This window comes from Bacteroidales bacterium (assembly GCA_014860575.1).
In the GTDB taxonomy this organism is placed as follows: domain Bacteria; phylum Bacteroidota; class Bacteroidia; order Bacteroidales; family JAAYJT01; genus JAAYJT01.
Genome location: JACZJK010000021.1, coordinates 115343 through 164897 on the forward strand (window position 1 = coordinate 115343; position 49555 = coordinate 164897).

Annotated in this window: 40 protein-coding genes, 1 pseudogene and 1 riboswitch (1 of these 42 only partly in view); of the genes and pseudogenes, 26 read left to right on the forward strand and 15 right to left on the reverse strand. The window is 42.4% G+C overall.

Annotated elements, in window-relative coordinates; all coding sequences use genetic code 11:
• The 5 genes from IH597_06185 to IH597_06205 all read left to right on the forward strand — a co-directional run.
• Positions 1–229: the final stretch of a GNAT family N-acetyltransferase gene (locus tag IH597_06185; protein ID MBE0662039.1), read on the forward strand. 323 nt of this gene lie to the left of the window's left edge; only the last 229 of its 552 coding nucleotides appear in the window; its start codon lies off the left edge, out of view; the stop codon is at positions 227–229.
• An 11-nt stretch (positions 230–240) separates the two neighbouring features.
• Positions 241–1284 carry an endolytic transglycosylase MltG gene (gene mltG, locus IH597_06190; GenBank protein MBE0662040.1) on the forward strand — a complete coding sequence of 348 codons (1044 nt, stop codon included), beginning with the start codon at positions 241–243 and terminating at the stop codon, positions 1282–1284.
• 63 nt (positions 1285–1347) lie between these two features.
• Positions 1348–2697: a phosphomannomutase/phosphoglucomutase gene (locus tag IH597_06195; GenBank protein ID MBE0662041.1), complete on the forward strand. Its 1350-nt coding sequence runs from the start codon at positions 1348–1350 to the stop codon at positions 2695–2697.
• The gene (locus tag IH597_06200) at positions 2694–3656 is read left to right on the forward strand and encodes a DUF2279 domain-containing protein (protein ID MBE0662042.1); all 963 of its coding nucleotides are present in this window, start codon (positions 2694–2696) and stop codon (positions 3654–3656) included. Before IH597_06195 ends, IH597_06200 begins: the two co-directional genes overlap by 4 nt.
• A gap of 18 nt (positions 3657–3674) precedes the next feature.
• Positions 3675–4085, forward strand: coding sequence for a tetratricopeptide repeat protein (locus IH597_06205; GenBank protein ID MBE0662043.1), 411 nt, complete (start codon positions 3675–3677; stop codon positions 4083–4085).
• Positions 4086–4105: 20 nt separating this feature from the next.
• Here the strand turns inward: IH597_06205 and ychF are convergent, their stop codons facing one another.
• From ychF to htpG, 8 genes are all read right to left on the reverse strand, one after another.
• Positions 4106–5203 carry a redox-regulated ATPase YchF gene (gene ychF, locus IH597_06210; protein ID MBE0662044.1) on the reverse strand — a complete coding sequence of 366 codons (1098 nt, stop codon included), beginning with the start codon at positions 5201–5203 and terminating at the stop codon, positions 4106–4108.
• 316 nt (positions 5204–5519) lie between these two features.
• Positions 5520–6395, reverse strand: a complete 876-nt coding sequence (locus IH597_06215; GenBank protein MBE0662045.1) for a T9SS type A sorting domain-containing protein — start codon at positions 6393–6395, stop codon at positions 5520–5522.
• 111 nt (positions 6396–6506) lie between these two features.
• Complete coding sequence (locus tag IH597_06220) at positions 6507–7961, reverse strand: hypothetical protein (protein MBE0662046.1); 1455 nt, start codon at positions 7959–7961, stop codon at positions 6507–6509.
• A 470-nt stretch (positions 7962–8431) separates the two neighbouring features.
• Complete coding sequence (locus tag IH597_06225; GenBank protein MBE0662047.1) at positions 8432–9904, reverse strand: hypothetical protein; 1473 nt, start codon at positions 9902–9904, stop codon at positions 8432–8434.
• Between the two features lie 131 nt (positions 9905–10035).
• Entirely contained in the window at positions 10036–10812 is a 777-nt protein-coding gene (locus tag IH597_06230; GenBank protein ID MBE0662048.1) for a TPM domain-containing protein, read from the reverse strand.
• Positions 10813–10835: 23 nt separating this feature from the next.
• Entirely contained in the window at positions 10836–11282 is a 447-nt protein-coding gene (locus IH597_06235; protein ID MBE0662049.1) for a TPM domain-containing protein, read from the reverse strand.
• The gene (locus tag IH597_06240; protein ID MBE0662050.1) at positions 11283–11870 is read right to left on the reverse strand and encodes a LemA family protein; all 588 of its coding nucleotides are present in this window, start codon (positions 11868–11870) and stop codon (positions 11283–11285) included. It lies immediately after the preceding gene.
• Positions 11871–11928: 58 nt separating this feature from the next.
• Complete coding sequence (htpG, locus tag IH597_06245; GenBank protein ID MBE0662051.1) at positions 11929–13830, reverse strand: molecular chaperone HtpG; 1902 nt, start codon at positions 13828–13830, stop codon at positions 11929–11931.
• 407 nt (positions 13831–14237) lie between these two features.
• Here htpG and IH597_06250 point away from each other — a divergent pair, with 407 nt between their 5' ends.
• Positions 14238–15563 (forward strand): deoxyribodipyrimidine photo-lyase, encoded by a 1326-nt coding sequence (locus IH597_06250; GenBank protein MBE0662052.1) that lies wholly within the window; start codon positions 14238–14240, stop codon positions 15561–15563.
• A gap of 99 nt (positions 15564–15662) precedes the next feature.
• Here the strand turns inward: IH597_06250 and smpB are convergent, their stop codons facing one another.
• From smpB to ung, 3 genes are all read right to left on the reverse strand, one after another.
• Positions 15663–16112 carry an SsrA-binding protein SmpB gene (smpB, locus tag IH597_06255; protein MBE0662053.1) on the reverse strand — a complete coding sequence of 150 codons (450 nt, stop codon included), beginning with the start codon at positions 16110–16112 and terminating at the stop codon, positions 15663–15665.
• Between the two features lie 302 nt (positions 16113–16414).
• Entirely contained in the window at positions 16415–18847 is a 2433-nt protein-coding gene (locus IH597_06260) for a TonB-dependent receptor (GenBank protein ID MBE0662054.1), read from the reverse strand.
• Positions 18848–18903: 56 nt separating this feature from the next.
• Positions 18904–19001, reverse strand: a riboswitch (TPP riboswitch).
• 220 nt (positions 19002–19221) lie between these two features.
• Entirely contained in the window at positions 19222–19899 is a 678-nt protein-coding gene (gene ung / locus IH597_06265) for a uracil-DNA glycosylase (GenBank protein ID MBE0662055.1), read from the reverse strand.
• A 345-nt stretch (positions 19900–20244) separates the two neighbouring features.
• On the opposite strand from ung, the gene IH597_06270 reads away from it, so the two are divergent.
• Positions 20245–21009, forward strand: coding sequence for a hypothetical protein (locus IH597_06270; protein MBE0662056.1), 765 nt, complete (start codon positions 20245–20247; stop codon positions 21007–21009).
• A 261-nt stretch (positions 21010–21270) separates the two neighbouring features.
• Here the strand turns inward: IH597_06270 and IH597_06275 are convergent, their stop codons facing one another.
• Positions 21271–24162 carry a T9SS type A sorting domain-containing protein gene (locus IH597_06275; GenBank protein MBE0662057.1) on the reverse strand — a complete coding sequence of 964 codons (2892 nt, stop codon included), beginning with the start codon at positions 24160–24162 and terminating at the stop codon, positions 21271–21273.
• 302 nt (positions 24163–24464) lie between these two features.
• Here IH597_06275 and IH597_06280 point away from each other — a divergent pair, with 302 nt between their 5' ends.
• From IH597_06280 to IH597_06365, 18 genes and pseudogenes are all read left to right on the forward strand, one after another.
• The gene (locus IH597_06280; GenBank protein MBE0662058.1) at positions 24465–25457 is read left to right on the forward strand and encodes an AAA family ATPase; all 993 of its coding nucleotides are present in this window, start codon (positions 24465–24467) and stop codon (positions 25455–25457) included.
• 235 nt (positions 25458–25692) lie between these two features.
• On the forward strand, positions 25693–26568 hold the full coding sequence (locus IH597_06285) for a DUF58 domain-containing protein (protein ID MBE0662059.1): 876 nt from the start codon (positions 25693–25695) through the stop codon (positions 26566–26568).
• A gap of 23 nt (positions 26569–26591) precedes the next feature.
• Entirely contained in the window at positions 26592–27605 is a 1014-nt protein-coding gene (locus tag IH597_06290) for a hypothetical protein (protein ID MBE0662060.1), read from the forward strand.
• A gap of 26 nt (positions 27606–27631) precedes the next feature.
• Positions 27632–28615 (forward strand): VWA domain-containing protein, encoded by a 984-nt coding sequence (locus IH597_06295; protein MBE0662061.1) that lies wholly within the window; start codon positions 27632–27634, stop codon positions 28613–28615.
• A gap of 43 nt (positions 28616–28658) precedes the next feature.
• Positions 28659–30380: a VWA domain-containing protein gene (locus IH597_06300; protein MBE0662062.1), complete on the forward strand. Its 1722-nt coding sequence runs from the start codon at positions 28659–28661 to the stop codon at positions 30378–30380.
• Between the two features lie 281 nt (positions 30381–30661).
• On the forward strand, positions 30662–32512 hold the full coding sequence (locus IH597_06305) for a protein BatD (protein MBE0662063.1): 1851 nt from the start codon (positions 30662–30664) through the stop codon (positions 32510–32512).
• Positions 32509–33300, forward strand: a complete 792-nt coding sequence (locus IH597_06310; GenBank protein ID MBE0662064.1) for a tetratricopeptide repeat protein — start codon at positions 32509–32511, stop codon at positions 33298–33300. The genes IH597_06305 and IH597_06310 overlap by 4 nt, the downstream gene beginning before the upstream one ends.
• A 177-nt stretch (positions 33301–33477) precedes the next feature.
• Entirely contained in the window at positions 33478–33897 is a 420-nt protein-coding gene (locus IH597_06315) for a hypothetical protein (GenBank protein ID MBE0662065.1), read from the forward strand.
• Positions 33890–34528 carry a hypothetical protein gene (locus tag IH597_06320; protein MBE0662066.1) on the forward strand — a complete coding sequence of 213 codons (639 nt, stop codon included), beginning with the start codon at positions 33890–33892 and terminating at the stop codon, positions 34526–34528. Before IH597_06315 ends, IH597_06320 begins: the two co-directional genes overlap by 8 nt.
• 55 nt (positions 34529–34583) lie before the next feature.
• Positions 34584–37724 (forward strand): N-6 DNA methylase, encoded by a 3141-nt coding sequence (locus IH597_06325; protein MBE0662067.1) that lies wholly within the window; start codon positions 34584–34586, stop codon positions 37722–37724.
• A gap of 69 nt (positions 37725–37793) precedes the next feature.
• Positions 37794–38020, forward strand: a pseudogene (locus IH597_06330) (hypothetical protein).
• A gap of 205 nt (positions 38021–38225) precedes the next feature.
• Complete coding sequence (locus tag IH597_06335; protein MBE0662068.1) at positions 38226–39011, forward strand: hypothetical protein; 786 nt, start codon at positions 38226–38228, stop codon at positions 39009–39011.
• A gap of 367 nt (positions 39012–39378) precedes the next feature.
• Positions 39379–39810 carry an SRPBCC family protein gene (locus IH597_06340; protein MBE0662069.1) on the forward strand — a complete coding sequence of 144 codons (432 nt, stop codon included), beginning with the start codon at positions 39379–39381 and terminating at the stop codon, positions 39808–39810.
• Between the two features lie 178 nt (positions 39811–39988).
• Entirely contained in the window at positions 39989–40615 is a 627-nt protein-coding gene (locus IH597_06345) for a class I SAM-dependent methyltransferase (protein MBE0662070.1), read from the forward strand.
• A gap of 130 nt (positions 40616–40745) precedes the next feature.
• Positions 40746–41816 (forward strand): beta-lactamase family protein, encoded by a 1071-nt coding sequence (locus IH597_06350; protein MBE0662071.1) that lies wholly within the window; start codon positions 40746–40748, stop codon positions 41814–41816.
• Between the two features lie 171 nt (positions 41817–41987).
• Positions 41988–42821 (forward strand): mechanosensitive ion channel family protein, encoded by an 834-nt coding sequence (locus IH597_06355; GenBank protein MBE0662072.1) that lies wholly within the window; start codon positions 41988–41990, stop codon positions 42819–42821.
• Entirely contained in the window at positions 42818–43876 is a 1059-nt protein-coding gene (gene corA, locus IH597_06360; GenBank protein ID MBE0662073.1) for a magnesium/cobalt transporter CorA, read from the forward strand. The genes IH597_06355 and corA overlap by 4 nt, the downstream gene beginning before the upstream one ends.
• Positions 43877–43889: 13 nt before the next feature.
• The gene (locus tag IH597_06365) at positions 43890–44393 is read left to right on the forward strand and encodes a metallophosphoesterase family protein (protein ID MBE0662074.1); all 504 of its coding nucleotides are present in this window, start codon (positions 43890–43892) and stop codon (positions 44391–44393) included.
• 7 nt (positions 44394–44400) lie between these two features.
• On the opposite strand, the gene IH597_06370 is transcribed toward IH597_06365, so the two are convergent.
• Positions 44401–44868 carry a DUF4293 domain-containing protein gene (locus IH597_06370; protein ID MBE0662075.1) on the reverse strand — a complete coding sequence of 156 codons (468 nt, stop codon included), beginning with the start codon at positions 44866–44868 and terminating at the stop codon, positions 44401–44403.
• A 317-nt stretch (positions 44869–45185) separates the two neighbouring features.
• On the opposite strand from IH597_06370, the gene IH597_06375 reads away from it, so the two are divergent.
• Positions 45186–47852 carry a valine--tRNA ligase gene (locus IH597_06375; GenBank protein MBE0662076.1) on the forward strand — a complete coding sequence of 889 codons (2667 nt, stop codon included), beginning with the start codon at positions 45186–45188 and terminating at the stop codon, positions 47850–47852.
• Between the two features lie 189 nt (positions 47853–48041).
• Here the strand turns inward: IH597_06375 and IH597_06380 are convergent, their stop codons facing one another.
• Both IH597_06380 and IH597_06385 read right to left on the reverse strand, forming a co-directional pair.
• The gene (locus IH597_06380) at positions 48042–48665 is read right to left on the reverse strand and encodes an NAD(P)H-dependent oxidoreductase (protein MBE0662077.1); all 624 of its coding nucleotides are present in this window, start codon (positions 48663–48665) and stop codon (positions 48042–48044) included.
• Positions 48666–48789: 124 nt separating this feature from the next.
• Positions 48790–49555, reverse strand: a 766-nt coding sequence (locus IH597_06385; protein MBE0662078.1) for a T9SS type A sorting domain-containing protein, incomplete at its 5' end; no start/stop codon positions are given.

Here is a 49555-nt window from a genome sequence, read left to right on the forward strand (position 1 = left end):
AGCCCTTGGCATGTTGATAGATTTTGGCTTCAATACATTACACCTTCATCAACTCTTTTGCGGCATATGCACTGACAATGCGGCAAGTATTGAACTTTTCAAAAAACACGGGTTTAAGATAACCGGCACGAGGGAACTTTGGGTAAGAGACCGGCAAAAGTGGAAGGATGAATATTTCTTACAGCTTTTTAACCCTGTGATCCTTCATGGTATTGACCCAACTAAATAGCTAAGGCTTTTATGCTTATCACAAAAAGATTAAAGATTACACTGATCATAATACTCGCGCTGATTATCACAGGCATTTCGATCATAATTGTCGGATACAAACTGTTTTTAGCGCCTGCCATGCTTATTCCTGAAGGTGAATTTGTACATATTTATATCAGAACGGGTTGGAATTTCAATGAGACAATGCAAATGCTTGAAGAAGAAAAACTTTTGCGGCATCCGAAAGCTTTCAAGAAACTGGCTGACTTTAAAAAATACAATCAACGCATACGGCCCGGGCGTTATAAAGTAACTCATGGTATGAGTAATAAAGATTTAGTGGCATTATTACGCTCAGGGAATCAAGACCCTGTAAATGTTGTCTTTAACAATATACGCACCCCGCAACAACTGGCTGGTCGCATTGCCAAACAGCTTGAAGCAGATTCCGTTTCACTTGTAAGCGCTTTCCTGAATAGCTCAAACCATGAGAAATATGGAATTCCTGAGCATCAACTTGCCATGATGTTCATTCCAAACACATATGAATTCTTCTGGAACACCACTGCTGAAGGCTTTATGGAACGCATGCATAAGGAATACGAAGCATTCTGGAACAGCCATCGGCTGGAAAGGTTAAAAGCTATAAATTTTTCGAAAGCGGCTGCCGTTACCCTCGCGTCAATCATTGAAATGGAAACCCGTATGCATGATGAAAAGACCAAGATTGCAGGCGTGTACATGAACCGTCTTCGGATTGGAATGCGTCTTCAGGCAGATCCCACTTTGGTGTTCGCACATGGTGATTTTACAATGCGCCGTGTGCTAAACCGGCACAAACAAATTGATTCCCCTTACAACACTTACCGGTATGCAGGATTGCCACCCGGGCCAATTTCATATCCGTCAATATCTTCCATTGATGCAGTGCTGAATTACGAGACCCATGACTATCTGTATTTTGCCGCGCGTGATGATTTCTCTGGATATCATAGCTTTGCCCGAACCTATCAGCAACACCTTGTTAATGCAAGGAAGTATCATCGGGCGCTGAATGAGAGGAATATACGTTAGATCAGGAAGTTTAGGAATAGAAATCAGTTTGAAAGAGAATATAAATCCATCATAGATCAAAGCATGAAGAAAGCATTTAAAGCCTACGATATCCGCGGAGTATTTGGAAGGGATTTCAATCTGGATGATGTTTACAAAATTGGATTCTTCCTTCCGAAACTGTTGAAAAGCAATAAAGTACTTGTTGGCCGCGACATCAGGAGTTCATCCGATGTCATTTTCCAAGCGCTTACCAATGGCATCACCGATGCCGGTGCGGATGCTTATGATATGGGCCTTACCACAACACCCATGGTTTACTGGGCCACCGCTAAATATGGATTTAACGCTTCGGTGCAGATTACGGCTTCGCACAACCCGAAAGAATATAATGGACTGAAGGTTTCCCGCACTGAAGCGTTACCAGTTGGTTTTGATACCGGTTTGAACCAACTCAGAGAAATGGCAGAAACGGAACAGGTTGTTGTAAATGAGAAAAAAGGCAACATTCATCCTTTCGTGTTTCTTGAAGAATACCTGCACTTTATTAAAAGCGTTAAGCCCGAGATCAATGAAATGAAGATTGCTGTTGATTGCTCCAATGGAATGGCTTCATTGTTCGTAAAGGAATTGCTAGGCGATCAGCCATTTTATATTTATGATGAACCCGATGGCAGCTTTCCGAATCACGAACCCAATCCGCTGGAAGAAGAAAATGTCGCGGATCTGAAAAAACTTGTGCTGCAGAAAAACTGCGATCTGGGCATCATCTTCGATGGGGATGCTGACCGTGTGATGTTTGTTGATGATAAGGGCAGGTTCATCAGGCCGGATATCATGATCGCGTTGCTGGGCGATTATTTTAACAACAAGGGCCGGACTGTCGATGTTGTGATGGATATCCGCTCTTCTAAGCGGGTCGCACAATATCTTGAAAAACTTGGGTTCAGAACACATTTATGGAAAGTAGGCCGTGCATTTGCCGCGCTTAAACTTCGGGAACTTGATGCGGTTTTTGGCGGGGAACTTGCCGGGCATTATTACTTTAAGGATTTCTATTTTAGTGATTCCGCTTTTCTAGCTGTAATGCTGATGTTGGATGAACTCGCTCACAAACACGCCAACGGCATCAGCGTTTCACAATGGGTGGATACGGTTAATGGAAGCTGGGCCAATTCGGGTGAGATGAATTTCAAGATTGAACGCAAGGCTGAAGCTATGGAGGCGCTGAAAGCCCATTTCACTTTAAATGAGAAGCCCATTGCTTTCCTCGATTTTGATGGTTATCGCGTTGAGTTTAAGGATTGGTGGTTTAATGTGAGGCCTTCCAATACTGAGCCATATCTTAGGTTTCTGGCCGAAGCCGAAAGTGCGGATATTCTAGAAAATAAACTCGAACAAGTAAAACAGATTTTGGCTAAGTTTGGCGGATGATGATTTCTCGATTGATTGAGTTACCGACTTGGCGAAGCACAGCTTTTTATCTGCTGCTGTTGATGTTTCTTTATCCACAAGGTGTTCATGCAGGTGAGAATCTTAACGCCAGACTTTCAGTGGCGGATACCAATACGATCAATAAAAAACGCCTGACAGGTGTAATTGCAACAGGCTCTGTTGCCTACCTGGGTTCAATGAGTGCGCTTTACTTTGCCTGGTATAAAAACCATCCACAAACATCATTTCATTTTTACAACGATTTCTCGGAGTGGATGCAAATGGATAAAGGTGGCCACATGGTTGCGTCTTATTATATTGGTATGCTCGGTTATGAATCACTACGTTGGGCTGGGGTTGAGAGAAAAAAGGCTATTTGGTATGGTGGGTCATTTGGTTCGGTTTACCTTTCGGCGATCGAAATCCTGGATGGATTCTCATCGGGCTGGGGCTTCTCTTTAAGCGATCTGACTGCAAATACGCTGGGTTCAGCCATATTTATTTCTCAGCAATTGTCCTGGGACGAGCAAAGGGTACTGCTCAAGTACTCATATCATCCAACCAAATTTGCAAACTATCGCCCGGAAGTTCTCGGTTCGAACCACCTGGAAAGGATGCTCAAGGATTATAACGGAATCACTTATTGGTTGTCCGCTAATCCCGGTTCTTTTGGCCTGAACCGTTTTCCAGCGTGGCTTAATATCGCGCTGGGTTATAGCGCAACTGGAATGACCGGCGGTTCGGAAAATATGTACGGTTATCATAATGGAAAATTTATCCCATACTTTTCGCGCGACAGGCAATTTTTATTTTCGCTTGATATTGATTTTTCAAAGATTAAAACCCGTACCCAATCACTTGGTTTGGTTCTGAAAGCGTTAGGGTTTATTAAGATTCCATTTCCTGCGCTGGAATTCAACACAAACAAGAAATTTGTGTTCCATCCGTTATATCTTTAATTATTATATGCCATAACTATGAAGTACCAGATTCTTACTCTTATTGCATTATTGATCATTTATCTTGGTTCTTGCATGCCACGTGAGCAAAAAGCTCAGGAACTGTTGCGTGAAGGCTCAGAGAAAGTTGCTCAAAGCCAGCATGAAGAAGCGATCAAATTGTTTAGTAAGGCCATTATGCTGATGCCTGAATTCGCGGTAGCATACAGTTACCGTGGCAGTGCAAAATTCGATTTGGGCGACTTAAACGGTGCCCACGAGGATTACACAAAAGCTATTGAAATTGATCCCACTTATGCCGAGCCTTATGACTTCAGAGGAAGGATAAAACAACTCTGGTATGATGAAGCCGGAGCCTGTGAAGATTTTCTAAAAGCTGCTGCACTTGGCAGGCCTAATATGTCAGAAAAAGTTCGCCGCTGCGAATAATTCCCCCCTGCTCTCCACCTTTACACATTAAAACGTATATGCAAAATATCGCCATCCTGGACCATATAGTTTTTTCCTTCAATGGCAAATTTCCCGGCTTCACGGCAGGCATGTTCTGAACCAAGCTTAATAAAATCATTGTATTTCATTACTTCGGCGCGTATAAATCCACGTTCAAGATCGCTGTGGATCACACCGGCAGCCTGTGGAGCGAGTGTGCCTTTTCGTATCGTCCATGCCCTTACTTCTTTGGGACCGGCTGTGAAAAATGTTTCCAGTTCGAGTAAATCGTAGGCGGCGCGGATAAGTTTATCCACTCCGGGTTCTTCTAGGCCCATATCCTGCAGGAATGCCAGGCGGTCTTCTTCGCTGTCAAGCTCGGCAATTTCAGCTTCAGCTTCGGCAGCAATGGTCAACACCTGGGTGTTTTCGTCCTGAACGGATTTTGAAAATGCCTGGGTGTAACTATTGCCCGCAGCAGCAGATGAAGAATCTACATTGCAAACATAAATCACTGGTTTATCAGTGAGTAAATAGAGGTCTTCAATAACATGACGATCGTATTTATCAACTGGGGCAGACCGAGCCATTCCAAATGACTCAAGATGTTGTTTGAACGTTTGCAGCACTTCAATTTGTGAACGGTATATTTTATCGCCTGATTTAGCCAATTTTTCCAAACGCTGGATCTTACGGTCAATGGCATCAATATCTTTTACCTGTAATTCAAGCTCGAGTGTTTCTTTATCGCGAACCGGATCAACCGAACCATCAAGGTGTGGAAGGTTTTCGTCATCAAAGCAGCGTACGATATGGATTAGCGCATCTGCATTTCGGATATCCGAAAGAAAACTATTTCCAACACCCTCACCCTGGCTTGACCCGCGTGCAAGACCTGGCATGTCTACCAATTCAATGGTTGTAGGTATGATTTTAGCAGATTTGATCAGTTTATCAATTTCAAACAATCTAGGATCCGGAACCTGAACGGTGCCAAGGTTTGATTTGCTGCTGGTATAAGCAAAAGCGCCTGTTTGGGCTTTTGTATTGGAAACACAGTTAAATAAAGTGCTTTTGCCTGCATTGGCAAGCCCTACAATTCCGCAATGTAATGGCATTTGTTTGTTTTTTTCTGAGGTGCAAAGGTAGTGTTAAGAGTTTATCGGGCATGAACCTGAGCCATTATTTTAAGATTAGTATGCAAGTAACTATGCAACAACTTATAAGGTTGCACCTAAGATTGTGATAAATAGCATTGCGGATTGGAGGAACGCAAAGGATGATTCTTGCACCTATTCTTAAACAAATACTTAAAGTTTACGACTACATGTAAATAGAAAAATCGTTGAATATTTCGGGAGATTACACTGTTTGAGTGATTTCCACCACTAATCAGAATTCGATTTATTCTAAAACCTATGTGAGGCTAACGGGTCACTTGTCAGTAAGAATAAGTTGTTTGCTGAATTGTTCAGCACCAGCATTCATTTTTACTATATAGGTTCCGGCTGGTAACTCCGATATATCCAGGGAGCTAACAGCAGTAGCAATAAGCTCTTTTTGCAATATAATCTGACCCTCAAGGTTCAGCACTGAGATTTGCACTTGTTTTCCGAGAAACCATTGCATTTCAAGCGTCACAATACCGTTTGAAGGGTTCGGATAAACCTGAAGTGCAGGAATAACAATCTCTTCAACCGAAACATTTGCAGCAGCTTGTGTCACTGTAACTAATACTGTCAGGGAGCTAGTTGTGGTTACAGTTAAATTGGCAACCCTGATATCGCTTGTTGTGTTTTCGTTGTAGTTCACATCTATTGTTCCGTTTCCACTTCCTGCACTAGTTGCGGTAGACCAGGCTGCATCGCTTTCAACAGTCCAGGATGTATTTGACTGCACTGTAAAGCTTGTTGTGCCGGCAGTATAGGTGACATCAATGTTATTCGGATCAACTGCAAGAGTTTGTGCCGGTAAAACTGTAAAAGAAGCTACCATCCCTGGTACATGTGGTGTGCAAACATAATTGTAGGTTCCGGGTACAGCAACTACATATTCGAAGGAAGTGACAGAAGAAGTGATGTTACTATCCCAACTGACTGCCCCTTCAGGTATTGAACCGGAAGTGGTTGTATGAAAACCATTCACCCATTCCCAGCGAATTGTGTCACCGATTTGTACATCCGGTACATGCACCGGATCAAACTCAAAGTCTTTAACATCAATAAGGTGTTTTGCAGCATAGGAGGATGTTGGGGTAATGAGGATGATGGGAAGAATTAATAACAGTAATAAAGGGTAGATTCTTTTCATGATAAGTTGTTTAATGGTTTGTTTCATTAAACAATGTAATTTCATGAATGTTTGCCCGACCCTGAATACTCACCCGTCAAGGTAAAAAATCAAGTGTTGCTGATTGAATAATTAATGGTATGCGTGGCAGTTTTGCATGGTGCGAAATCTCTTGCAATCTCCTTTGGTTAAACCAAATTGAATTGCGAAGTAAAAGTCCAGGCCATCGAAGTCGCTGAAGCCTAACAGGCTACCAAGTTTTTCGGATCCAACCGAGAAGTTTAAAAAGCGCACGGATGCGCCCATCCGAGGTTCTTTATAACGGTAAAAGGAAAACGGCAACGATACCTCAAAGCGATCGGTAGAGTAACGCGGGGCTATGCTTGCGTACGATGGCCGCGGTAAACGATTATTTAATAAAGGTAGATCCTGAATAACAACTACATTTACGATAAAATTATTCTGAAAATTATAATCGAACTGTAAACTCAGATACGATGGCAGTGCCATACTGAATGATGAACCTTGCAGCAAGGCATCAGGGCTGCCAGTAATGGATTGGCTGATATCGCCAAGTAGCACATCAATAAAACTAAACCCAAGAGAATTAACGCCACCCCACACAGTATCAACATTGTCGAACACCAGCCTTCTGACATTGCGATCGAAGTCAATAACCCCGACATCCATCAACGAAAAGCCGATCCTGAAAATAAAGGGTTCGTAAGGAAAGCTGCATAAACTACTGCGCCGCCTTGTGCTCTGTGGCTCAAGGGTTCTTACATAACTTACGCCCAGATCAAATGCAAAACCATTACCTCGAACCGGATTTTGAAGCCCGGTAAATTCATTGTCGCTATAATTGAGAGGCGCTGACATTCCACCAGTGGCGTTCAGATTGTAGATTACCAGGGTGTCGCTATCGGGGGTCATATAATCGGTACTGGTGCTGTTGACAATAACTCCATGATAGCCCCATAACCTCTTGACTGTGGCGCCAATAATTAAATTAACATCACCCTGTTTATAGAGCGTTCTGGCATAGGTAAGACCCAATTCCACCCAACTCATTGAGCCAACCGTATAGCTTTTATCATGCGTGTATCGGGTGTTTTGCTGGGGTGCGAAATCCAATCCTTCCAGCATAAATTTGGCAATATCATAGGGCAAACCATCAACTGATGAAACGCTGCGAAATGAATTATGAATAGCGAATGCCTGGCGGTTGATTATAAGCATAGCTGATGGCCCGGTAAGTCTCAGGTTTGCAAATCCGTATTTGTCCTGACGGTTCGCGTAATCATCAAGGAAGTTCTGACCGCTTTCAGGATAGGTCGGAAAGTCGAGATAGCGTAGTTTGAGCAGGCTGTAATCTTTTCCGGGAACATAGAGATAATTGTTTTGGGCAAAAATATCCCCGGACACGATCAAAAGGTCAAAATATTTCCTAGAATTCATCATTGAAGCAGGATTGATAAATGACCGGCTGACACCGGAATAATCGCTGCTGACAACGCCCAGCATATCCTGCGATTGTGTTGTTGATGCACTCAATGCAATAATAAACAAAATAAGGATCTTCTTCAAAATGGGTCGGTTAAAATTGATGTATTAATTCTCGGGCAGGTTGCAGCTTATTAACAAGCCGGAGTTTTATTAGTTTATTAATAAACAAAAAACTGAGTGTATTATTTTCTGAGCCCCATATTAATCACTCGTCCGGAACGGTTGGTTTCAGTAAATCAATAGTTTGTGGATGAAAAAATTTCCATTGACAGCCAGTTTTATTTTTAAACCCTCTCGCTAAGAAGGGAAGTAAGTTTAGAGGTTTAGGAAGTTTAGGTGTTTAGTTTTCGAAACTAACCAACATGTTGTCGCCTTTTTATTATGCAGTGATGCAATTGGAATTTGATGGAGTAATGGAGTAATGTATTTGATTGCCAACTGCCTATTGCCAACTGCCAGCTCATCCTCGAAGGTTTTCTCTGGAACGGTGAAGTGTTTAGGATGTTTAGAGAGTTGAGCGGTCTTCGCCTTTGCGGGAAGAATTATTCAGGCTAGAAAAACGTGTGGCATTTTTCGTACTTGTCAAACGTTTTCTGATAATTGCTTTTGCATAGCCCAGCGCTCAGGGAAAAATAGAAGTCAACACCTTCGAGGTCGTTGAGCCCGAAAAATGCTCCCAGCTTTTCGGTGCCAATAGTCACATAACCTAATTTAACTGAAAATCCAATTCCCGGATCCTGGTATCGGAATAAAGTTAACGGGACTGCCACTTCACAAAAGTGCTTTTCGAACCTGGGAACTAAACTTAGCTGAGAAGGCCGTACCAACTGATTTTTCGAAAACCTCAGGCTTTGCATCCACAATGCCTGGATATAGAAGTCGCTGCCTAAACTGTAGTCGAATTGCATGCTCATTGCAGATGGAAGCCATAAATTAAAACTACCTTCTTCATTCATCTGACCTGAACCATTTCCGATTACTGATGACATTTCTTCAACAAGGTTGTTGATGCTTCCCAGATTAAGTGAATCCAGACCCGGCCAGCGTCCGCTTGCTTCGTCAAAAAACAGCGACTTTGCATTGTGCCCATAATGCAGGCTCCCGATATCAAGCAAAGAAATTCCAAAGCGAAATTGATAAGGATCATAAACATGACGAACAGTTCCATGATTTTTCCGGCCGTTTTGATGCTTTTTTACAATTGTTATTCCTGCATCGAACCCAAAACCCCGACCCTGAACCAATTGCTTTACACCCATGAATTCACGGGTTTCAAAATTTACAGGAAGCGCAAATGCCATCTGGCCTGAAAAATTATAGATATCAAGTGTGTCGCTGTTTCTGAACGAATAATCGAGTTGATCGCTGCGCATATATACGCCATGATAAGCCCAGAGCCGTTTAATCGAAATCCCGGCAGTAATTTTCAGATCCTGGTTGTAATCAAATGATTTGGCAAAGGTTAAGCCCAATTCAGCCCAGCTTGCCGAACCGATATTGAAAGTGTTATCATGAGAAAACCTTGTGTTGTGTAATTGGGGATAATGCCTGCGTTCATAAGCAAATTTGGCAACATCGTAAGGAATGTTTTGCCCTGAAACTACAAACCTGTTTAAAAAATGTATAGCAAAAGCGTGATCGTTGAATGAATACATAGCCGATGGACCTGTCAGTCTCAGATCGGTATAGCCCATTTTGGGTTCAACATCATACCTGTCGCTGAAAATGTAGTCATCATCATAGAATCCTGGAAACTCAAGTTTTAAAGCGCGTTGCGCAAAATTCATTTTCCGTTCCAAAAAGTTATCTTCTTTTGAAACATAGATGAAGTTATTCGCAAAAAAGATGCCACCGCTTGCAAGGTTGATGTCGAGATATTTTTTTGAATTTGAGATTGAAGACGGGTTTAGGAAAACCCCATTCAGCCCGGCATAGTTGCCCGTGGAAAGGCCCAGACGATCCTGTGCTGCAGCAGTTTGGAAGAAAACTGTAAGCAATAGAAAAATACAAGATAGCTTATTCAAGATGAAATTATTTCATGGATAATCATTTTTGGCTGATTCCCTCCAGACACCAGCCTTTAAAATACAATCCATGAAAAAGGGAAAGGTTACCTGTATACACAGGTTTTATCAGAAAGTGTAAAGGAATTTAACTACCAGCTTCCTCCGGCGCCACCACCACCAAAACCTCCGCCACCAAAGCCACCAAAGCTGCTTCCACCGCCACCAAAACTGCCTCTTCCACCTGAAAAATTGCCAAAACTTCCTTTGCTTCCACCCATGCTCATGAGTGCCAGCATAGTCCAGAATGGAAGATTCTTACCCATAGATTTTTGACTGGATCCCGCTCTGGAAATAAAGAAAATGATAAGGAAAATAATAATGATGGGAATTAGGCCAACAAACGGACTTACTTTCGGCGCGTATTCATCGGAAGAATATTCTTTTGATGCGAGGCCCATAAGTACATCGGTAGCAGCATCAATGCCTGCATAGTAGTTGTTTTCACGAAAGCTGGGAATCATTTCGTTTTCGACGATCCTGCGGCTGGCAGCATCAGTAATAACTGGTTCAAGGCCATAGCCGACGGCAACAAACGCTTCGCCACGCTCATTTCCGACCTTTGGCTTTATAAGCACAACTACACCATTGTCAAAACCTTCCTGCCCAACGCCCCATTCATGGCCCAGTTTAATAGCATAATCAGATTTATCGTATCCATTGAGGGATGAAACGATCACAATGGTGATCTGGTTTGAAGAGCTGTTATTGAAATTGACCAGTTTTTCTTCGAGGCGTTGTGCCTCTGAAGCTGAGAGTACCCCGGCAAAATCGTTGACCAGGCGAGGTGGAACCGGCCGTGGAGGTATGTCTTGTGTCTGACTTTGAGAAGTCAGTGTAAACAGCGGGAAGAGAAGTAGTAACCATATTTTTTTAATCACGGGAGTGTGGTTTAGTTTTTTCCAAATGAAAGATCATCAGGCAATTCATTCACATCATCCTTTTGATAAGGGAAATGTTTTTTAAGTTGTTCCCCGGCCCGGCTGATGGCTTCCACCAAGCCTTCGGTAAATTTACCTTCCCTGAAATGGCTGAGCATCCCTGATTTAATGTCGTCCCAGAAATTTTCAGGAACAACACCGTTGATGCCTGCATCGCCAAGGATCGCAAATTTGCGGTTCTCGATTGCAAGGTAAATCAGCACTCCGTTCCGTAGTAGCGTTTTTTGCATTTGCAGTTTGTCGAAAATATAGGCTGCGCGGTCGAGCACATCATCTGGGCATTTATTTTCGATATGCAACCTTATTTCGCCGCTTGTATCCAATTCAGCGCCCCGGATGGCCAGCAGGATTTTATCCTGCTGCTCTTGCGTAAAGAAGTTTTTGCTTGAAGTTCCCATTTAGAACTCAACTTTAGGTGCCTCTTCTGCTCCCTGTACTGCTTCAAAATAAGGTTTGCGTTCGAAACCAAATGAAGAAGCAAACAAGTTGCGTGGGAAACGGCGGATCATTGTGTTATAATCTCTTGCAGTTTCGTTAAAACGATTACGCTCAACGGTGATGCGGTTTTCGGTGCCTTCGAGCTGGGATTGCAATTCAAGGAAATTCTGGTTCGCCTTGAGATCAGGATAACGTTCTACCACGACCATCAATCGCGATAGTGCACCACTCAATTCACCCTGTGCTGCCTGGAATTGTTGCAAGCTGTTTTCGTCAAGGTTTTGGGGATTAATGTTCACCGAAGTGGCCTTAGAACGGGCTTCAATAACATCAGTCAGTGTCTGGCGCTCGAAATCAGCATAACCGCGCACGGTACTCACGAGGTTCGGAATAAGATCGGCGCGGCGTTGATATACATTTTCAACTTGCGCCCACTGGGCTTCAACGTTTTCCTGGCTTTTAACAAGGCTATTGTACGATCCGGCAGCCCAGGCAACTATAATTATAATTACCAGCACAATAATGGCTGGTGTGATCCATTTATTCATGTTTTTCATTTTCAGGGATGAGTTAATTGTTTATAGATATCAAGCAGCGAAATTAATATTACTTGATGATTTCAACGGTGCGTTTAATAAAATCCGTCAAGGCCTGACCTTTGAGCATATTCTGTGAAAGCAAGGCAAGGTCAATCATCTGTTTCACCAGGGATTGATGGGTTTCATCTTTTTCGGTTTCATCGGCCAGCTTTGAAATGAGTTTATGATTCAGGTTAACAACAAGGTTAAACTGTTCTGGCATGTCGCCCATGAAGCTGTAACCCCCGCCAACGGATGCCATATCTTTCATGCGGCGCATGAATTCAGGCCTGGTAATAACCACAGGCTGATCGTCGGCGCCGGTACTTTCAAGTTGTAAGTGAAACCTGGCTTTATCAACTTGTTTTTCAAACATTTCTTTGATCCTTGCTTTCTGAACCTCGTTGAGCAACGATGGCAGCGGGTCTTCTTTTGATATAAGCTTATCAATCAAATCACTGTCAACGCGCGCAAAAGTTGTATCTGTAAACTTTTGCTCCAGTGCGCTGATGAAATGTGTATCAATGGGACCACCAAAGACCAGCACATCATATCCGCGCTCTTTGGCCGCGTTGATAAAGGCATGTTGGTCGTCAACATCAGAAGTGTAAAGGTACACCAGTCTTTTGTCTTTGTCAGTCTGGGCAGTTTTTACGAAATTATTGTATTCTTCGAAAGTGAAATATTTGCCTTCGGTGTTTTTTAGCAGACAGAATTTCTCGGCCCTTTCATAAAATTTAGGTTCGGAAACAATGCCGTACTCAATAAATATTTTTATATCATCCCATTTGGCTTCAAAAGCAGCCCTGTCTTCCTTAAAAAGGTTCTCAAGTTTATCCGCCACTTTCTTCATAATATGACCCGAAATCTTTTTCACGTTTGGATCGCTTTGCAAATACGAACGCGAAACATTGAGCGGGATATCAGGCGAATCAATGATGCCATGCAAGAGCGTCAGGAAATCGGGAACGATGCCTTCAACGGAATCTGTAACAAAAACCTGGTTGCTGTAAAGCTGAATCTTGTTTCGCTGCAATTCAAGGTTTTTCTTCACTTTCGGGAAATAGAGGATTCCGGTAAGATTGAACGGGTAATCCACATTCAGGTGAATGTTGAACAGCGGTTCATCAAATGTAGCGGGATAAAGTTCGCGGTAAAAAGCCTTGTAATCCTCATCTTTCAGTTCGGCGGGTTTGCGCTTCCAAAGCGGCATGGTGTTGTTGATGATGCGCGGCTTTTCAACCTCACGGGTCTTTGGCTTGCCTTCATCATCGGTTTCACCTTCGATGGTTTCGGTAGTTTTTTCGATGCCAAACTGTATCGGAACCGGAAGGAATTTGCAATATTTCTTCAGAAGTTCCATGATGCGGTATTCTTCCAGAAATTCTTCCGAATCTTTGTTGATGTAAAGTACGACATCGGTTCCGCGGGTTTTCTTCGTGGTTTTGTCAATGGTATATTCGGGGCTGCCATCGCACGACCAATGCACGGCTTGTGTATCTTTGCCTTTCTTATAGGTTTTGGTCAAAATTTCAACTTTGTCCGAAACCATGAACGAAGAATAAAATCCAAGCCCGAAATGGCCGATCAATACTTCTGCATCGCCTTTTCCTTTGTATTTGTTAACAAACTCTTCGGCGCTTGAGAAAGCAATCTGATTGATATATTGCTCTATTTCCGTGGCAGTCATCCCGATGCCCTTATCGCGTACGGTTAGGGTTTTGTTGGCTTTGTCAAGGATCACTTCCACCGTAATGTCGCCAAGTTCTTCTTTGTACTCTCCAACTGAAGCGAGGGTCTGCAACTTGCGCGTGGCATCTACTGCATTGGATATCAGCTCGCGGAGAAAGATTTCATGATCAGAATAAAGGAATTTTTTGATGATGGGAAAAATGTTTTCAGTCTTAACATTGATAGATCCTTTTACCATAGTGTAGTCTGTTTTTAAGTTAGTACGAACCGCCACTCGCAAAGGTTATGCCATGCCGGATTTGCTGCCAAATTGACGGCAAGGTTTTCTTGTGATGCAGTTCCCGAATCATTCCTCTCCTGATTTCGCTGCGCTCAAGATGCAGTAATGCATTGTTACAGTAATGGAGTAATGGAGTGATGCCCGCCCGAACGACGTTCAGTCGGGCGGGGAGTGATGGAGTGATGATGTGACGAATTTGTCAATTGGACAATTTGTAAATTTGCCGATTGGTTGATAAGTTGATTTATGATTTAAGCTTGGTGCTTAGGGCTTGGGACTTGGAATTTGGGGCTTGGATCTTGGGTTCCCTCATGGACTCAACTTCTGCAAGTGCCTTTTGTTTACTTTTGAAAAAACACTTTAACATGTCCAACGGGTTCGACAAAGAAACTCCAATTGCCCTGTTCTGGCATCGCCGCGATTTAAGGGTCTTCGATAACACTGGTTTATTTCATGCCCTCGGCAGCGGCTTGAAAGTTCTTCCGGTTTTTATTTTCGATACTGACATCCTCAGCAAACTAGAAAACAAGCAGGATGCCCGCGTGCATTTTATTTATGAAAACCTACTGAAGCTTAAAGGAGAATATGAGAAACACCAGTGTTCATTGTTGATTAAGATCGGAAAACCTGAAGAAGTCTTATTGAAACTGCTTGATGAGTTAAACGTTAAAGCAGTTTACACAAATAATGATTACGAACCATATGCGAAAGAACGGGACAAAAAGGTGGACGAAATACTCCGTTCAAAAGGCATAGAATTCCGAAGCTTTAAAGATCATGTTATTTTTGAAAAGGATGAAGTCTTGAAAGCTGATGGCAAACCTTACACCGTTTTTACACCATACATGCGCCGATGGAAAGAGCGGATTGATCATGACAGACTAACCAACTTTCCCTCCCAATCCCGCCTGAATTCTTTGGTCACCAGCGAAGCATTAACTTTTCCAACGCTGGAAGAAATCGGTTTCAAGGAAACGCATCAGCAATTTCCTTCGGTTCTGACTGATTTAGAGATTATACGCAATTATAATAAAACACGCGATTTACCTGCCATTAAAGGAACTACCCGACTTGGTGTTCACCTTAGGTTTGGAACCATCAGCATAAGGGAAATGGTTAGCATTGCTCTTAAAAGCAGCGAAACCTGGTTGAATGAATTAATATGGCGTGAGTTTTTCAAAATGATCCTTTTTCACTTTCCGCATACTGTTGATAAAGCTTTTAAGCCCGCATACGGTCAGATTGAATGGTTGAACTATGAAAAGCACTTCGAAGCATGGTGTCAGGGCAAGACCGGTTTTCCTATTGTGGATGCAGGCATGCGTGAACTGACTGAAACTGGTTTCATGCATAACCGGGTAAGAATGATTGCCGGAAGTTTTCTTGTGAAAGACTTGTTGATTGACTGGCGATGTGGTGAAGCGTGGTTTGCCGAAAAACTGCTCGATTATGAACAAGCTTCAAATGTCGGGAATTGGCAATGGGTGGCTGGCAGCGGTTGCGATGCTGCGCCATATTTCCGCGTATTCAATCCAATCCTCCAGGCCCAGAAATTTGATCCCAGTGGTAAATACATCCGGCGTTGGGTTCCAGAATTAGGCACTCCGGCTTATCCAACACCAATTGTTGATCATGCTATTGCAAAAGAAAGAGCCATTAAGGCTTACAAGAAGGCTTTGGCAAATGGTTGAATTTGAGTTGCATCTATTTTTTAACATCCCGATTCAAATTCCAGCTTCAGGTTTGAACCAATATAAGTGGCCCAGAAGGATCTGAAAAAATCAACTGAGTTAAATCCTGCTTCCACGATCTATCTCGCGTTGCTGATCTTTGTTTTTCAGGGTATCCCGTTTGTCGTAGAGCTTTTTACCTTTTGCGACGGCAATTTTGAGTTTAGCCAGCCCTTTTTCGTCAATGAATAATAGTACAGGAATTACTGTGAGCCCTTTTTCGTTTATTTTGGCGAGGATTTTCTTGAGTTCTTTCCGGTTGAGCAGCAGTTTACGGTCTCTTTTTGGTTCGTGGTTATTGTACGAACCCATTGTGTACTCTGCTATATGCAGGTTTCTCACGAAGAGTTCGTTGCCCGAAAACGAGCAATAAGCATCGCTTACACTGGCTTTGCCGGCGCGCAATGATTTGATCTCCGTGCCGGTAAGCTGCATGCCTGCCGTAAACTCTTCGAGAAGGAAGTATTCAAAAGAAGCTTTTTTATTTCTTATGTTAACCTGGCTTACCATGCACAATGCTTTATCGAAGAATCTATTTTATTCAATAAGGGCGCAAAGATACGGGATTTATTCTGCGCGCTCCTTCTTAATTGCATTACAAAAGCCTGAATCAATTGTGCTGCATTCCAGTTGGCTTCAGCCAACGGTCAAACAAGAATTCATCATTTGGGCTTTAGCCACATTGAATACCTCTTATGTAATACTGTCCCATTTCGATTTGTGAATCCACTACGTGGAATTAAGAAAATATCGTACAATGATTCTACAATACTTTATCCGCTACGCGGAACACTCGATGTTCCACATATAAATCAAAACTTAAGGTTGATTCCTACCAGAAAGTGAACGCCGGCTTGTGGGAAATAGCCATCCTCAATGGTTATCAATCCCTGATCTCCAAAAACACCTTTATAAACCCAGGCGTTGGTGGAGTACATGCTATTCGTAAGGTTGTTAATTTGTACGGTTAATTGTATCTCTTTCAGAAAAGCAGAGTAAATACTGTAATTCATTCTCAAATTATGTGTGAGGTAAGCTTTAAGCATCCGATCGCGGCTTGAAGTATTATCAATGAATTGTTTACCAACATATTTTGAGCTAAGATTCAGGTTTAACCCATCAACAGGCTTGTATGAAAAAATACTTGCTGCGATAATGGAAGGCGAGAAAGCTATGTCAACATCACGGTATTCTTTGGATTCGAACCCGATCCAATTCCAACCGTTGTCGTACTGGTCAACATATTCCGTAATCCGAGGAATTATATTACGGCTAAGTGTCAGGTTACCTTGCCATTGAAGGTTCGGAGTAATGATCAGTGCCGCTTCTATTTCTATTCCTGTCCGGTAGCTTTTATCAATGTTTTTACGTGTGAACCCACCCACATCATTGATTTCTCCAGTAAGGATCAACTGATTCTTATAGTCCATTAAGTACAGGTTGCTGTTAAACATAAAGTTCTTCCCGCGTTGATTAAAGCCAATTTCAATATTTCTCAACGTTTCTTCTTTTGGCCTGCTTTCAGGCGAAGAATCGGTAAAGTCGTCGCGCACCGGCTCGCGATTTCCGATGCCGGCGTAAGCGTAAAGGCTGGCAAATGAATTTAGATTATAATTGATTCCCAATTTTGGGTTAAAAAAATGGAAAGAAGCATCTTGCTGCAAATCGGTAATATTTTCTTGCACCCAGGCCAATCCAAGAAAATTATAGGCAACGTTGCGGTATTGCAGATCAGTGAAAATATGTAAGCCGGGAAGAATTTCATAATCCGCTTTTAAAAATGTGTTAAAGTCCTTTTTTAAGCCATCGTTTTGGTAATACCTGTGCCTGATATTTGCGTGTGTGGCAAAGCGTGCCCATATAATCTCACCAAAATGATCGCCTTCATAAATATTGTAACCCCCGCCCCAGGTCATGTTCCAGCGGTTCATGTCTATATAATTGAATGAATACGTGAATCCATAAAAATGGTTGTCGAGCCAGCGTTGCCTGACCAGGTCGCTGGATGTGATTACTTCAGTACCAATTTCAACATCGGGCAGGTTATATCGGCTGAACTCATCATTGGCCCTGTATTGCTCGTAAAATCCTCTCCCATAAGTGTAGTGGCCTGTAATATTAGCGGTTACTGCATCCGAAAAAGCATGGGTGAGATGCAACTGGTAGTGATCCTGCTGGTAATTGTCAGTTTCATTATCGTAATACCTGATTGTTCCCTGGTCATCATAATACAGGCCTGCGGGATTGAAAGTCCGGTTGCTCTTAAGTGAATCGCCCGGAACTCCATACCATGCCTGATAGGTTTTTTCATTTCCCGAAAAGGTGATGGCTTTCACAACTGTTTTCTCTCCATAAAATCCACCCGAAAAGTAGTAGGACCGGAGTCTTGAAGAAGCCCGGTCAATATATCCGTCTGATTCCGTCATAGATATCCGGCCATCGAAGGCCCAGTGTTTCCCTATCAGGCCGCTGCCCAGGCTTAGGGAGTTTTTCATTGTATTGTACGATCCTGCTGAGGAACTGATTTCTGCATACGGCTTATCACTTAGGGAGGTGGTTTGTAAGCTGATGGTTCCGCCGAAAGCGCCGGCACCATGCGTGCTTAATCCCACACCCCTCTGGATTTGCATATTATCAACCGATGAAACGATATCGGGCATGTTCACCCACCAAACCCCATGAGATTCTGCATCGTTTATCGGAACACCATTCACGGTGACGTTAATCCGTGTATTGTCGCTTCCGCGGATGTTCATCCAGGTGTAACCAACCCCGGCACCGGCATCTGAGCTCGTCACCAACGAAGGTGTAAGGCTGATCAGGAAGGGAAGATCCTGCCCCAGATTTGATGCTGACAACTCTTCACGTGTAAGGTTGGTGAAAGTGGCTGGAGTGTGATTGTCAGCACGGGTAGCACTGACCACAAATTCCTCCGTAAGAAACGTACTTCGGGTGAGAAAAATATCAAGCTGCTTATTTTGATCCAGGACGATCAACTGCTGGATGTTTTCATAACCCAGGTAAGACACGGTAACATTGTAGGTCCCCGCCTTAATATTTTCAATGCGAAACTCGCCTGATGCATCAGTGAAAATTCCCCTGAACGTTCCCTGTATCAATACATTGGCGCCGGGCAGCGGTTTACCGTTTTCTGCATCAGAAACTGAGCCGGAAAATATGAACTGGCTCAACACGATAAGTGGCAAGAGCAGCAGTAATGCCGTTGTCAATAAAAATCTTTTCATTTATAAAACGTGTTTGGTTAAACTTCAAGCGGCGAATAGAGGCTGATTGCCGCTATTTAAAAAGTTTAGGCCCGTCCCTTCGCCGGCATTACCCGGATCAGGTTCAATGGGTTTGATCTCAGCCCGTTATATTGGGGCACCCCTATGTTGAGAACGCAGCGGCAAAGATAAATATAAATATCTGATAACCGTAAAATTTGGCCGCGTAGGGTTCGAAACTTACGCTCGTAGATTTGGGTCGCTTTTGTTGTAATGCAGTGATACAGTGATACAGTAATGCATTAATTCCGTAGGATTGTTTATGTTGTACATGAATGATGTTTTGTTTTTGCTTACTGCCAACTGCAACTGCCAACCTTTCACACAAAGCCTCTTCAAAGACTCCAGTCAATAGCATGTTTGCCAGCATTTGTAAGCAAGATATTTGTCTTGCTAAAATGCTTACATCCAAAAAATCCCCGCGAAGCGGATAGGGGGGATGGATGGGGCGATTTGAGAATATGGTGTTTTGAAGTGTCAATGATTGCTTCTTTAGCCTGAGCATAGTTGCCCCAGAGCAGGAAAACGACATCCTTCAAATTATCGCTGATGGCCTTGATAACAGCATCTGTAAATCTTTCCCAACCTTTTCCCTGGTGCGACCCTGCCTGGTTTACCCTCACTGTGAGAGTGGCATTGATAAGCAAAACCCCTTGCCTTGCCCATTTTTCGAGATTCCCGGATGCTGGCACTGGGATACCTAAGTCTGCGTGTATTTCTTTAAAAATGTTTTGTAACGATGGTGGTTTTTGTATCCCTTGGGGAACCGAAAAGCACAGCCCATGTGCCTGGCCTGGTCCATGATAGGGGTCTTGTCCGAGGATTACTACTTTAACATCCCAGAAAGGAGTGTGCTCAAAAGAGGCAAATATTTTATTCCCGGGAGGGTAAATGACATGTTTCTTTTTTTCTTCAAACAGAAACTGTTTTAATGCTGCAAAATAATCAGCATCAAACTCATTCTGCAGCACTACTTTCCAGCTTTCAGCAATTTGGGGATTTATTCTTTCCATGATGTTACGGGCAGGTTCAAACAATATTCCAAAGTTACAGTAGTTATATATACCTGAAACAAGTAGAAAACATTTTCAGTCGAATAATCAACTTCTAAAAAGAAATGGGCTTCAAATATCAAATAAATTGCAGGTTGCACAAAACAGTAACTATGTTTTTGTTGTTTATTTTTGTGGGTGTTTTACTTACTTCGTGCAAGTCCCGCGAGAAATGTGCTGCCTACGGCGAATACCGTAAATTTAAGGTGGAACAGGGATATTAATAAAAAGTCCTGGCATATCAGTTGCTGAACCTTGCCCAAGTCTGTATAAACCACTAAGTTTGCAATTATCAAACTTCCAACTATGATACGGGTAAGGGTAATCTTTTTTTTAGTAATGCTTACGCTGATTCAAAATACTGCTTTGGCGCAGTATGATGAAGAAGTTTTCAGTACTGAAGTGTTATTACGAAAAGAGTATTACGGAGGGATATTTATTAACTCAGCCGGCGGTGGCATGGAGTTTAGAAAAGGCGCTAACACCACTTACTTTACCAAATGGCTGTACGAGGTCAATTTACTTGAATTGAAATCCAACCGTGAAACCCGGGTGTACAACCCATTCTATCGAAACTCGCGAAGTTTTGTTTATGGTAAACTAAACAATCTTTATGTATTGCGAGTTGGAGGTGGTCAACAAAAACTGCTCAACCGCAAACCTTATTGGGGTGGAGTTGAGTTGCGATATTTCTGGTTTGCCGGTGGTACAGCCGGGTTTACAAAACCTGTTTACCTGTATATTATAAAGGAGCTTACTATTAACCCACCGTACTATGAATATTCTCTAATAGCCGAAAAATACGACCCCAATAAACATTTTCTTGATAATATTTATGGTCGGGCGTCACTTACCAAGGGCTTCAATGAAATCAGCATTCATCCGGGTGTTTATGCGAAAGCTGGATTATCATTTGAAATCGGTCGTCAGAACCAAAAGGTTTCAGCCGTTGAAATTGGTGCTGCGCTTGATTTCTTTCCTACCGGTGTCCGGATGATGGCTGTCCGTGACCCGGAACGTTTCTTCCTTACATTCTTTGTTGGCTACTATTTAGGCAAGCGTTACAACTAAAACCCCCTTTGTCCGTTCGATCCTGTTGGTGAGTTCGATTATTCAATTTTCTAACGCATTGCTGATTTAATTTTCTGAACCTTTGGTTCTGGAGTTTCATTATCAAGCCAGCATATACCTTTTTATTAAATGCAATGTCCAATAGCAACTAATTCATTTAACCGATTAGTAATGCTACGATCTAACAAGAAACCCCTGCAAAACATGGTTAGCAGAGGTTTCTGAAAAAATATTTCAATACCGGTTGATAGAATGAAAGGTCTATCTGACAATAAGTTTATTGCTTAATGTATGTTCACCATTCTTTAATTGAACAAGGTATATGCCTGACTTCAACTTGCTGATATCCAATTGCAGATTATGCTGACCCTGAACGAGAGGCCCAAAGCTCTGCTGTTGGATGCTGCGTCCGCTCAGGTCAGTGATACTTATTTCAACAGGAGAATTGTCAGTACTGTTGAAACCAACAAACATTGTCTGGCTGGCTGGATTGGGGTAGATGTTAAGGCGGTTCTGGATTAATTTTTCAGTTTCCGGAGAGGAGCCAATACCCACAAAACGAGTTGTTTTATATATACCGCGGCCAAAAGTAGCAGCATAAATTTTTCCGTAATTATCAACCCCGGGGAAAGTCTCGGAATTGATCTCATCAATTGGAACAGTAATGGATGGGTTATTCATCAGCTGTTGCTTGATCTGGAAAACAGCAACGTCACCCATTTCTCCGGATTCTTTTTCCCATGATGGACTGCCAATATTTGCAGTTGTCCAGATTCCCCGATCGGTTCCAAGTATAACCACGTTCGGGTCGTTCATTTCAATGAGCGCGGAATAAACCGGCATTTTAGGCAAATTAGCCTGCACTGAGGTAAAGGCAGGGGTAGCTGATAGTGCATTGGTTGAGCGGTAAACATAGGCGTCGTTGCCATAGTTGCCAAGGGTTATGATTACGTGATCAGCATTTTGTGGATCAACAGCGATGGAGGTGATGGCACGGTTTGCAAAATCTTCAATCAGCAAAACATTGATGGCGTAATTTACGCTGTCAACACTGGCGGTTGAAGCATTGTATGCTCCATGTAAGTTACCCAGCCTGTAAAGCTTGCCATTTTTAGTTCCGACCCATAAATAATTTCCATCTCTTGATATTGCAAGGCTTTGAGGATTACCCGTTGGAACCAGTATCTTATTCCATTGTGCAGCACTGCTGAACCGCAAAGCGTTGTTAGTCATGTATACCTCATGCACTGAATTGGTTCGTTGTAAACCATAAAAGAGCCGGCTGGCAACAATATCCTTAACCCTTATACTGTCTTCATTGGCTAATGCAACGGGCAATGTGTATTTAAACGGATAACGGCTGTTTGCACTTCTGATCCAGACTTCGGTTCCGGCGCTGAGATCTTCTGTTGCATAATAGGTAACGCTGTCGCGGCTTTCAGCATAATTGGTGTTTTCCCAGAAAAGCATGGAAGGGATAAAGTTCCTGATGGTGGTTGGAACAGGAGAAAAAGCGTGCAATGAAACCGTAGCTCCAAGGTCATCTGAACGGTAAAGTGGAACATCGGCAGCGACGGACGATGTTGGAATTGCTGTTGACCATATAAGGGCATTTTGGTTGATTACGCTCATAGCAACATTTCCACCGTTCAATGCCAGATTTTCGTCAATACGGATTGCATGCTTGTCAGTATTTCCTGCCTCGCTGATAAACAAAACACCATTTGATTGCGTGCCTGTCAGGATTCGCTTGCCGCTATTAAACGCAACAGAATAGGACTGAGCAGTAATGTAATTTTTATTCAGGTTATTAAATATAACTAATCCATCTGATGAACGGAAGATACCCCTGTCGGTACCAATCAGCATGGTGTTGGGATCGTTGTGCTTGAAGGCGTAAACATGATGGTTGGAGTTAATGAACCAGGGAGTTTCTGCAATGCCTGCTTTAACTTTCCATTCATAATATCCATCTTCCTGAATTTTTGTCCCCTGCCATAAGTTTTTACCACCAACAAAAATGATGTTCGGGTTTGTTGGATGCACGCTAGTGGCATTTGCATAGATTCCTACGTTATCGGTACCAAAAACATTAAAGAATACACTCCCTCCAGGCCCAACAACCCGCCATGTGGCTCCACGGTCAATAGAAAGATAAACGTTTTCGAGTTGACCGATTGAAGGAATACCACGAACTACGACAGCATAAATATAATTTGGATCACTCGGGGCAACCGCAACCTCAACACGGCTGATGCTGGCAAATGGTAACATGCCAACGGCACCTGTTGAGGAATTCACAAAGTTACCTGGATCGCCGTTGTTAGAAATATATACAAAGCCATTAAGTGATGCAACTGTAATGCCATCTGACCCAATCCTTACATCCATTGCATTTGCCGGAAGCGGATTTCCATCAGTGTCAGTAGCAATAATCCACGACTCTCCGCCATTGCTGGAGTACTTTAATCCTGAGAAAGTTGCAGCATATAATATCTGTGGGTTGGTTGGATTAATTGCTATCCGGCTTATATAAGCCCAATCGGATGCAGTATCATTGGCAGCTGGCTGTGTAGCCTGAAGCTGATTAAACGCTATGCCATCGTCAGATTTGAAAATTCCGCTACCCATAAACCCAGGATATGCAGCAAATCTGAAGACGTTAAACGTTTCGCCGGTTCCAACATAAATTTTACCATTCGGGTCCTGAGCCATGGTGGTAACGTTCATGATGTTTTCGGTGCCTGGAATTGGTTCCCACAATATACCCCCTGTTGTAGACCTCCAAAGGCCGCCACTGGTTGAAGCTGCATACAAGGTATTGCCTTCGGCATCACGATTATCGTATAAAAGTGCACGGGTGCGGCCTGCGAAATTATCTGGCCCGGCGCTTACCCATTCTATACCTAGTCCTAAACCACCTGATTTCAAGCTTGCCTGTTCAGCCTGAATTATGTCGGCTGGGTCAATGGTTCCTGTATGCTGGTTATTTTTTAATGAAGCAAGATAAGCTATTGCATCCTCATAACCTTCGCCATTGGGGGCATCAGAAAAAGCAGATTGTGAATTGAAAGTGCCGGTGGCGCTTAATGTTAAGACAGTGATGCCGGTTATTACCGCTAATAAATTTAAAAGTAATTTTTTGTTTTTCATACCCGCTTTAATTTGTAAGAAGTAAAGGTGTGTTTGTTTGAATATAATAATCTGTTAATGATTCTAATTGATGTATTGCCATTCGAAACAGTAGCTCCTGTGCTTTAAAGCGAACAAAGATATGTTAATTTTTAAAAAGACAAACTACTTGTTGAAAATCCGTTAAAAATATAAGGTCAGGCGATAATTTGAAAACTCATTTCTTTCCTTGCTAAAGATCAGTCGTTTAACATTTTTTAACAGCCAGTTGTATTTCAGCATATAAGCCTTTGGTTACTTTTGCCTCGAAAAATACTATCAATATGACAGACATAAATATCAGTGAACTGAATGAGCGGATCAGGCAGGAAAGTTCCTTCGTGGACCTGATCAATATTGAAATGCACAAGATGATTGTAGGGCAAAAGCATATGCTTGAGCGACTTATGATCGCATTGCTTGCCGATGGCCATATTTTGCTTGAAGGCGTTCCCGGCCTTGCTAAAACTATGGCGGTTACATCGCTTGCCGGTGCCATCCAGGCAAAATTCAGTCGTATCCAGTTTACGCCGGATCTTCTGCCAGCCGACCTCATCGGAACAATGATATATAGCCAGAAGAACGAAGAATTTGTTGTTCGTAAAGGTCCGGTTTTTGCCAACTTTGTACTGGCCGATGAAATTAACCGAGCTCCTGCCAAAGTTCAGAGCGCTTTGCTTGAGGCAATGCAGGAACGCCAGGTTACCATTGGCGATCATACATTTAAACTTGATGAGCCATTCCTGGTTCTGGCCACCCAGAATCCTATTGAACAGGAAGGAACCTATCCTCTGCCAGAAGCCCAGGTTGACCGTTTCATGCTCAAAGTAGTTATTACCTATCCAAGCAAGGAAGAAGAGAAATTGATCTTGAGGCAACGCATTACCAATGTTATCCCTTCGAACCAGGCAATACTCAAGCCGGCTGATATCCTCAAGGCAAGGGCATTGGTGCGCGAAGTTTATCTCGATGAAAAGATTGAAAACTATATTACCGATATTGTTTTTGCGACCCGTTTTCCAGCTGATTATAAACTTCCGAAATATAAGGACATGATTAGCTATGGTGGTTCGCCCAGGGCCAGTATTTACATGGCGCTGGCTTCCAAAGCCTATGCTTTTATAAAGAGACGTGGCTATGTAATTCCTGAAGATGTAAGGGCTGTGGCACAGGATGTATTGCGGCATCGCATTGGCTTGACCTATGAGGCTGAAGCTGAAAATATTTCAACTGAGGATATCATCAATGATATTCTGAATACGGTTGAAGTACCGTGATGATTCAAAATTCAAAATTTCAAATTCCAGATTCTGATTTCAAGGTTCGAAGTTCAATGTTCAATATTCGAAGGCAATTGAAAACTAGACACAAGCAACAAGCAACAAGCAACCATAACAACTGTATGACAACTGTATGACAACTGTATGACAATTGTATGACCCAAATTGAGTAACAAGCAACCAGCAACCCATCACTAATCACTAAACTCCAAAAATCAGACAATAAATGCTACTGGAAACATCAGACATAATTAAAAAAGTCAGGCAGATAGAGATCAAGACCCGCGGTCTCACCAGTCAGATTTTCTCTGGCCAGTACCATAGCGCTTTTCGTGGCAAGGGGATGACTTTCAGCGAAGTGAGAGGCTACCAGTATGGTGACGATATCCGCTCAATTGACTGGAATGTTACCGCAAGGTTCAATCACCCGTATGTAAAGATTTTTGATGAAGAACGGGAGCTGACTGTGATGTTGCTGGTTGATGTTAGCGGTTCGAACGAGTTTGGAACCCGCAAGCAGTTCAAGGAAGAATTAATGACCGAAATTGCTGCAGTGCTTGCATTTTCAGCTATCCAGAACAATGATAAAGTGGGTGTGATATTTTTTAGCGATCGCATTGAAAAATTTATTCCGCCCAAGAAAGGCACTACACATATCCTGCGCATCATTCGCGAATTGGTTGATTTCAGGCCGCAAAGTCAGCTCACCAACATTTCGGAAGCCTTGCGGTTCCTAAACAATGCCTTGAAAAAGCGTTGCATCGCTTTCGTGCTTTCTGATTTTATTGACCGCAATTTTGATGACGCTCTCAGGATTTCAGCCCGGAAGCACGACCTGGTTGCCTTGCGCGTTTATGACCCAAGCGAGTCGGAACTCCCAAAATTAGGTTTGACCCAGTTGTACAGCAAAGAAACCGGCAAAACAGTTTGGGTGGATACTTCGTCAGCGGTAGCCCGCAAACAATACAAAACATGGTGGGATGAAACCGAAAAGTACATTCAGAATTCATTTTTACGAAATGGGGTTGATACTGTAAATCTCAGAACCGACAGGGATTACATCAAGCCCTTGCTTACATTGTTCAAGAGTCGCGGAAAGAGAAGGTAAGAACGATGAAAACTGATATGAAAATGAGCGTCCGAATCTTAAAATACCACTTGCTTACTCTCATCTTTGGGTTGAATGGGATGCTGCTTTCCGGGCAGGTTAATACTCCTGTTGTAGAATCAAAAATTGGCACAGATTCTATCAGGTTAGGTTCGCAGACGGTTATTGATTTTTCAATTGCAACCACTGAAGATTATTTCTGGCAATGGCCTGTTCTTGATGTGCAGATCACCGAAAAGATTGAGATGGTGAGCCAAACAGGTATTGACACTATCAGCCAGCGAAGCAGCAACTTGCTGCAACTCAAAAAGCAAATCATCATTACTTCATTTGACACCGGCTATCATGCAATTCCACCTTTTGTTTTTCAGTATAAATTAGCCGGCGACACATCATGGTCAGCGTTTGAAACCGGGGCTTTCCTTCTTTATGTTTCAGGGCTGGAAGTAGAAGCTGATGCGACCATCCGCGATATTAAAGGGCCTATTAGCGCTCCTCTCACCCTGATGGAAATACTGCCCTGGATGCTGCTGGCATTACTCATAACTGGAGGAATTTTATATTACAGGCATTATTTGAAAAAGCGCAGGGCAAGGGCATCATTGGCTCCTAAGCCTGCGAAACCAAAGATTCCGCCTCATACTCTTGCAATGGATGCGCTGGAGCAGCTCCGGCAGAAAAAGCTCTGGCAAAGTGGCCGCATTAAGGAATATCATACCGAAATAACAGATATTTTGAGACATTATCTTGAAGGGCGGTTCAATATCATGGCTGTTGAAATGACAACATCCGAAATCAGGGAAATTACCTCTGCGGAACTGCTTCCTTCCCAAGCGCGGGAAAAGCTCTTAATCATTTTTGAAAGAGCAGATTTGGTAAAGTTTGCCAAAAGTATGCCTTTGCCTGCCGAACACGAAGAAAGTTTTATGCTGGCTGTTGATTTTGTGCGTTCAACAATTCCAGTAGTTGCTGAAAAAGAGACGACAGTTGCCGGCAATACAATCGAAGGAATAACTAAGCCTGACGAAAACAAATGATTGAGTTGATAAGAAATATTGATCAAATTGATTTTGCACGGCCTGAGTTGCTGTACCTGCTGCTTATCATTCCGGTGATGCTTGCATGGTATATTTATAAATATTCAAAGAGCCAGCCGACTTTGCAGGTTTCATCCATTGAACCCTTTAACAAGCAACCAGGTTCGCTGCGCCTGTGGCTCACACATCTGATGTTTTTATTGCGGATTCTTGCAGTGGCTTTGCTCATTCTGGCCATTGCACGCCCGCAGTCAAGTTTGCGGCGTCAGGATGTAACAGTTGAAGGCATTGATATAATGATTGCTTTGGATATTTCGGGCAGTATGCTGGCTGAGGATTTTAAGCCAAATCGGATAGAAGCATCCAAAGACCTCGCGATTGAGTTCATACAAAACAGGCCCAACGACAGGCTGGGATTGGTGGTGTTTTCAGGTGAGAGTTTTACACAATGTCCGCTCACCATTGACCATGCGGTATTGATCAATCTTTTCAGGGATGTAAGTTCAGGTATGATCCAGGACGGAACAGCAATCGGTGATGGACTGGCAATTGCAGTTGACCGGCTCCGAAACAGCAAGGCCGTTAGCAAAGTGGCCATCTTAATCACAGATGGGGTCAATAATATGGGCTCTGTTGATCCGCTTACTGCTGCTGAAATGGCGAAACTGTATGGCATCAGGGTCTATTCCATAGGAGTTGGCAGTATGGGTATGGCGCCTTTCCCGGTTCAGACACCTTTTGGCAAAAGGCATCAGATGGTGGAAGTGAAGATTGATGAAGACCTGCTGAAGGAAGTATCGGGCATGACGGATGCTAAGTACTTCAGGGCAACCTCCAACGAAAGACTTAAATTAATTTATGAGGAAATTGATGAGCTTGAAAGAACTAAAATTGATGTAACAGAATATAAAAGGAGAGTTGATGAGTTCAGGCCGCTTGCTTTACTGGCGCTTATACTCCTGCTCATTGAAATGGTATTGAGGTACACGGTTTTCAGAACTCTTCCATAGTGTTCGTACTTAAAAAATTTAATTTGATAGGCTATTTATAAATATGATCCGTTTTGAAAACATAGAATTTCTGAATTACTTGTGGGTGATACCCGCACTGGTTGTACTTTTCCTTTTGTTCTTACGGTGGAAGCGCATCACTTTAAAGAAATACGGTGATTTCAAAGTAATCTCCAGGCTGATTCCCGACAGATCAATATTCAGGCATTGGTTCAAATTTGCCTTGCTTGCCTTTGCCGTCGCGTTCCTGGTTATCGGTATTGCGAACCCCCAGATCGGATCGCAATTGGAGAAAGAAGAGCGCAAAGGTGTTGATATAATCATTGCGCTGGATGTATCGAATAGTATGATGGCCGAAGATATTAAGCCCAGCAGGATTGAACGGGCCAGGCAAGCTGTGTCGCGTTTTATTGATCGCATCAGCGACGATCGCATTGGCCTGATTGCTTTTGCCGGAAAAGCATTTCCGCTTTTACCGCTCACCGATGATTACGCAGCCGCCAAAATGTTTTTGGCCAATGCCAGCACTGATATAGTATCAGAACAAGGCACTTCGATCTCTGATGCCATTGACCTATCTATCCGTTCATTTCCGCAGGGACCACAAGGCAAAGCATTGGTGATCATTACCGATGGAGAAGATCATGAAGGCGAAGTGCTTGCAAAAGTTGAAGAAGCAGTGAGTAAAGGAATTGTAATACATACCATCGGAATCGGCTCAACTCAGGGGGTTCCCATACCGCAATACCGTAACAATGTGCGGGTAGGCTTTCGGACATCACGTGATGGACAAACTGTTATTACACGCTTGAATGAGTCAATGCTACAGCAAATAGCTGCAGCCGGACAAGGATCTTATGTGAGGGCAACCAACGCGCAGTTCGGCCTTTCACGCATTTTTGAAGAAATCAATAATATGGAAAAAGGCGAATTTCAAGGAAAAGTGTTTGCAGAGTACGAGGGCAGGTATTATTACTTTCTCTATCTTGCCTTATTACTGCTATTGCTTGAACAAATAATATTTGAACGCAGCAACAGGTGGTTGCGCAACCTTGGCCGTTTGATCCCGATCTTGCTTCTTCTGCTTAGTTTTGATGCACAAGCGCAAAGCGAAAATCAAAATATTAGAAGGGGAAATAAGAATTTTGAAAATGAAAAGTTTCAGAATGCTGAATTGGATTATCGCAAAGCCCTGGAAAAGAATGAAAACTCATTTCGCGGAAATTTCAATCTCGGCAACTCTGTTTACCGGCAGGAGAATTACGAAGAAGCGGCCAATGCATTTCAGCGGGCTATTGTGAACCAAACGGATAAAAATGAGCGCTCCAAAGCTTTTTATAATTTTGGCAATTCCATGTTGATGAATCAGCAAATACCTGAAAGTATTGAAGCCTATAAAAATGCGTTGCGGTTAAACCCTGACGATGAAGATGCAAGGCATAACCTGGCTTACGCTCAACAACTGCTTCAGCAACAGCAGGAGCAACAGCAACAACAGCAAGAGGAGGGAGATGATAAAGACGACAATCAGGATCAGAAAAATGACCAGCAGCAGGAACAGCAACAAGATGAGGACCAGGAACAGGATGATCAGCAAGAGCCAGGTGAGCAGCAGCAAAAGGAATCCGGACAACCTCAGCAAATTTCACGACAGGAAGCCGAGCGAATGCTGCAGGCGCTGAAAGAGGATGAAGAAAAAACGATGGAAAAGATAAAGGAGCAAAGGTTCAGACAGCAAAAAGTTGGAGTGGAAAAAGATTGGTAGATGCTAAGAATGTAGAATGGAGAAGGCAGAATGTAACATTTTTAAAAATAGTTGCGGGATTGCTTTTTTTGTGATGCAGTTCCCGAATCACTTCGTTCTCGGGATTTTCTTCGCTCAAGTTGCAGTGATTTAGTTTGGGGTTTTTGCCAACTGCAGACTGCCAACTGCCAACTTCTCACTGAAGGGCTTTTCTCTGGAACGGTGAAAAATTGAATCTGGAATTTTGAATCTTGAATTTGTAAATAATAAAAGTCAAGGGAAGTGAGTTGTTTAGTATTGAAATGATGAAGCTGAGATTTTACATAACATTATTCCTTATTATTATTCTGCTTCCCGCAATGCTGGTGGCCCAGAATGTCAGCTTTACTGCCTCGGCACCTGCGGAGGTTCAGGCTGGGCAGCAATTCAGGCTGGTTTACTCAATCAATGCTGAGGCTGATAACTTTACACCACCTGAATTTACTGATCTTGCTGTCCTTGGCGGTCCAAACCAATCGTCAAGTTCAAGCATACAGATCATCAACAACCAGGTAACACGTACAACTACTTTCACCTTTACATACACACTGGCAGCCACCAGGGAAGGCAGTTTTACCATTCCGGCGGCAAAAGTCAGGTCAGGTGGAAAGCAATATAGTTCCAACCCGGTTACAATTAAGGTCAGAGCGGCATCTTCGTCGCAACCGGGCACCCAATCACCTCAGGGTTCGCAAACCCTAGGTGCTATCAGCAACAAAGATGTTTTCCTCAGGGCCAGTGTTGATAAGTCCGACCCATACATGGGCGAACAGATTATTCTTACTTACCGCCTCTACACCCGGATTCCGGTTTCAAATTATCATATCGAGCAATCGCCTGCCCAGTCGGGTTTTTGGGCCGAAGAGCTTTTACAGGATCAGACAAAGTTGCTGCAATATACTGATGTGGTTGATGGCCAGCAATACACGGTGGCAGAGATCAGGAAAGTGGCGCTGTTTCCTCAACGTTCCGGGAAACTAAGCATTGATCCTCTGGGTGTTGAAATTGTAGCCCGTGTTCAGCAGCAAGGTCAGCGACGCAGGACGGGAGATCCATTTTTCGATAACTTTTTTGATGACCCGTTCTTTGCTTCACGCTACCAGAATGTTAACCACACTTTGCGATCGAACGCCATAAATATTGATGTTAAACCGCTTCCGGTGCAAGGAAGGCCTGCTGAATTCAGCGGCGCTGTCGGCGATTTCAGCATGCGTGCAACGATTGATAAAACAGAAGTGGCTGCCAACGAACCCATTAACCTGAAAGTTGTTGTTAGCGGTAAAGGCAATGTAAGATTGATTGATAAAGTGAACTTCCAGTTCCCGCCATCTTTTGAGTTGTACGAACCAAAAATTAATTCTGATGTAAAAACAACGCAAGCCGGGGTTTCAGGTTCAAGAACCCTCGATTACCTTATAATTCCAAGATCGGCGGGGAATTTTACCATCAAACCGGCTGCGTTCAGTTATTTCCATCCTGTGCGAGGCGAATATATTACCCTGAACACGCCAGAGTTTGCCTTTAATATTGCACGCGGCGAAGGCTCTGACCCGGCAATCGGTCCAGGCAGCGGCGACCAGCAGGCAGTGCAGTACATCGCTTCCGACATCCGGTTCATCAAGCAGTGGCCGTTCAGGATCACTACCATTGGGTCGCACTTTTTTGGTTCACCAAAGTTTTATGTGCTTTATCTCATACCCTTTGTTCTGTTTGGGTTGTTCCTGTTTCTGCTTCGCAATCATATCAAAAATAGCCGCGATATCGCCAGGGTTAAGAACCGTCGTGCCACAGGCATTGCACGCAAGAGACTGAAACAAGCTGCTGAGTTTCTGAAATTGCGAATGAGCGAAAAGTTTTTCAACGAACTTTCGCAAGCATTATGGGGTTATCTGAGCGACAAATTCAATATCCCGCTTTCCGGCTTATCTCTTGAAACCGTTAGGGAGCGACTTGAGGGAAGGTCAGTAAATGCTGAGTTTATCAATGATTTTATTGAGGTACTTGAACAATGCGAATATGCACGTTTCGCGCCCGGCGATAAAACCCAGGCTATGGATCAGTTATATGAAAAAGCCCTCACCCTGATCACAACTATCGAAAAAGAACTCCGATGATGACAGCACGAAAATACATACAAATCATTGGCTTAGTGCTCTTTTGGGTACTCATTGTTTCTTTGTGGCCTATCAAAAGTAGTATTGCGAACCCTGAACCAGAAACAATAAAGCAAGCCAATCTCGAATATGCAGCAGGTTTTTATGATCATGCTCTTGAGTTATATTTATCTGTTATAGAAGCTGGCTATGTTTCTCCTGAACTGTATTATAATCTTGGGAATACCTATTTCAAGCTCAACAGAATCCCCGAGGCAATCCTCAATTATGAGCGCGCGATGAAACTTGATCCCGGTGACGAAAATACTCAGTTTAACCTTGAACTGGCCCGTGCGCGAACCATTGATAAGATAGAATCTATCCCGGAACTTTTCTACCAACGCTGGTTCCGATTGCTTGTTAACTCATATCATGCTGACGGTTGGGGAACGATAAGCATTGTTTTTTTGTTTTTATCACTCATACTGGCTGTGGTGTTTCTTATCACCGTCAGGCGATGGCTGCGGATTTTTTCATTTTACCTTGCGGCCCTGTTCCTTGTATTATCTCTTTCAACATTGGGGCTTGCCTACGTGCAGCAGCAACAGCTAACAGAAAAGCCTGAAGCAATTATTTTTGATCCTTCAGTAACTGTAAAAAGTTCTCCTTCCGATGCCAGCATTGATCTTTTTGTGATCCATGAAGGAACCAAAGTACTTATCACCGACCAGGTAGGGGAGTGGTATGAAGTACGCATAGCCAGCGGCAGCATCGGCTGGCTGAAAACGGATGTGGTGGAGAAAATCTGAACCTGGAGTTTTTTGCATGAACACAGCCACTGTTCAAAAGTGCCTAATACGGTTTTGAACCAATTACCCATTTCATAATTGATTCGCACTTTCCCGGAAGATTATTTATCTATTTTAGCAGTGCGAATAAAAGAAGCCTGATCCGAGGCTGTTTTGATTTTTAGCTGTTGTAATATTATGAAGAAAATCATCCTCATTTCTTGTGTCAGTAAAAAGCTTGAGCACAAAGCCAAAGCAAAAGACCTATACATCAGTCCCTTGTTCGTAAAGAATCTGCAATATGCAGAAACACTTAATCCAGATCAGATTTATATTCTTTCGGCAAAATACGGTTTGCTGCATCTCAATGATGAGATTGAATCATATGATGTTACGCTTAACAATATGTCCACTCTCCAAATAAGGGAATGGGCTGAGGGGGTTTTGAATCAATTAAGACTGGTAACTGATTTAGAATACGATGAATTCATATTTCTTGCCGGCAACAACTACAGAAAGTACTTACTACCACATCTAAAGCACTATAATTTACCGATGGAAGGTTTGAGCATTGGCAAGCAACTGCAATGGCTTACAAAAAATATCCGCCATGAGTAATCATTGTCAGGTTTTGCATCAGTTTTTTAATGGCAGGAAAAGATTTTCATTCCCTTTTGATGAAAGCCAATTGCCTCTAAATGGTATCTACATCTTGTTTGAAAAAGGAGAACACGCTCATGATGGAGACCGGATCACCCGCATCGGTGCGCACACTGGAACCAATCAACTCAGGTTCAGATTATTTCAACATTTCGTGATAGAAAACAAAGACAGAAGCATTTTCCGAAAAAACATTGGCAGGGCCATATTGAATCGTAACAATGATTCCTTTCTGGAGAAATGGGAATTGGATCTGACTTCATGGGAGGCAAAACAAAATTTTTCGGCATCCATTGATTTTAATAAACAGAAAGATGTTGAACTACAAGTCTCCAGACATATTCAGGAAAACTTTTCATTTGTGGTTTTCCACGTGGATGACATGGTCGAGCGTTTATATATAGAAAAACGACTGATTGCAACTATTTCAAATTGCACTGAATGCAAGCCGTCCGAAAACTGGTTTGGAAAATTTTCAACAAAAGGAAAGATCAGAATCAGTGGCCTCTGGCAGGAGCAGCATTTATGGAAAAAACCATTTTCAGAAGGAGAAATGTCAGAGATCGAAGCCTTGATTAAGAACCATTAGTTTAAATTTAAAGGATTTTTCAAGAAGATGCCTTTTTAGCGTAAACCCATTATCCATGATCAAATCCTACCTCAAGCAAATCATCAAAACTACCACACAGGGCGATGCAAGGGAAGAAAGCTATTATGCCCATCTGTCGGATTTCCTCATGGCGTTTGCCATTGGCATTGGAAAGACAAAAACCCAGATAACTACGTTGCCCAAGGCAACTGAAGCCGGTAATCCTGATTTCAGGGTGTGGGATGGGGATCAGAACATTGTTGGTTATATTGAAGCCAAAAAACCAGGCGAAAACCTGGATGTGATTGAACGTTCGGGGCAATTGAAACGATATCTAAAAACTTTTCCAAATGTAATCCTCACCGACTTTTATGAATTCCGGCTTTACCGCAAGGGCGAAATAATTGATAAGACCTTTATTGCCCGTGCCTCACTTGCGAGGAAAGGAATTCCACCTCCAATAGAAAACGAAGAAAAGTTCTTAGCTCTGCTCGAAAAGTTCTTTGCATTCTCCCTGCCGAAAGTCACCACAGCTGCTCAACTTGCCAAAGAACTGGCCATTCGTACCCGTTTTTTGCGTGATGAAGTGATCAGTGTTGAAATGGAGCAGCAGCAGAAAGGCAAAGGCGAACTTTATGGGTTTTACGAAACCTTCAGGCAATTTTTGATTGCCAATCTGAATGAAAAGGATTTTGCCGACTTGTTTTCTCAAACCATTACTTACGGACTTTTCGCCGCACGCACAAGAAGCACCAACGGTTTCAACCGCAAGCTTGCGTATGATTTAATTCCGCGAACCATCGGAATTTTACGGAACGTGTTCAGGTTTGTTTCTCAGGGTGATTTGCCCAAGCACATGGAAGTAATGATTGACGACATTGCAGAAGTTTTGAACGCTGCCGATGCCATGAACATCCTTCACCAATATTTCAAAGCTGGCAAAGGTGAAGATCCCATTGTGCATTTTTATGAAACCTTTCTGAGCGAATACGATCCAGCCACCCGCGAAAAGCGTGGTGTTTATTATACACCAGAACCTGTGGTGCGTTACATTGTGCGTAGTGTGCACCAGGTGCTGAAAACACATTTCAATCTTGATGATGGCCTGGCTAGCCAAGAAGTAACCCTGTTGGACCCGGCAGGGGGCACGCTAACCTTTCCTGCCGAAGCCATCAAACTGGCTGTTAAAGAGTACAGTGACAAATACGGCGATGGCGGCGTTCATAAACTCATCAGCGAACATATTTTGCCTAATTTTTATGCCTTTGAGCTGATGATGGCGCCTTATGCCATTGGCCATATTAAAATCAGCTTTTTACTGGAAGAACTTGGCTACACCATGAAGGACGATGAGCGTTTCAAGCTCTACCTCACCAATACGCTCGACATGGAAGACCTGAGCCAGACCCGCATCCCAGGCCTTGAAAGTCTGAGCGACGAAAGTCATGAAGCAGGCAAGGTAAAAAAGAACGAACCGATACTAGTGATTATGGGTAATCCGCCATACTCGGCCAACTCTGCCAATTATAATGACTGGACAGAGAAATTACTCAAAGAAAATATTGACGGAGCACAAAGTTATTACAAAGTAGATGGTAGCTCTCTAAACGAGCATAATCCCAAATTGCTTCAGGATGATTATGTGAAATTCCTGCGCTTTGCCCAATGGAAAATACATAAGGCCGGTTGTGGCATTGTTGGCATGATTACAAATCACGGATTTTTAAATAATGTGACGTTTCGCGGCATGAGACAAAGCCTTCTGAATACTTTTAATGAAATATATATCACCGATTTACACGGAGATAGTCAGAAAAAGGAAAAGGCTCCAGATGGTAGTAAAGATGAAAATGTGTTTGACATCACCAAAGGAACTGCCATTAGTATTTTTATTAAAAAACCAGGTGCCAAAGGCTGCTCAATATTTCATAACGACGTATTTGGCCTTAGGCAAATCAAATACAATTGGTTGGACAACAAAGAATTCATCCAAGATAATTACAATCAGCTTTCACCAGTAACTCCCTGGTATTTCTTTATCCCACGTCAGACAAAGGAAATAGAATACTATAATGATTGGTTGAGCATCTCAGAAATTTTTCCTTTGAACTCCGGTGGCATCAAAACACACAGAGATAATTTCGTAATAGATTTTAATAGGTCAAACCTTGAAGCTAGACTACGACAATTTCGCAACCTAAGTTTCCCAAAAGAGTTTTTTCAGGAAGCTTATAATTTGAAGGAATCTTCTACATTTAAAATTGAATTAGCGAGAAATAAAGTCATCGCTGATCAACAGATATTTGAAAAAATTATCAAAATTAATTACCGCCCTTTTGATATGCGTTTTGTTGTATTTTCAGATTCCCTAGTTGATAGGACAAGAAGAGAAGTCATGCAGCACATGACTAGTGAGAATTTGGCAATAATCTCAACAAGACTAAATCGCCAAATTAGCATTGGCTACTTTTTTATAACAGATGGCTTAATTGATGTTCACCTTTTAGATAATGCACAGGATTCCATTAGTGTTGCACCGCTTTATATCTATGAAATTCCAGAAAAGAAGAGAACAAGTATCCAAAGCATGATGCTTTTCGAACCCGCACCTGAATACGACAAAACGGGCAGGAAGCCTAACATAGCACCCAAAGTTTTTGAATCACTTGAGAGATCGTATGGACACAAACCTTCGCCAGAGCGAATCATGTATTACTGTTATGCGGTTATGTATAGTAATGCTTACAGGGAAAAATACGCTGAGTTCCTGAAGATTGATTTCCCACGCATTCCCTTCACCGGCAATTCTGATCTATTCACGCAATTGGCTGGACTTGGCGAAGAACTTTCCCAGTTGCATTTGCTTAAAAGCAAAGCCTTGAACAAGCCTGTTGCCAGGTATTGGGGCCAAGGCGAGGATGTGATTGAGAAAACGGTTTACAAGGCTGATACAGGCCGGGTTTATATTAACGCTAACAAGTATTTTGAAGGTATCATACCAGAAATGTGGAATTACCATATCGGCGGTTACCAGGTGCTGGAAAAATACCTCAAAGACCGCAAAGGCCGCCAGATGTCAGATCCGGCCACCTATTGCAAAATCGCTACATCCATTGCAGAAACGATTAAAATACAGAGAGCGATTGACCCTTTGTTTGAGGAGGTGGAGAAGAGTGTTCTTGAAATGACCATGTAGGATAAACTCTTTAACTCATTTTACTCTTACTGTGACCGCGATTATTAACTTTGCTAAAATTTGAAAGCTATGGCTCAGGAAGCAATTAAACTCGAACTAATAGAATGGGTTACACGGCTTAATAGTAAGGAAACCATATATTATCTGAAAGCCATTAAGGACGAAGTCAGTACACACAACGATTGGTGGGATGATCATTCTGATGAACAAAAAGCCGGTATTGAGCGTGGATTAAAAGGATAGACGATGGCCGGATTGTTTCACACACAGACGTCAGAGAGCGTTATGGTTTCTAAATATCCTGTTATTTGGTCAGAAGAAGCTATCAGAAATTTGGAAAGCATCCTTGAATACCTTAGTGCAAGATGGACACTACGTGAGGTTTAAAATTTCGAGTACTTTCAGGCAAAATAGCGCTCCTGATTGTCAAAAATGCATTGATAGATATTGGTTATTCTCAAGAGTAATGCAACTCATCTTATAATGAATCTAAGTGTAAATATTTATATTTATGAAATTGTTAAACCTGGCACATGGCTAGTAAGCGATAGCTCTCAGAGGTCGTGGGAAATTCAGAGTATTCTGAGAAATATTGAAAGTTTGTTTTTTGATGCAAATCTTGCACTGAATCTGTTCATGAGTTCATTCTCTCGTGAAATAATTAACATTTCAAAAGAACAATGGGAATCAGATGCAATCCGAAGGGATCAAATTAGAAAAGAAGTTGAGACAAGGTTTAGCAATCCTTTTGACCATAAAAACTGGGATGAAATCCATTTTCAAACAGAAATGATCTTTAAGCGAGAACAATGGCGATCTGGAAGAATTCCTCCTGAATTTGAAAATGGTTTGGCATTTATGCATGCAAGAGCTTTTCTTTATTCTTTAGACCTAATTGATAAATTCATCAGCGTTTTAGAGAATATGGAGGGAACGCCTGAAAAGATTAAAAAAATACATCAAATGTTTACTGCAAATTTTCCTGATCTTAGAGGAGTTAGAAATACGACACAGCATTTGGAAGATAGAGCGAGAGGATTAGGTGCAGGCAGAAGTCCAAAACCACTTGAGCTAAAAGCTATCAATAACCGACTTGTTAAAAGTGAATCAGGAGCATTAATCTTGAATAGCTTAAATGGTACTAAATATGGCAACACTATGGCAGATGGTCATTATGGGGAAGTAGATGTTTCTCCGTCTTCAATGCAGATTTTATCTTCATTGTTTCAAGAAATATTGAATTGCTTTGAGTGGACAGGTCCTCCTGTACATTTACCAAGTATATGATACACAGAAAGATATGGTGAATACAGGAGGGGATTCCGCTTTAAACCCAAGTTCTTTTACCGATAGGCAAAGATTAAGAATGACACTAAGACATCTATGATAATCCGCCAAATCCGCCTCATCAGCGTTCCATCTTCCAAACATCCGATAAAACAAACTTTCCTTAACATTCATTGTTATAACTGAACATCAAATGTTCTCTGATTTAGTATTCGGAAATTGAAAAGACTTTCAGTTTAGAATCTGCCTGTTATTTTTGTCCTAAACCTCCCATCATTGCTTGCTTTGTGAAATTCCCGCTGACCGGATTTGATATTCTGGTCTGCAATTCGAAATTATTTGTAAGTCACAATTAAAATCAATTACTATGACACAGGATAATGATAAAGATATCATCACTGTAAAAGCTACAATCAATGCCCCGATTGAAAAAGTCTGGAAACTCTGGACTGATCCAAAACATATTATTCACTGGAATAATGCATCAGACGATTGGCATACAACAAAAGCAGAAAATGATTTAAAGCCAGGTGGAAAATTCCTTTCAAGAATGGAGGCAAAAGATGGCAGCTTCGGCTTCGACTTTACCGGAACATACGAAAACGTAGAGCAGCCAAAGAAAATTAAGTATTTATTGGACGACGGCAGAAGAGTAAAAATCACATTTGACTCAGCTGGCAAAACTACAACCGTAACTGAAACTTTTGAGGCAGAACAAACTAATCCTTTAGAATTGCAGCAAAACGGCTGGCAGGCTATTCTTGATAATTTCAAAAAACATGTTGAAACATCCGGGTAATTTGAAATGATGCAATTTGATCAGAAATTAATGCTAACCTATTACTCCTTGTCTCCTGCTTAACGACTGAAGTTGCAAACCAGTTTGAATTGGTTAAGCAACCATGAAAGTAAAAGGTGAAAGCCTTTTTGCCTGGATTGTATAATTTAGCTGGCGGTTTCAGCACAAACATACAATCATGGACGTAGAACAGTCATACAACATTTGGGCAAGCCAATACGACACCAACCAAAACAAAACCAGGGATCTGGAAGCGGTTGCGCTGAGAGAAACCCTTTCCGGTTTTCAATTCAACAATTGTCTTGAAATCGGCTGTGGCACCGGTAAGAATACCGAGTGGCTGCTTGGAATCGCTGAGCATGTTACTGCTATTGACATCTCGGAAGAAATGCTGTTAAAGGCAAAATCAAAAATCCAATCCCAAAGGGTAATCTTCCTGCAAGCCGACATAACCCGAGAATGGCTATTTGCAAATAAGAAATATGATCTTGTTACTTTCAGTCTTGTATTGGAACACATCGAAAATCTGGATGAGATTCTAAGAAAAGTCGCTATTGTGGTTAAACCCAGGGCATATATTTATATAGGAGAATTGCACCCATTCAAACAATATTCCGGAACGAAGGCAAGATTTGATACATCCGAAGGGCAACAGATTGTGCAGTGCTATGATCATCACATTTCCAATTTTACACAAGCGGCAAAAATTCACGGCTTCGCACTTGTTGATCTCAATGAATATTTCGATGAAAGCAACAGAACCCTGACTCCACGGATTCTGACGCTGTTATTGAGGAAAATATGATTCTTGGCTGGTGATATTCCTTTTATATTTTCCTGGCCCTATAGTCAGATGCTTCTCACTCAACCAGCAATGTTTGGTCTGTTCTTTTCTGAATCTCTATATTTGCCTTACACTCAAAACTCACTTAATCATGAAAAAAGAAGAAATTCAGGATAAGATTGAATCTAAATTCCGCAAGAAGGTTCAGAGCGATAAGAATATAAGAAACGCTTATTTGCTGGTTCATTCCGAAAAACTTGGAATTCATCTCAATCTGGCCGAAGGCGAAACAGAAGGCCAGCCGGCAAACCCGCAACAACCGCATTACATGGCCAGTGTGGGTAAAATATTTACTGCAACGCTTATAGGTATCTTTCATGATCAGGGCAAACTTTCCTTTGATGATCCTATCGCAAAATACCTTGACACGGAACTGATGAATGGGCTGAATGTTTTTAAAGGCACCGATTATTCAGGCGATATAAAAATCTGCCATTTATTAAATCAGTCATCGGGTTTGAATGATGTTTTCTATCATTTGTTGGAAAAAATCAAAAAGAACCCTGAAACAATCACGCCTCGTGCAGCTGTAATTTGGGGTAAGAACAATCTTAAACCCAAAGGAAAACCAGGTGAAAAGCATTTTTATACCGATACGAATTACTTTTTGCTTGGGCTCATCGTGGAAAACATAACTAAAATGCCATTCCACGCGTCGTTACACAAATTCATTTTTGAACCACTTGGGATGCAACATGCATTCATGCAAGGCTATTCAGAGCCGAAAGTTAAATCCGGATTACCAAAGGCTGGATTTTATATAAAAGGACTGAACCCCTCAACCGTTGCGGGATTTTACGACATTGACTATGCCGGCGGCGGCGTGGTGGCTACATCCGAAGAATATATGATATTCATGAAAGCGTTGGTGAACAATCGCCTGGTCAAGCCCGTAACCCTGCAGCGTATGCTTTTGGATGACAAGCGCTCCATGCCCAATTTCCGCTATGGCTACGCTATTTGGAAAACCATCACAATTCCATTATTGCTCCCTGAAAAGTATAATTGCTGGGGTTGTGCCGGAGCCACAGGAGCTTACCTGTTTTACCATCCAAAAACTGAGACCTTTTTAGTCATCAATTTCAATGATTTCGCTTACCGGTCAAAAGCGTTTGTGTTTTTACTGAGGAAAGTGATCAGGGAATTATTGAAGTATAGTTAAGCTGCTTTTGCCACAATCCCGCCACTATTTCACAGCATCCCTGTATCACAAAAATCCCTACCTTTACCCCAATTTCAAACAGTATTAACAGCATTATGCCATTATATGCTTATCATCAGTAAACTACAGATAGACTTATCAGGCCTTGTAGGCGTTAGCCCAAAACTAACAATGTATGTAATTGTGCCGGTGGCAATCATTGTATTTGCCATCATTATTTCAAATGTTTTCCGGGCGCTGATGCATCGTTATTTTGAACGTTCCTCGCGTTTGCTTCATGTGGATCCAACCCGCTACAAGTTTTTTAAGAACGCAGTAAGTTTTATCATTTTCCTTGTTGCGGTCACAATCATCTTTTACACCATTCCGGAATTGAAAACCATCGGCGTGTCACTTTTCGCAGGTGCCGGTATTTTAGCCATCATCATTGGATTTGCCTCGCAGGCTGCTTTCGCGAACATCATTTCAGGGATTTTCATCGTTACATCAAAACCCTTTCGCGTTGGCGATTTCATAAAAATCAGTGAAGAATATGTTGGAACCGTGGAAGATATAACCCTGAGGCACACAGTGATCAGGAATAATGAAAACCGGCGGATAATAATTCCCAACTCAGTAATCAATAACCAAACCATTATCAACAGCAATATTGTGGATGAAAAAGTTTGTGCGCTTATTGAGGTAGGTATCAGTTACGACAGCAGTATTGACCTTGCAATCCAAATCATACAGGAAGAGGTAATGAAGCATCCTTTTGCGCTTGATAACCGGACTGATGAGGAAAAAACTGAAGGCATGCCTGTGGTCACCGTGAGGGTGATGGGTTTTGGAGAATCGTCGGTAAATCTTCGCGCTTACGCCTGGGCTTCTACACCCCTAAATGCTTTCATCTTGCGAACCGATTTATATAAAATCATCAAAGAACGTTTTGACACCGAAGGCGTTGAAATTCCTTTCCCTTACCGTACGATCGTAATTAAGGATCAAACAAAAGATTCTAAATGAAAGAGCGCAAAATAAAATCATGGAAAAAACCAGGTGTATCGCCCGGCACACTTATTTATACACGAGAAAAGGTACAGGACAATGTTAGCCTGCAACTTATCCAATACACCGAAAAAGATTTCAACTCGTGGGAAGAAAAATCTATTGAAGGACTTGTAGGCAAGATTGATAAAAATAAGATTAACTGGATCAACATTAATGGTCTCCACGATACAGCACTCATTGAATTTGTTGGAAATTATTTTGGAATACACCCACTTGTGCTTGAAGATGTTCTGCATACTGAACACATGCCAAAGCTCGACGATTACGATGCTTACCTGTTCCTGACCCTGAAGATGCTTAGACTTAACGGGAAACGCATTGAACAGGAACATATCAGCATGATCCTCGGCGATTATTTTGTGATCACATTCCAGGAAAAAGACGGCGATATTTTCGACATTTTAAGAGAACGTCTGAAAGCTGGCAAAGGCCGTTTGCGTATGCGCCAGGCCGACTACCTATATTATCGTCTGCTCGATACCGTTGTTGATAATTATTATTTAGTAACTGATGTACTTGAGGAAAGCCTTGAAAAGATTGAAGAAACCCTGCTGAAACAGAAACCCGATGGTATTTCGGAAAAAATCCTTGACGAGAAAAAGAAAATGATTTCATTGCGGCGTAGCATCATTCCACTGAGGGAGGAATTCCGCAAATTCAGGCAAAAAGAGTTTCATCTCATCCAGCCCGAAACCTACAGTTTCTTGGATGATGTTTTTGACCACCTCACACATCTTAGTCATTCTCTCGACAGCTTTCGTGATCTCACAACCAGCTTACTTGAGTTACAAATGGCAGTAAATTCGAACCGTATGAATGATGTGATGAAAACGCTGACAATTTATGCAGCCATCTTTATGCCACTCACTTTCATCGCAGGTATTTATGGAATGAATTTTCACCGCATGCCTGAACTCGGATGGTATTGGGGTTACCCCCTGGCTTTGGGCGCTATGGCAGTAATTGCCATTTTTATGGTGTTTTATATGAAACGCAAAAAATGGATGTAAACCCTCGTGGCTGATGAAACGAATAGGAATTCTTTCTGATACCCACGGCGCGCTTCCTGCCTCCCTCACTGATTTCTTTAAAGATGTTGATGAAATCTGGCATGCCGGCGATATAGGGAGTATTGATGTGGCAACCAGATTGCAAGCATTTAAACCTTTGCGCGCAGTGTATGGTAATATTGATGGTACAGTTGTGCGTCAAAGTTTTCCTGAGAACCATATCTTTATATGTGAGCAGATGAAAGTGTTGATGACACATATCGGTGGTTATCCCGGGAAATACGATCCCCTTGCAAGGGCTTTAATCGCTTCCGAAAAGCCTGATATTTTTATCTGCGGGCATTCGCATATTCTCAAGGTAATTTATGACCAGAAGTATAAGTTGCTGCATATAAACCCCGGAGCAGCCGGCAATTCAGGATTGCACCGGCAAATAACAATGGTAAGATGTGTTATTGATTTGGATCGAATCCGCGATCTTGAAATTTATGACCTGCTCCGTGCCAACGCGATGTAACTTCCGGCTATCGTAAGCGGTCAGCAGCTTTCACTTTTTTTTCATCGTTCAATACCCCGCGCATGGCGAGCACAAGCAGAATCAGCACGATCAAGGGAAAATAGATACCTGCTTTATACTCAACATCAAGCGTTGTTCCTTCGGCTTTGAAGCTTTTGATGATGTTATCAATGTAGCCGAAGTAAAGAACAATGATAAATGAAATGTCAATTAAAATAGCAAAACGGATTATCCTGGCCTGGAGCAAACGGTTCTTGTAAATAAATATGCTGAAGAGGATCAGTACGATAAGAATCACCACCATGGTAATCAGGGGAATGGTGTTAATTTTTAGGAATGTTTCATCTGAAATACCGTCGAGGCTCAGATAGAAGTAATACAAATCGCTGTAGAAATTTGCAATAGGGAAGAAAAACATAACCACAATTGCAATGGCTGCCAGGAAAAGATAAACGGATTGAATTCGCTGTATCATGTTGTTGACTTGTGTTGGATTAGGGTGCAAAGATACTGTAACCAGTGTAAAGTGCAAAGGGCCAAGACCCAAATTCCAAGACCCAAATTCCAAGACCCAAGTCTCAAGACCCAAATTCCAAGTTCAAAGTTCAAAATTCAAAGAGACAAGAAACAAGAGACAAGAAAAAAGGAATGGGGGACGAAGGGACGAAGAGAATAGCAACCAGTAACCAGTAACCAGCAACAACCGTTTGGCCATTGTTTAACAACTGTATGACTACAGTATTCCCACAATTCACTAATTTTGCCGACTTCAAAAACTAACTCAGAAATTCAATGACGAATTCAGAAATTGCGAGCCGCTACGAACCAGCACTAACAGAACAAAAATGGTACGACTACTGGATGCAGCAAGGCTTCTTCCGTTCCGAGCCCGACAACCGTCCTCCCTATACGATCGTTATTCCACCCCCGAATGTCACAGGTGTGCTCCACATGGGTCACATGCTTAACAATACTATCCAGGATATTCTGGTACGCCGTGCCCGTATGAAGGGATTCAACGCTTTATGGCTTCCCGGCACTGATCATGCAAGCATTGCTACTGAAGCAAAGGTAGTTGCAAAGCTTCGGGGAGAGGGCATTGAAAAAGCACAGTTAACACGCGATGAATTTCTGAAACATGCCTGGGAATGGAAAGAAAAACACGGGGGCATCATCCTCGAACAGTTAAAAAAACTCGGCGCTTCCTGCGACTGGGATCGCACAAGTTTTACGATGGATGAGCACATGTACGACTCAGTTATTGATGTTTTTATTGACCTCCATAAAAAAGGCTTGATTTACCGCGGCGTACGCATGGTAAACTGGGACCCAAGAGCACTTACAGCCGTATCGGACGAAGAAGTGAATTACCGCGAAGTGCAATCAAAACTTTATTATATCCGCTACCGGGTGGTGGATGCCACTGCCAATGAACTTGCTGATGGAAGGGGATGGGTTACCATTGCAACCACACGCCCTGAAACAATCCTGGGGGATACAGCAGTTTGCGTTCACCCCGAAGACGAAAGGTTCAAGCACTTGCACGGAAAAACCTTGCTGGTTCCGCTGATCAATCGTCCGGTTCCCATTATCCAGGATGAATATGTTGACAGGGAATTTGGTACCGGCGCCCTAAAGATCACACCTGCCCACGATATCAACGACTATAATATCGGATTGAAACATAAGCTTCCAACGATAGATATTTTTAATCCTAACGGCACCTTGAACCAGAACGCTGAGATCTATGTTGGCGAAGATCGTTTTGTGGTTCGGGAAAAAATAACCCATGAGTTGCAGGAGAAAGGCCACATGGTGAAAGTTGAGGACTATGTTAATAAAGTCGGCTTCTCAGAACGTACCGATGAAGTAATTGAACCCAAACTCTCAGTACAATGGTTCTGCAATATGCAGGAAATGGCCAAACCCGCTTTGGATCTTGTAATGAGCGACACTGTACGTTTTCATCCGGCCAAATTCAAAAACACTTACCGGCATTGGATGGAGAATGTGAAAGATTGGTGCATCTCGCGCCAGCTTTGGTGGGGACAGCGGATTCCGGCCTGGTATCTTAGCACTGGTGAAGTTTTTGTTGCCAAAACAGCCGACGAGGCTGCAATAAATGCCAGCAACCAATTGAACAGAAATATTCAGGCCACGGATTTAAAACAGGATGAAGATGTGCTGGATACATGGTTCTCATCATGGTTATGGCCAATTTCGGTTTTTGACGGAATCCGCAAACCTGATAATGCTGACATAAAATACTATTATCCTACCAGCGACCTGGTTACCGCACCTGAAATCATGTTTTTCTGGGTAGCACGTATGATCATGGCCGGTTGGGAGTACCGTCGGGCAATTCCTTTTAAGAATGTATATTACACTGGCATTGTACGCGACAAGCAGGGTCGCAAGATGTCGAAATCCCTTGGCAATTCTCCCGATCCGTTGGAATTGATCAGCAAGCACGGCGCCGATGGAGTTCGTGTTGGGATGATGTTTTTATCGCCTGCCGGCAACGACCTCTTGTTTGATGAATCCTTGTGCGAACAGGGCCGGAATTTCAGCAACAAGATTTGGAACGCCCTGCGCCTTGTTAAAGGCTGGAATGTTGATAACGAAAGCATTCAACCCGACTATGCAAAAGTGGCTTCAAGATGGTTCGAAGCCAGGCTCAATGCGGCCATTATTGCGGTTGAAGATCATTTTGAGAAATTCCGCATTTCTGACGCCTTGATGGCGATTTATAAATTGATCTGGGACGATTTCTGTTCATGGTATCTCGAAATGATCAAACCACCTTTTGGACAGCCTATTGATAAGCAAACGCTGGCTGCCACAGTTGATTTTTTTGAAAGGCTGATGAAACTACTTCATCCTTTTATGCCTTTTATCACCGAAGAAATCTGGCAAATTCTTGCTGAACGCAAATCCGGTGAAAGTATAATGATTGTTGCAGCTCCCCATGCCATTAAACCTGATCAGGACATCATTAGCCGCTTTGACTTTGCATCAGAAGTGATCATCGCCATGCGCAACTTAAGGGCTACCAATAATATTCCCCAAAAACAGCCATTGACATTATTGGTGAAGAAAAATAATGATGAGGCTGCCGATCCGATTTTCGACGGGCTTGTGATCAAATTATGCAACCTAGAACATCTTGGTTATGCCGAAGAGAAAGTGAACGGGGCACTGAGCTTTGTGGTCAAACGAACTGAGTTTTATATTCCGGCTGAGCAAACCGACAACATCGAAGAAAAGATCAGCAAACTGCAGGAAGAACTTGAATACACCAAAGGATTCCTGGTATCGGTTCAGAAAAAGCTTGGCAATGATAAATTTGTTGCGAACGCAAAGCCTGATGTCGTAGTAAGTGAACGACGCAAGGAAAGCGATGCACTTGCCAGGATCAAGGTGCTGGAGGAGCAGATTGCAGGGTTAGTGGGATTATGATGCTGTGTTGCTGTGATGCAGTAATGCTGTATTGGAGTAATGGAATTCTTAATTCAAAATTCCAGTTTTAAGATTCATAAATCTACGAATGACAGCTATTTTGAATCTTAAATTTTGGAATTTGGGTTTTGAACTTTGAATTTTGGGCTTTTGACTTTGATCTTTGAATTTGAAGCCCAGCTACCGAGCCTACTCAAATATTTCCTCGTAAATTTCAGTTTTGCTTTTTTCCTGCTGGTTGAACCGGTGGGTGATGGTGGCCACGCGTTCGCCTAAAGCAATTCCCTTATTGATAAAAACCTCATCAATCTGGCCTTCGCCCTTTGATGCGAAAGGTTCTTCATACGTGATTGCAGATGCGCCAAAGGGCTGCGACCAATCGGGCCCGCTAACGATTATCATTCCAAAGATCATCATGCTGTGCAAAATGCTGAGTTGTGTGATTTCTTCGCCAGCAGAAAATCCTGCCCCGGTTGCAAATGCAGCTCCTATTTTGTTACGCATTTCACCAGTTTCAAAAGGCCATTCCGATAAAAAGACCGAGACCATCGGCGCAACATTGGCATTGTAAACCGGGCTGCCGACAATGATAGCGTCCGCTGCCAGCAAATCCTCCATGGCAACTTTATCAACTGGAAGGATCGTAACTGTAGTACCTTCAATACTTTCAGCACCCTGAACAATGGCTTCTGCCATAGACTTTGTGTGGCCATCGCGACTGTAATACGCAACAAGCACATTAATCTGCGCGGTAACAGTGATGTGGGAAATCAGGAGTATAGCGCCTAATAGAAATGTATTAAGTTTTTTCATGATCATTGATTTTAAATGGTTCGGAATAATTGTGTTCAAAAGTAAGGCTAATTGAATTAATACAACAGGCGATAGCCGGAAATGCTATCGCCTGTTTGTTTTTTTTGTTGAATAACTGTCCGCCCTAATGCTTGATTATCTTTTCAGTTTCTATAACCTTGTCCTTTTGAATTTTAAGGATATAAATTCCTCCGGGCAGGCTTGAAAAGTCGAAATCATAATGCATTTGTCCGTTGAGTTCAGAATGATGAATTTTCTCACCAACTATAGTGTAAACATCAAGTATTATGGTGGATGTTTCAACACTATCATTAAACATGAGCCTCACATTGCCGGTGGTTGGATTTGGAAAAACTTTGAAGAATTTGTCATTTGATTCAATAACAGGAAGAATCTCTGCATTGATGATCTCTTCAGAAGAAAGCATAGATGGGGATTGCGAGCAGTATTCCTCTGATATTCTTGCCCAAACATAAGCTCCCTGTTTCCCATTAAATCCTTCGGAAATTGTAATACGTTCTCCGGCTATAAAATGTGCAATGCCACCATTTTCAACTGTAACACTAGAAACAATGATCGTTCCGGTGGCATCAAAACATGCTTCTTCGCCGTTCCCAATTGTTTCGTTTTGAACCAGTCTTTCAAGAGGAACACTCAATTCAAAATTAGCTACCAGGTTGCGGTTCTCTACTGCATCAAAAATATAGATAGCCTCTGTTGAAATCTCAATACTATTTTCTGTCCAATTCACGAAATGATAGCCTGCGGCTGGTATTGTACTCAGGTTCACAAGCTCGCCATGTTCGTAATCTCCACTTCCTGTTACCGAACCAAAAGTCGGATTGTTAGGCAAGGCAGAAATGGAGTAGGTATTGATCGCGAAATTGGCC

Excerpts from the sequence above, each read along its gene's own strand:
- ychF (MBE0662044.1), bottom strand. The coding sequence starts at position 5,203 with ATGCCATTACATTGCGGAATTGTAGGGCTTGCCAATGCAGGCAAAAGC.
- IH597_06345 (MBE0662070.1), top strand. The coding sequence starts at position 39,989 with ATGGACGTAGAACAGTCATACAACATTTGGGCAAGCCAATACGACACC.
- IH597_06260 (MBE0662054.1), bottom strand. The coding sequence starts at position 18,847 with ATGAAAAGATTTTTATTGACAACGGCATTACTGCTGCTCTTGCCACTT.
- IH597_06350 (MBE0662071.1), top strand. The coding sequence starts at position 40,746 with ATGAAAAAAGAAGAAATTCAGGATAAGATTGAATCTAAATTCCGCAAG.
- IH597_06280 (MBE0662058.1), top strand. The coding sequence starts at position 24,465 with ATGACAGACATAAATATCAGTGAACTGAATGAGCGGATCAGGCAGGAA.
- IH597_06195 (MBE0662041.1), top strand. The coding sequence starts at position 1,348 with ATGAAGAAAGCATTTAAAGCCTACGATATCCGCGGAGTATTTGGAAGG.
- IH597_06275 (MBE0662057.1), bottom strand. The coding sequence starts at position 24,162 with ATGAAAAACAAAAAATTACTTTTAAATTTATTAGCGGTAATAACCGGC.
- corA (MBE0662073.1), top strand. The coding sequence starts at position 42,818 with ATGAAAGAGCGCAAAATAAAATCATGGAAAAAACCAGGTGTATCGCCC.
- IH597_06380 (MBE0662077.1), bottom strand. The coding sequence starts at position 48,665 with ATGAAAAAACTTAATACATTTCTATTAGGCGCTATACTCCTGATTTCC.
- IH597_06355 (MBE0662072.1), top strand. The coding sequence starts at position 41,988 with ATGTATGTAATTGTGCCGGTGGCAATCATTGTATTTGCCATCATTATT.
- IH597_06305 (MBE0662063.1), top strand. The coding sequence starts at position 30,662 with ATGATGAAGCTGAGATTTTACATAACATTATTCCTTATTATTATTCTG.
- IH597_06315 (MBE0662065.1), top strand. The coding sequence starts at position 33,478 with ATGAAGAAAATCATCCTCATTTCTTGTGTCAGTAAAAAGCTTGAGCAC.
- IH597_06340 (MBE0662069.1), top strand. The coding sequence starts at position 39,379 with ATGACACAGGATAATGATAAAGATATCATCACTGTAAAAGCTACAATC.
- smpB (MBE0662053.1), bottom strand. The coding sequence starts at position 16,112 with ATGGTAAGCCAGGTTAACATAAGAAATAAAAAAGCTTCTTTTGAATAC.
- IH597_06310 (MBE0662064.1), top strand. The coding sequence starts at position 32,509 with ATGATGACAGCACGAAAATACATACAAATCATTGGCTTAGTGCTCTTT.
- IH597_06200 (MBE0662042.1), top strand. The coding sequence starts at position 2,694 with ATGATGATTTCTCGATTGATTGAGTTACCGACTTGGCGAAGCACAGCT.
- IH597_06290 (MBE0662060.1), top strand. The coding sequence starts at position 26,592 with ATGAGCGTCCGAATCTTAAAATACCACTTGCTTACTCTCATCTTTGGG.
- IH597_06320 (MBE0662066.1), top strand. The coding sequence starts at position 33,890 with ATGAGTAATCATTGTCAGGTTTTGCATCAGTTTTTTAATGGCAGGAAA.
- IH597_06325 (MBE0662067.1), top strand. The coding sequence starts at position 34,584 with ATGATCAAATCCTACCTCAAGCAAATCATCAAAACTACCACACAGGGC.
- IH597_06250 (MBE0662052.1), top strand. The coding sequence starts at position 14,238 with ATGTCCAACGGGTTCGACAAAGAAACTCCAATTGCCCTGTTCTGGCAT.
- IH597_06270 (MBE0662056.1), top strand. The coding sequence starts at position 20,245 with ATGATACGGGTAAGGGTAATCTTTTTTTTAGTAATGCTTACGCTGATT.
- IH597_06370 (MBE0662075.1), bottom strand. The coding sequence starts at position 44,868 with ATGATACAGCGAATTCAATCCGTTTATCTTTTCCTGGCAGCCATTGCA.
- IH597_06240 (MBE0662050.1), bottom strand. The coding sequence starts at position 11,870 with ATGAATAAATGGATCACACCAGCCATTATTGTGCTGGTAATTATAATT.
- IH597_06215 (MBE0662045.1), bottom strand. The coding sequence starts at position 6,395 with ATGAAAAGAATCTACCCTTTATTACTGTTATTAATTCTTCCCATCATC.
- IH597_06375 (MBE0662076.1), top strand. The coding sequence starts at position 45,186 with ATGACGAATTCAGAAATTGCGAGCCGCTACGAACCAGCACTAACAGAA.
- mltG (MBE0662040.1), top strand. The coding sequence starts at position 241 with ATGCTTATCACAAAAAGATTAAAGATTACACTGATCATAATACTCGCG.
- IH597_06365 (MBE0662074.1), top strand. The coding sequence starts at position 43,890 with ATGAAACGAATAGGAATTCTTTCTGATACCCACGGCGCGCTTCCTGCC.
- ung (MBE0662055.1), bottom strand. The coding sequence starts at position 19,899 with ATGGAAAGAATAAATCCCCAAATTGCTGAAAGCTGGAAAGTAGTGCTG.
- IH597_06300 (MBE0662062.1), top strand. The coding sequence starts at position 28,659 with ATGATCCGTTTTGAAAACATAGAATTTCTGAATTACTTGTGGGTGATA.
- htpG (MBE0662051.1), bottom strand. The coding sequence starts at position 13,830 with ATGGTAAAAGGATCTATCAATGTTAAGACTGAAAACATTTTTCCCATC.
- IH597_06235 (MBE0662049.1), bottom strand. The coding sequence starts at position 11,282 with ATGGGAACTTCAAGCAAAAACTTCTTTACGCAAGAGCAGCAGGATAAA.
- IH597_06205 (MBE0662043.1), top strand. The coding sequence starts at position 3,675 with ATGAAGTACCAGATTCTTACTCTTATTGCATTATTGATCATTTATCTT.